The following is a 56,897-nucleotide window of genomic DNA, read 5'->3' on the forward strand; positions in this document are numbered from 1 at the left end:
CATTATAAGGACCTAATTCCGGCCGTCAACTCCTTTCTGAAAAGAAATTACTCGGCCTTCAGCGAGATGCGCGCAAAGGCTTTCTTGCCCGCCTGGCAGACATGACTGGATCCCAGCTTGAACAAAAACATCCGGTCTACCACCTCGCCATCCACCTTCACACTGCCGGCATTCAAGAGATCGCGAGCTGCAGCTGCGTTCTTCACAAGGCCAGCCTTATTAAGGACGGAAGAGATCGGCATATCTTCTATAGATAGCAGCTCGACCTCAGGCAGATCGTCCGGCAGCTCGCCATCCTTCAGGCGATTGCCCGCGGAGCGGTGCGCACCTGCCGCAGCCTCTTCGCCATGGAAGCGAGCGACGATCTCTTCGGCCAGCTTGATCTTGATATCGCGTGGGTTGGCGCCATTGACCACATCGACCTTGAACTGCTCGATCTCTTCCATGGAGCGGAAACTCAGCAGCTCAAAGTAGCGCCACATCAGCGAATCAGGCATGGACACCAGCTTGGTGTACATCACGCCAGGCGCCTCCTGGATGCCGACATAGTTGCCCAGCGACTTGGACATCTTCTTAACGCCATCCAATCCCTCGAGCAGCGGCATGGTGACGATGCACTGGGACGACTGGCCGTAGGCACGCTGCAACTCGCGCCCCATCAGCAGGTTGAACTTCTGGTCGGTGCCACCGAGCTCTACGTCGGCACGCAGGGCGACCGAGTCGTAGCCCTGCACCAGCGGATAGAGGAACTCATGGATGGCGATTGGCTGGTTACCCTCGTAGCGCTTCTGGAAGTCGTCGCGCTCGAGCATCCGCGCCACCGTGTACTGAGAGGCCAGGCGAATGAAATCGGCCGGGGTCAGCTTGTCCATCCAGGTCGAGTTGAACGCAACCTCGGTCTTAGCGGGATCGAGGATCTTGAACACCTGCGCCTTATAGGTCTCGGCGTTATCCAGAACCTGCTCACGGGTCAGCGGCGGACGGGTCGCGCTCTTGCCGCTGGGATCGCCGATCATTCCGGTGAAGTCGCCGATCAGAAAAACCACCTGATGGCCCAGCTCCTGAAACTGGCGCAGCTTATTAATAAGCACGGTATGCCCCAGGTGTAGGTCGGGCGCTGTCGGGTCGAACCCCGCCTTGATGCGCAGCGGCTCGCCGCGCTTGAGCTTCTCAACCAGCTCGGACTCGACCAGAACTTCCTCTGCGCCGCGCTTGATCAGCGCCAGCTGCTCTTCAACCGACTTCATGACAGGACTCATGCCACTCGCAAACGAAAAAGGAGCCAACCATACAAGATCAGCGCCCAATTACAAGCAGCCAACGGATCGACCAATAGCCGCCCTTAAGGGTTGCCTATAGGTTTTTTTGATTATATTTTAGACAGTTAATGCACCCTTCAAGAAACACCCTGAGCCATGACGCAATCCGTACCTAAAGCCACGTCCTACCCAAGGAGCCACCTGCTGGCGGCCAGCGGCGTAGCGGCGCTGCTGAGCCTGGCCTTGCTGGTGTTCCCGTCTCGCGAGGTCGAGGCGAAGAAGACCTACCTCAATCTGGAGCTTGAGAAAGATGATCTCCGACCCGTTCAGGCCAACGGGGAACAGGGCCCATCGCCATTCGCGAGTGCCGCGCCCACCGACAAGAACAACAGCGCCGAGGCAGGCGCGGACAATAAAGAAGACCATATCGCCAAACCCTCCAACGACCCACTGCGGAAGAGCATCACCGTTGCCAGCGGCGACACGCTGTCGACTGTCTTTTCCCAGGTAGGCCTGGACGCGAATGCCCTCCATGAGGCCATTGGCAGTAGCAAGGAAGCCAAGCGCTTCGGACGACTGCATGTAGGCCAGGTACTGGACTTCAAGCTGATGCCGGACGGCAAGCTGGAGCGCCTCGGCAGCAAGCTGAGCGACTTGGAAAGCATTTCCCTGACCCGCGGCGACAAAGGTTTTTCCTTCAAGCGCGAACTGGTTAAGCCGGATGTACGCACTGCCTACGCTCATGGCGTGATCGACAGTTCGCTGTTCCTTTCCGCCAAGCGCGCCGGTCTTTCCCACGGCCTGACCATGGATCTGGCCAATGTCTTCGGCTACGACATCGACTTCGCCCAAGACCTGCGCGAGGGCGACGAATTCGAGCTTATCTACGAAGAGCACGTGGTCGCGGGCAAGCAGGTCGGCAACGGCAACATCCTCTCCGCGCGCTTCACCAACCGCGGCAAGACTTACTCCGCCGTCCGCTACACCAGCAAGCAGGGCGTCACCAACTACTACAACGCCGACGGCATGAGCATGCGCAAGGCGTTTATTCGTACCCCCGTGGACTTCGCCCGCATCAGCTCGCGCTTCTCCTTGGGCCGCCGCCATCCGATCCTGAACAAGATCCGCGCCCATAAGGGTGTCGACTATGCCGCCCCTCGCGGCACGCCGATCAAGGCTGCCGGCGACGGCCGCGTTTTGCTGGCAGGCCGCAAAGGCGGCTACGGCAACACCGTGGTCATCCAGCACGGCAGCAGCTATCGCACCCTCTATGCCCACATGCAGGGCTTTGCCAAAGGTGTGCGCACCGGAAGCAACGTCAAGCAGGGGCAGATCATCGGCTACATCGGCACCACAGGCCTATCCACCGGCCCGCACCTGCATTACGAGTTCCAGCTCAACGGGCGCCATGTCGATCCGCTCAGCCAGAAACTGCCGATGGCTGACCCCATCGCGCGCAACGAGAAGCAGCGCTTCCTGCAGCTGAGCAAGCCACTGATGGCGCGCATGGATCAGGAAAAGGCCACTCTGCTGGCCGCCAACAAGCAGCCCTGAGATGCCGCGCTACCTGGGGGTGATGTCCGGCACCAGTCTCGACGGACTGGACATCGCCCTGATCCAGCAGGACTCCCGCCCCACCCTCCTCGCCCATCACTACCTGCCCATGCCCGGCGCCCTGCGCGCCGAGCTGCTGGCGCTGTGCGCGCCCGGGCCGGACGAGCTGGCCCGCGCCGCCATCGCAGAGCAGCGCTGGGTCGAGCTGGCCGCCACCGGCATTCTTGAGCTGCTACGGCAAGAGAACCTCAGCCCCGGCGATATCCGCGCCATCGGCAGCCACGGCCAGACCGTGCGTCATGAGCCGGCCCGCGGCTTCACCGTGCAGATCGGTAACCCTGCCCTGCTGGCGGAGCTGACCGGCATCGAGGTGGTCGCCGATTTCCGCCGCCGCGACGTCGCAGCCGGCGGTCAGGGCGCGCCGCTGGTTCCGGCCTTCCATGAGGCACTGTTCGACAACCGCGGCGAGTCCTGCGCGGTGCTCAATGTCGGCGGCTTCAGCAACCTCAGTCTGATCGATCCCGGGCAAGCGGTGCGCGGCTTCGACTGCGGCCCGGGCAATGTCCTGCTGGATGCCTGGATCGGCAAGATCAGGGGCGAAAGCTTCGACCGCGACGGCGCCTGGGCGGCCAGCGGCACGACGAACGAGGCATTGCTGCGGCACTTGCTGGGCGACCCCTATTTTGCCGGCCAGGGCCCGAAGAGCACCGGCCGCGAACTGTTCAACCTGCCGTGGCTGGAAGGCCATCTCGCTGCCGCTCCCGAAATGGAGCCAGCCGATATCCAGCGCACCCTGCTGGAGCTGACCGCGCGCAGCATCGTCGACTCGCTGCAGCAGGCCCAGTCCGGCACCGCCGAGCTGCTGGTGTGCGGCGGCGGCGCCCACAACGGCGCGCTGATGCGCCGCCTACAGGAGCTGCTGCCAGGTTGCCAGGTCGCCAGCACCGCCACACGCGGCGTGCCGCCGGACTGGGTCGAGGCCATGGCCTTCGCCTGGCTGGCCCACTGCTGCCTAGAACGCATCCCCGCGAACCGTCCCAGCGTCAGCGGCGCCAAAGGCCCTCGGATCCTGGGGGCGATCTATCCGGCCTGAACAGGCTCGAGCAGAAACGAAAAAGCCGCGCGGATGCGCGGCTTTTCTTCTACGGAGGCGATTCAGATCGAGAAGGACGAACCGCAACCGCACGTCGTGCTGGCGTTGGGGTTATTGATCACGAAGCGCGAACCTTCCAGACCTTCCTGGTAATCCACTTCGGCGCCGGCCAGATACTGGAAGCTCATCGGGTCGACCACCAGGCTGACGCCCTCGCGCTCGACGATGGTGTCGTCATCGGCCACGTCCTCATCGAAGGTGAAGCCGTACTGGAAACCGGAGCAGCCGCCACCGGTGACGAACACCCGCAGCTTCAGGCGCGGATTGCCCTCTTCATCGACCAGGCTCTTCACCTTGTTCGCCGCGCCCTGGGTGAAGATCAGGGGGGTTGGAGTGAAGGACTCGACGCTCATCTTGCTGTTCTCCCGGCGCCAGGCGCCTGCTTACGTACCACACGGGCGGCGATTATCCGCTTACCCGAGCAAATTGGTCAATTATTGCGCGACACGGGCACGCCCTTGTCTGCTTAGATGGGCGCACCCACGGCGAATTCAAGTCGCCGCGGGCGGCGTCTCGGTCAGGGCAGCAGCGCGGCGTGGGACAGGCCCAGGCGCTCGTCCAGGCCGAAGAGGATGTTCATGTTCTGCACGGCCTGGCCGGACGCGCCCTTGACCAGGTTGTCGATGGCCGACAACACCACCACCAGCTCGCCGCCCTGCGGGCGATGCACGGCAATGCGGCAGACGTTGGCGCCGCGCACGCTGCGGGTCTCCGGATGGCTGCCTGCCGGCATCACGTCGACGAAGGGCTCGTTGGCATAGCGCTGCTCGAACAGGGCCTGCAGGTCCACACCACGGTCGGCGACGGTGGCGTAGAGGGTGGCGTGGATGCCGCGAATCATCGGCGCCAGGTGCGGCACGAAGGTCAGGCCGACCTGGCCACCCGCGGCGCGGCGCAGGCCCTGGCTGATTTCCGGCAGGTGGCGGTGCCCCTTGACCGAGTAGGCCATCATGCTCTCACTGGCCTCGCATAGCAGCGAGCCGACCTTGGCGCCACGACCGGCGCCGCTGACGCCGGAAGCGCAGTTGGCGATCAGACGGCTCGGGTCGGCCAGGCCGGCTTCGAGCAGCGGGATCAGGCCGAGCTGGGTCGCGGTCGGGTAGCAGCCCGGCACTGCGATCAGGCGCGCACCCTTGATCGCCTCGCGGTTGACCTCCGGCAGGCCGTACACGGCCTCGGGCAGCAGCTCCGGTGCGCCATGCGGTTGGCCGTACCATTGGGCCCACTCCTCGGCGTCCTGCAGGCGGAAGTCGGCGGACAGGTCGATGACCTTGGTACCAGCCGCCAGCAGCTCGCCGGCCAGGGCATGGGCCACGCCGTGCGGTGTGGCGAAGAACACCACGTCGCAGGCGCCCAGGGTCGCCACGTCCGGCACGCTGAAGGCCAGCTCGTCATAGTGGCCGCGCAGGTTGGGGTACATGTCGGCGACCTTGACCCCGGCCTCGGAGCGCGAGGTGATCACCGCCACTTCCGCCTGCGGGTGCTGAGCCAGCAGGCGCAGCAGTTCCACTCCGGTGTAACCCGTGCCGCCGACGATTCCGACCTTGACCATTGCATACCCCCCGCTGCGTGACCGTTGAGAAAGGCTGCGATGATAAGTCGCCCGGCAGCCGCGGCCAACCTCGAAGCCTGCGCGCCGACCACCCATTCGGCCAAGCGGCGGCATGCGTCAATCCATTTCGACGCTGATCCACCTAGGTTCCCGTACGCAGGTGACGCGCGGGGGCGGCTTTCTCTACTATCGACGACAAATCTCCCGCCGGATGCCATCCAATGCTCTATCTCTGGGTCAAGGCCCTGCACATCATCGCCCTGGTCTGCTGGTTCGCCGGCCTGTTCTATCTGCCGCGCCTGTTCGTCTACCACGCCATGGCCGAGGATCAGCCCAGCCGCGAGCGCTTCTGCGTCATGGAGCGCAAGCTCTACCGCGGCATCATGAACCCCTCGATGATCGCCACCCTGCTGTTCGGCGCCTGGATGCTCTACCTCAATCCGGCCTGGCTGAAGATGGGCTGGCTGCACGCCAAGCTGCTGCTGGTGGTACTGCTGGTCGGCTATCACCATGTCTGCGGCGCCCAGCTCAAGCGCTTCGCCCGCGGCGAGAATGCCCGCGGCCACGTGTTCTACCGCTGGTTCAACGAGGTGCCGGTGCTGTTTCTGCTGGCCATCGTGATCCTGGTGGTGGTGAAACCCTTCTGATAACGACGAGAGGAAAGACCATGTCCCTGCCCGCCCTGCTCGACCAACGTCTGCGCCTGCCGGTGGTCGCCGCGCCGATGTTCCTGGTGTCCAACCCGCAGCTGGTACTGGCCTGCTGCCAGAGCGGAATCGTCGGCAGCTTCCCGGCGCTGAACCAGCGCGAAAGCAGCGGCTTCAAGGCCTGGCTGGAGGAGATCGAGGCCGGCCTGACGCCGGACTCGGCGCCCTACGCGGTCAACCTCATCGTGCACGGCAGCAATCCGCGTCTGCAGGCCGACCTGGCGATCTGCGTCGAACACAAGGTACCGGTGGTGATCACCAGCCTCGGCGCGGTCAAGGAAGTGGTCGACGCCGTGCACAGCTACGGTGGCCTGGTGTTCCACGACGTCACCACCCGCCGCCACGCGGAGAAGGCCGCCGAAGCCGGGGTCGACGGCCTGATCGCGGTAGCCGCCGGAGCCGGCGGGCATGCCGGCACCTGGAGCCCGTTCGCCCTGGTCGCCGAGATCCGCCAGTTCTTCGACAAGACCCTGCTGCTCTCCGGTTGCCTCAACCATGGCCACGAGATCCTCGCCGCCCAACTGCTCGGTGCCGATCTGGCCTACATGGGCACGCGCTTCATCGCTACCCGCGAGAGCGCGGCCGATACCGACTACAAGCAGATGATCCTCGGCGCCCGCGCCGCCGACATCGTGCACACCCCGGCCGTGTCGGGCGTGCCCGCCAGCTTCATGCGCCAGAGTCTGGAGAAGGCCGGCTACGACCTGCAGCGCCTGCAGGACAAGGGCGACGTCAACTACGGCGAAAAGCTCAAGCCGATCAGCGACGAGGCCAAGGCGTGGAAGACCGTGTGGTCGGCCGGCCAGGGCGTCGGCGGCATCGACGACCTGCCCTCGGTGGCCGAGCTGGTCGCCCGACTGGATGCCGAATACCGCGCCGCCCAGGGCCATTCCGCGCAACTGGTCCAGCGCTGGCCGCGCTGACGGGATTGCGCGGCCGTTCGCTTGTCCACCCGCAGCGAAGCCCCTAGGCTCTAGCCCACCAATGACGTAACAGGGATGCACGCAATGACCCAAGCCCGCTACAAGATCGTCTTCGACGGTCAACTGATGCCGGAAATGGCGCTCGACACAGTGAAGAGCAACCTGGCTCGCCTGTTCAAGAGCGACCAGAGCAAGATCGAAGCGCTGTTCACCGGCTCGCCGGTAGCCCTCAAGCGCGACCTGGCCGAAGCCGAGGCGGACAGGTACCTGGCCGCGCTGCAGCAGGCCGGCGCCCGGGTACGCAAGGAGCAGGACATTGCCGCGGGCCTGAGCCTGGTCGAGCATGACGACGAAGCCGACTCACCCGCAGCCAGCACCGAGACCATGACCTGCCCCAAGTGCGGTCACCAGCAGACCCAGGCGGCCGAGTGCGCGGCCTGTGGGGTCATCATCGAGAAGTATCTCGCGCGCCTGGCAGAGCTGGCAGTAAACGCGCCTGCCGTGACCGCGACGGAAACGCCCTCGCCCTACAGTACTCCCAAGTCGGAAGTCGGTAGCGGCCAAGCGGAAGTCGGCGAGCTGAAAGTCCTTACCGTCAACGGCCGTATCGGGCGGCTCCGCTACCTCGGCTGGTCCATGGGTCTGCTGCTGCTCGCCACGCTCGCCTATGCCCTCGCCGCCGGCGTGATGGCTCTCGCGCCCATCGTCGGCAGCCTGCTGATGATTCCGGTGGCGATCGGCACCATTGTGGTCAGCGTGATGATCGGTGTGCAGCGCCTGCACGATATCGGTTGGTCGGGCTGGCTCTGGCTGCTCAACTTCGTGCCGATCGTCGGCACCATCTTCATGCTGCTGACGCTGGTCGTGCCCGGCACTCCCGACGCCAACCGCTATGGCCCGCCGCCGCCCGCCAACAGCCGCGGTGTGGTCGTCATGGCCTGGGGCGGCCTGCTGCTGTGGATCGTGGCCGTCGTCGGCATCCTCGCCGCCGTCGCCATTCCGGCCTATCAGGAATACGTCCAGCGTGCCCAGGACGCCCAGCAGTTCCAGATGCCTCAGGTCGAGGAGTAAGCGTGAGCGGCCATGCCCTGATTACCGGTGCCTCCAGCGGCCTGGGCCTGGCCCTGGCCGAGGCGCTGGCCCGGCGCGGGCGCAACCTGCTCCTGGTGGCGCGCCAGCGCGATGCGCTGGAGAGCATCGCATGCGAGCTGAGCCAGCGCTTCGGCGTCGAAGCGCTGTTTCGCGTCTGCGACCTGACCGAGCCGCTGCAACTCACCGGCCTGATTCAGGAGCTGGAACAGGGCGAGCGACATATCGACCTGCTGGTGAACAACGCCGGCATCGGCAGCGCCGGGCTGTTCGTCGAGCAGGACTGGATGCGCGAGCAGGAGCTGATCGAGCTCAACGTGCTGGCCGTCGCCCGCCTCTGCCATGCCCTCGGCGCCGACATGAAGCGCCGCGGTAGTGGACAGATCCTCAACGTCGCATCCCTGGCGGCCTTCCAGCCGGGGCCGCTGATGAGCAACTACTTTGCCAGCAAGGCCTACGTGCTGTACCTCTCCGAGGCGCTGCGCTGCGAACTGGCGCCCTTCGGCGTGAAGGTCTCGGCGCTCTGCCCGGGGCCGGTGGCCACCGCCTTCTTCCGCCGCGCACAACTGTACAGCGGCGGCCTGGAGCGCCATCAGCAACTGGCCAATCCCGAGGAGATCGCGCTGATCGCCATGCGCGGCCTGGAGCGCAACCGCGCCATCATCATCCCCGGCTGGTGCCACCGCCTGCTGCCTCAGCTGCTGCGCCTGACGCCACGGGCGCTGGTACGACGCATCGCCATGCGCATGGTGCGCCCGCTGCTGCCACGCACGGGCATCGATCAGGCCTAGCGGGCCGTTGAAAAGCCACCTGCTAACCGGCATTCACCGTGCGCCCGTCGGCCCAGGCACGTAACGACGCCAGGCGTTCGGCCATCACCACCGACAGCGGCGCCGTGCCCTGGATATGGATCAGCAACAATGCCTGGTCGACGGCCTGCTGACGGGCCTGGGCGGCGTACAGCGCGCTGACCACCACCTGTTCGATCTCTGCACCGGAGAAACCGTCGCAGGCCGCCGCCAGAGCAGGCAGGTCGAACTGCGCCGGGTCCAGCTCGCGGCGGCGCAGGTGGATGGCGAAGATCTCGGCGCGCACTTCGGCATCTGGCAGGTCGACGAAGAACAGCTCGTCGAAACGCCCTTTGCGCACCAGCTCCGGCGGCAAGCGGTCGATGACGTTCGCGGTGGCGACCATGAACACCGGCGCCTTGCGTTCGGCCATCCAGGTCAGCAGTGTGCCGAGCACCCGCTGGCTGACGCCGTCGTCGTTGCTGCCGGTGGCCAGGCCCTTCTCGATCTCGTCCATCCACAGCACGCAGGGTGCCATCTGCTCGGCCATTTTCAGCGCCTCGCGCAGGTTGCGCTCGGTCTCGCCGAAGAACTTGTTGTACAGGCTGGCAAAGTCCAGGCGCAGCAGCGGTAGCCCCCACAGGCCGGCGACCGCCTTGGCCGCCAGGCTCTTGCCGCCACCCTGCACGCCGACCAGCAGCATGCCGCGCGGCAGATCGACGCCCTTGCCGCCAGCGAAGATCTCCTGCCGCTCGCCCAACCAGCGCTTGAGGTTGGCCAGGCCACCGACCTCGGCGAAGCGCGCCGTGTCGTGTTCGAAACTGAGCACGCCCTCCAGGTCGAGCAGCTGGAACTTGGCCTTGTTCAACTCTGGCAGGTCTTCCTGGGTAATCGCGCCGTCATCGCAGATCAGGTTGCGCGCCAGCGCCCGCGCTTCGGCGTGGCTCATGCCGCGCAGGTTCTTCACCACCTGCTGCAGGGTACGGTTGTCGGTGCGCACCCGCGCGCCGCGGTTGCGCTCGCTCCAGCGGGTGGCCTCCTCGCGGACGATGGCCAGCAGCTCTTCCTCGGTCGGCAGCGCCAAGCTGAAACGCGCGGCGTAGCGCTGCACCTCGGCCGGCAGCTTTAGGCCATGGGACACCAGCACCAGGGTCGGCTTGTGCGGCGCCTCGCTCATGGCGATCTCCTTGAGCAGGCGCACCAGCTTGGGGTTGTCGACCATGAACGGGTGCAGGTCGCACATCACATAGAGATTAGGCGTCGGGTCGGCCTTGATCAGGCGCAGCGCCTGCTCCGGCTCGCGGCTGTCCAGCTCGCCCACCGGCTCGCCGCCGAAGCCCAGGCGCTGCAGCCCCTCGGTCACCGCCCAGGTGTAGATGCCGAGGCCGCGCTTGATCGCCAGCGAGGTCAGGGTCTCCAGCACCCGCGGTTCGTCCCAGGACTCGATCACCACCAGCTTGACGCGGGATTCCAGCACCAGCCCCAGATCGTGTACGTCGTTCTTCACACTCGCTCCTTGTGATGCCCGCGGGCGCTATTAGACTCGCAGAATACCCAATGCCGCGGAGAGAGCCCATGGACTGCCTGTTCTGTCGCATCGTCGCCGGCGAGATACCGGCACGCACGTTCTATGAGGACGACCGGGTGCTGGCCTTCCACGATACCGGCCCGCAGGCGCCGGTACATTTTCTGGTGATCCCCAGGCGTCACATCGCCAGCCTCGACCAGCTCACCGAGGACGACCGCGACCTGGCCGGGCACATCCTCTACACCGCCCAACGCCTGGCCACCGAGCAGGGCTGCGAGGCCGGCTTTCGCCTGGTGATGAACTGCAAGGAACTGGGCGGGCAGACGGTGCATCACATTCACATGCACGTGCTCGGCCAGCGTCAGTTGCACTGGCCGCCCGGCTGAGCCGAGCCCACAACGAGCGCCACGCCGAACGCTTGAGCGCTGCCGGCCAGGCAGCTGCCGCTGCGGCCTCACGCCACGCGGCTTTCTGCCCGGGCAATCAGGTAAACTGCCACCGATGTTTTTCGTGGAGCCGGCCATGACCAACGAACGCCAGTTTTCTCCCCTCGACCGCCTGCTGATGCAGGCCGACGCCGCCATGCGCACCCTGCTGCCGTTCAGCGGCGCGCCGGCGCGGCCATCGCCGGCCATCCTGCAGAACGCCTCCGCGCTGAGTGACGACGAGGCCCGCCACGTCGCAGGCCTGATGCGCATCAACCACACCGGCGAGGTCTGCGCCCAGGCGCTGTACCAGGGCCAGGCGCTGACCGCCAAGCTGCCGGAAGTGCGCAAGGCCATGGAGCACGCCGCCGACGAAGAGGTCGACCACCTGGCCTGGTGCGAGCAGCGCATCCGCGAGCTGGGCAGCCACCCGAGCGTGCTCAACCCACTGTTCTATGGCCTGTCCTTCGGCGTCGGCGCGGTCGCCGGGCTGATCAGCGACAAGGTCAGCCTGGGCTTCGTCGCCGCCACCGAGGACCAGGTGGTCAAGCATCTGGACGAGCACCTGGAGCAGATCCCAGCCGACGACGCCAAGACCCGCGCCATCCTCGAACAGATGCGCGAGGACGAGCAGCAGCATTCGACCAGCGCCCTGGAGGCCGGCGGCCTGCGCTTCCCGGCGCCGGTCAAGCTGGGCATGAGCCTGCTGTCCAAGGTGATGACCAAAAGCACCTACCGCATCTAGAAGCTGCAGTCGCCTGATCGTCGGCCATGCCGCGTTGAAATTGGGCTCTAGCTCGGAAGACCATAGACAGGTTCTAAAAATGAAAAAGGGCGCCAGTCGGCGCCCTTTTTTCGTTGCGGGATGATCAGCGCGGCATGTTGCGCGCGTAGAAGATCTCCAGCATCTCGTGGCGCACCCGCTCTTCCACCTGCTTGCGCTGCTCGGCGGTCAGGTTGGACGTGGCGTCGCCGAACAGGTAGTTGTCCAGGTCGAACTGCTTGAGCAGCATCTTGGTGTGGAACAGGTTCTCCTGGTACACGTTGACGTCCGTCATCTGGTACGCCTCGTAGGTGTCGTCGGAGAGGTAGTTCTGGATCGAGTTGATCTCGTGGTCGATGAAGTGCTTCTTGCCCTCCACGTCACGGGTGAAGCCGCGCACGCGGTAGTCGACGGTGACGATATCCGAGTCGAACTGGTGGATCAGGTAGTTGAGCGCCTTCAGCGGCGAGATCACGCCGCAGGTCGACACGTCGATATCCACGCGGAACGTCGCGATGCCCTCGACCGGATGGATTTCCGGGTAGGTGTGCACGGTGATGTGACTCTTGTCCAGGTGCGCCAGGATGGTCTCCGGCAGCGGGCCCGGGGACTCCTCGATCTGGCTGGCGGTGGGCTCCACCGGCTGTTCGGAGATGAGGATGGTCACGCTGGCGCCTTGCGGGTCATAGTCCTGACGGGCGATGTTCAGGATATTGGCGCCGATGATGTCGACAACATCGGTGAGAATCTGCGTCAGGCGCTCGGCATCGTACTCTTCGTCGATGTACTGCACGTAGGCCTGCTGGTCTTCGGGGGTTTCCGCGTAGCAGATGTCGTAGATGTTGAAGCTCAAGGTCTTCGTCAGGTTGTTGAACCCGTGGAGCCTGAGTTTGCTTTTCACCGTTTGGAACTCTCTTGTGGATGCGGCACGGCCGCGTGATCGAGCATGCCCGTCAGCTGCGAACGACACAGCTGCGTAGGACGGTTAACACCTCTTCGCATTGGCGATTGTGGTTTGGGTTTGCGGGCCGAAGCGCCCGCGAAAAAAGGCGCGCATTATGCAGAGCCGGGACCGGCTCCGCCAGAGCATGCGCGCGCGAGGTGACGAACGCGGGTCAGCCCAGTTCGACGATCTCGTAGTCGTGGGTGATTTCGACGCCCGCGCGGCCGAGCATGATCGAGGCCGAGCAGTATTTCTCCGCCGACAGCTCCACGGCGCGCTTGACCTGGGCCTCCTTGAGGCCGCGGCCCTTGACCACGAAGTGCAGGTGAATCTTGGTGAACACCTTGGGGTCTTCATCGGCGCGCTCGGCCTCGAGGAAGGCCTCGCAGCTCTCCACCGGCTGGCGCGCCTTCTTGAGGATGCTGACCACATCGAAGTTGCTACAGCCGCCCAGGCCGATCAGCACCATCTCCATCGGACGCACGCCGAGATTACGACCGCCGGCCTCGGGCGGACCGTCCATCACCACCACGTGGCCGCTGCCGGATTCGCCGAGGAACATGGCCTCGCCAGCCCATTGGATACGCGCTTTCATCGCCTTGGCTCCACTGCCCGAAAAAGGCTGGCCAGCTTATCACAGCCCCCCGTTCGCCCCGGGCAGGCAAATCCGAGGGCAATGGGCCATGACCAATGTTGACTGTGTCGCAAAATCGCATTGCCGGTCCCGACGTGTCTGTTAAGCTGGCGGCGGATAACTGGCACACTTGTTCGGATAACTAATAAGAAATTCGCCTGCTGGACAAAGGCTTACTCTAATTTCGGGACTCGGGCATGGTAGCTATTACCCTTACACCAAAGATCAAGAACATCGACAAGCTGCTCGCGCACTGTCATCGCCGCCGTTACACAGCCAAAAGCACCATCATCTATGCAGGGGATCGTTGCGAGACCCTGTTCTTCATCATCAAGGGCTCGGTCACCATCCTCATCGAGGACGACGACGGTCGCGAGATGATCATCGCCTACCTCAACGCCGGCGACTTCTTTGGAGAGATGGGGCTCTTCGAGAAGGAAGGCACCGAGAAGGAACGCAGCGCCTGGGTGCGCGCCAAGACCGAGTGCGAAGTGGCGGAGCTGAGCTATACCAAGTTCCGCGAACTGACCCAGCAGGACCCGGAGATTCTCTACGCCCTGGGCAGCCAGATGGCCGACCGCCTGCGCAACACCACGCGCAAGGTCGGTGACCTGGCCTTCCTCGACGTCACCGGCCGCGTCGCGCGCACCCTGCTCGACCTGTGCAAACAGCCGGACGCCATGACCCACCCGGACGGCATGCAAATCAAGATCACCCGCCAGGAAATCGGCCGCATCGTCGGCTGCTCCCGCGAGATGGTCGGCCGCGTGCTCAAGTCCCTGGAGGAACAGGGCCTGGTGCATGTCAAAGGCAAGACCATGGTCGTATTCGGTACCCGCTGATCGGGCTGCTGAGCGTCGGCGCAACGTCGTCGCAAGCTCGCTAGCCCGATGAATGAAAAAGCCCGCCAGTCGGCGGGCTTTTTCATTCCTGCAGCGCGATCAGTCCGGATCGGCGCCCAGCACCACGCGGTTGCCGTCGGGGAAGAACAGGCGTTTGAGCTCGGTGCCCGGGTCCTCGGCACGCATGAACGCCTCGCCGACCAGGAACGAATAGACCCGGTTGATCTCCATCAGCTCCACATCGGCGCGGGTGAGGATGCCACTCTCGGTGATCACCAGGCGATCGGCGGGGATGCGCGGCAGCAGGTCCAGGGTGGTTTCCAGGCTGACTTCGAAGCTGTGCAGGTTGCGGTTGTTGATGCCCACCAGCGGCGTGTCCAGGGTCTTCAGCGCGCGCTCCAGCTCTTCGGCATCGTGCACCTCCACCAGCACGTCGAGGCCGACGTCCTTGGCGGTGCTGGCCAGCTCGGCCATCAGCACGTCGTCCAGCGCCGAGACGATCAGCAGGATGCAGTCGGCGCCGATGGCCCGCGCCTCCACCACCTGGTACGGATCGATCAGGAAGTCCTTTCGGATCACCGGCAGCGCGCAGGCCGCACGGGCCTGCTTGAGATACTCGTCGGCGCCCTGGAAGAAGTCGACATCGGTCAGCACCGACAGGCAGGCGGCGCCGCCGTCTTCATAGCTGCGGGCGATCTCGGCGGGGACGAACTGCTCGCGCAGCACGCCCTTGCTCGGCGAGGCCTTCTTCACTTCGGCGATCACCGCCGGCTGCTTGCGTACCACCCGCTCCTGCAGGGCGCGGGCGAAGCCACGCGGGGCATCGGCGGCGCGGGCCGCGGCCTCGATCTCGGCGAAGCTGACACGGGCGCGGCGCTCGGCCACTTCCTCGGCCTTGCGGGCGAGGATTTTCTCCAGCACGGTCGGAATGCTCACTCTTGGTTCTCCACGCGGAATACGGCGGTAAAGGACACCAGTTCGTCCAGCTTCTCCCAGGCCAGGCCGGTATGCAGGGCGTCCTGCGCCAGCTGCATGCCTTCCTTGAGGCTGGTGGCCAGGTCGGCGGCGTAGAGCGCGGCACCGGCATTGAGGACGATCATGTCGGCGGCCTTCTGGCCGTTCTCGGTCTTGCGCTTGCCCAGCGCATCGCGGATCAGCGCCAGCGAGTCCTGGGCGTCTTCCACGGTCAGGCCGATCAGGCTCTGACTCTTGATGCCGAAGTCCTCAGGCTGGATGCGGTATTCGCTGACCACGCCGTCCTTGAGTTCGGCGACGTGGGTCGGCGCGGCCAGGCTGATCTCGTCCAGGCCATCGCTGGCATGCACCACCAGCACGTGCTGACTGCCCATGCGCTGCAGCACCTCGGCCATGGGCCGGCACAGGGCCTGGCTGAACACGCCGATCACCTGATGTTTGACCCCGGCCGGGTTGGTCATCGGGCCGAGCATGTTGAACAGCGTACGCAGGCCCAGCTCGCGACGCGGGCCGATGGCGTGCTTCATGGCGCCGTGATGGGCCGGGGCGAACATGAAGCCGACGCCGACGGACTCGACGCAACGCGCCACCTGCTCGGGCTTGAGGTTCAGGTAGACGCCGGCGGCCTCCAGCAGGTCGGCGCTGCCGCTCTTGCCGGACACCGCACGGTTGCCGTGCTTGGCCACGCGGCCTCCCGCGGCCGCGACCACGAAGGCGGCGGCGGTGGAGACGTTGAACACGTTCATGCCGTCGCCGCCGGTGCCGCAGGTGTCGACGAGGCGCTCGGCGTCGATGGTCACCGGCGCGGCCAGCTCGCGCATCACGGTGGCGGCACCGACGATCTCGTCGATGGTCTCGCTCTTCATGCGCATGCCCATGAGGAAGGCGCCGACCTGCGCGTCGGTGCACTGGCCGGTCATGATCAGGCGCATCACGTCCTGCATCTCGGCGGTGGACAGGTCCAGCTGGCTGACCACCCGGTTGAGGGCTTCCTTGATGTCCATCAGCGCACTCCGCCTTGTTGTTTGAGGAAGTTGGCCAGCAGTTCGTGGCCCTGTTCGGTGAGGATGGATTCCGGGTGGAACTGCACGCCCTCGATGTTCAGGGTCTTGTGGCGCAGGCCCATGATCTCGTCGACCGAGCCGTCGGCATGCTGGGTCCAGGCGGTCATCTCCAGGCAGTCCGGCAGTGTCTCGCGCTTGACTACTAGCGAATGGTAGCGGGTCACGGTGAGCGGCTTGTTGAGGCCGGCGAACACGCCCAGATCCTCGTGGAACACCGGGCTGGTCTTGCCGTGCATCACCTGGCGCGCGCGCACCACGTCGCCGCCGAAAGCCTGGCCGATGCTCTGGTGGCCCAGGCACACGCCGAGAATCGGCAGCTTGCCGGCGAAGTGCAGGATGGTCTCGATGGACACACCCGCCTCGGTCGGCGTGCACGGGCCGGGCGAGACCACGATGCGCTCAGGCTTGAGGGCCTCGATCTCGGCGACCGTCAGTTCGTCGTTGCGGATCACGTGGACATCGGCACCCAGCTCGCCCAGGTACTGCACCACGTTGTAGGTAAAGGAGTCGTAGTTGTCGATCATCAGCAGCATGGTTGGGCCCCTTACTCTACGGACTGTTCGGCGAGGCTGACCGCGCGGAACATGGCGCGGCGCTTGTTCAGGGTTTCTTCCCACTCCAGGGCCGGCTGCGAGTCGGCGACGATGCCGGCGCCAGCCTGCACGTGCAGCTCACCGTCCTTGATCACCGCGGTACGAATCGCGATCGCGGTGTCCATGTTGCCGTTCCAGGCGAGATATCCCACGGCGCCGCCGTAAACGCCACGCTTGACCGGCTCGAGCTCGTCGATGATCTCCATCGCCCGCACCTTCGGCGCGCCGGACAGGGTGCCGGCCGGCAGGATGGCGCGCAACGCGTCCATCGCGCTCAGGCCTTCCTTCAGCTGGCCGGTGACGTTGGAGACAATGTGCATGACGTTGGAATAGCGCTCGATGACCATCTGCTCGGTGACCTTCACCGAACCGGTGGCCGACACGCGCCCGGCATCGTTGCGCCCCAGGTCGATCAGCATCAGGTGCTCGGCGATCTCCTTGGCGTCGGACAACAGGTCCTTTTCCAGTTCGATGTCGGCTTCCTCGGTGGCGCCGCGCGGGCGCGTGCCGGCGATCGGACGCACGGTGACCAGGTTGTCTTCGACGCGCACCAGCACCTCCGGCGAGCTGCCCACCACGTGGAAGTCGCCGAAGTTGAAGAAGTACATGTACGGCGTCGGGTTGATGCAGCGCAGCGCGCGGTACAGGTCGATCGGCGCGGCCTGGAACGGGATCGACATGCGCTGGGAGATCACCACCTGCATGCAGTCGCCAGCCAGGATGTATTCTTTGATCGCGCCGACTGCGGCCTCGTAGTCGTCGCGCTTGAAGCTGGAGACGAAGTCCGGCTCCTGGCCGGCCGGCTTGCTCAGGTCCACGCCGAGGCGCGGGGTGATCGGCTGGCGCAGCTTGTTGAGCAACTCGCGCAGCTGGGCCTGGCCATGTTCGAAGGCATCGGCCTGGCTCGGGTCGGCCAGAACGATGGCGTGCATCTTGCCGGCCAGGTTGTCGAACACCACCACGGCGTCCGAGACCATCATCAGGATGTCCGGGGTGCCCAGCGGATCGGGATTCGGGCACTGCGCCAGCTTCTTCTCCACGTAGCGCACGCTGTCATAGCCGAAGTAGCCGACCAGGCCGCCGTTGAAGCGCGGTAGACCTGGGATGGTCGGCACGTTGTAGCGCGCCTTGAACTGCTCGACGAAGGCCAGTGGGTCTTCGCTTTCCAGGCTCTCCACCTCGACGCCGTCGACACGCACGCTGACGTGGTGGCCGTGCACGCGCAGCACGGTGCGCGCCGGCAGGCCGATGATCGAGTAGCGGCCCCACTTCTCGCCGCCCTGCACGGATTCCAGCAGGTAGGAGTTGGGGGTGTCGGCCAGCTTGAGGTAGATCGACAGCGGGGTGTCGAAGTCAGCCAGGGTTTCGAAAGCCAGCGGAATGCGGTTATAGCCGTCGGCGGCCAAACGCAGGAAGGCTTCGCGGGAAAGAGTTTCGCGGGTCATGCTCTGCCTCGTGGTATGAGGAGGTGAAACGGATGTTGGGCAAACGCGCCGGAACCAGCCGGCCAGGAAAAGTCAGGCGCGCCAGCGCCAGCGGGCCAGGGCCTTGATGACTTTCATCCATTGTTTGCTGGCAACTACCACGAGGCTGTCTCGATGCGGTGGGTAATCGGAGGAGTTCGGCGACATTAGCGCAGCGTCCTCCAGGGCGCAACCGGGCAGCAGCTGGCGCAGGTCGTCGAGCACGCGAGTCGGGTTTTCCTCGGCAATCGGCCGGCCGTGGTTGTAGCCGTAGCTCAGCGCCACGCAGGGCACGCTGGCGGCGCGGGCGGCCAGCACGTCGTTGCGCGAGTCGCCGATGAACAGCGCACGCTCGGGCTCGACGTTGGCCAGGCGCATGACGAACAGCAGCGCCGCCGGGTCGGGCTTCTGCTGCGGCAGGGTGTCGCCACCGACGATCCAGCGGAAGTAGCGGCCCAGCTTCATCTCGTCCAGCAGCGGAGCCACGAAGCGTTCGGGCTTGTTGGTGATCAGCGCCAGCTCCACGCCCTGCTTCTTCAGCCACTTGAGGGTAGAGGTGACGCCCGGGTACACGGTGCTCAGCGCATGGCTGCCGGAGTAGGCCTCGTTGAACAGTTCCAGGGCCTGCTCGGTGTCGGCGTCGCTCACTTGGGTGTGCTCGATGTCGCCGGCCAGGGCGCGACGCACCAGCACGCGGGCGCCGTTGCCGACCCACTCGCGCACGCGCTCGACGCCCGCGGCGGGGCGACCGAGCTGCACCAGCATGCGGTCGACGGCGGCGGCCAGGTCGGGCACCGAGTCCACCAGGGTGCCGTCCAGGTCGAACATCACCAGGCGCGGCAGACGCCCGTCGAACAGCTCGTGAATCACGCGCGCACCTGGGTCAGTTCGGCGCGCATGGCGTCGATCACCGCTTTGTAGTCGGGCTGGTTGAAGATGGCCGAGCCGGCGACGAAGGTGTCGGCGCCCGCCTCGGCGATCTCGCGGATGTTCTTCACGTTGACGCCGCCGTCGATCTCCAGGCGGATGTCGTAGCCCGAGGCATCGATCAGCGCGCGGGCCTCGCGCAGCTTGTCGAGGGTGGCGGGGATGAACTTCTGCCCGCCGAAGCCGGGGTTGACGCTCATCAGCAGGATCATGTCGACCTTGTCCATCACGTACTTCAGGCAGTCCAGCGAGGTGGCCGGATTGAACACCAGGCCGGACTTGGCGCCGCCGTCGCGGATCAGCTGCAGGGAGCGGTCGATGTGCTGGGTGGCTTCCGGGTGGAAGGTTACGTAGGTGGCGCCGGCGTCGATGAAGTCGCCGATGATGCGGTCGACCGGCGAGACCATCAGGTGCGCGTCGATGGGCGCGGTGATGCCGTACTTGCGCAGCGCCGAGCAGACCATCGGGCCGATGGTCAGGTTGGGGACGTAGTGGTTGTCCATGACATCGAAATGGACGATATCGGCGCCGGCGGCGAGTACCTTGTCGACCTCCTCGCCCAGGCGAGCGAAATCGGCGGACAGGATCGACGGGGCGATGGCGAAGGGCTGCATGCGAACCTCAGGCATGAATCACGGTGGCGCGATTGTAGCCTGAGTCGGTCACGAAGGCTGTTGTCACACGTCAGTCAATCTGGGAGCGGTTGGGTGGCCTTCCGATCGGCATCGATGCTCCCCAGTCGCCGCCGTGACCGCTCCCACGGTTTATTCCGGCAGGGCGGTACGCAGTTTCTCGCTGCGCCCGCGCAGCCATTCCAGGGTCAGCAGCATGACCACCGAGAAGCCGATCAGCAGGGTCGCGGCGGCGGCGATGGTCGGCGACAGGTTCTCGCGGATGCCGCTGAACATCTGCCGCGGCAGGGTGGCCTGCTCGGGGCCGGCGAGGAACAGGGTCACCACCACTTCGTCGAACGAGGTGGCGAAGGCGAACAGCGCGCCGGAAATGACTCCGGGAGCGATCAGCGGCAGGGTCACCCGGCGGAACGCGGTGAGCGGCGAGGCACCCAGGCTGGCGGCGGCGCGCACCAGGTTGTAGTTGAAGCCCTGCAGGGTGGCCGACACAGTGATGATCACGAAGGGTACGCCGAGCACCGCGTGCACCAGGATCAGCGAGGTGTAGCTGTTGCCCAGCCCCATGGGCGCGAAGAACAGGTAGCTGGCCACGCCGACGATGACCACCGGGGCGACCATCGGTGAGATCAGCAGGCTCATCACCAACGCCTTGCCGCGGAACTCGCCGCGGGTCAGGCCGATGGCCGCCAGGGTGCCGAAGACCATGGCCAGCGCGGTGGCGGCCGGTGCGACGATCAGGCTGTTCTTCAGCGAGCGCATCCATTCGGCCGAGGTGAAGAAGTCCTCGTACCAGCGCAGGGAGAAGCCCTGCAGCGGATAGACCAGGAAGCTGCCGGAGTTGAACGACAGCGGCACGATCACCAGCACCGGCAGGATCAGGAACAGCAGCACCAGCGCGCACAGGCCACGGTGGGTCCAGAACCAGGCACGCTCGACGGGGGACTTGTAGGGGCTCAGCATCTCGTTGTTCTCCTGATCAGCCCAGACGCAGGCGGCTCGCGCCCACCAGCCAGCTGTACACCACGTAGAGCAGCATGGTTGCCAGCAGCAGCAGGCCGCCCAGCGCGGTGGCCATGCCCCAGTTGATGGTGCTGTTGGTGTAGAAGGCGACGAAGTAGCTGATCATCTGGTCGCCCGGGCTGCCCAGCAGCGCGGGGGTGATGTAGTAGCCGATGGACAGGATGAACACCAGCAGGCAGCCGGCGCCGACGCCGGCCAGGGTCTGCGGGAAGTACACCCGCCAGAAGCTGGCGAACGGGTGGCAGCCGAGCGAGATGGCGGCGCGCATGTAGCTCGGCGAGATGCCCTTCATCACGCTGAAGATCGGCAGGATCATGAACGGCAGCATGATGTGCACCATGGCCACGTACACGCCGGTACGGTTGAACACCAGCTGCAGCGGCGCGTCGATCACGCCCATGGCGATCAGCGCGCTGTTGATCAGGCCACCGGACTGCAGCAGCACGATCCACGCCGCCACGCGCACCAGGATCGAGGTCCAGAACGGCAGCAGCACCAGGATCATCAGCAGGTTGCTGGTGCGGGTCGGCAGGTTGGCCAGCAGGTACGCCAGCGGGTAGGCCAGAACCAGGCAGATGGCGGTGATCACCAGGCCCATCCAGAAAGTGCGTGCGAAGATGTCCAGGTAGATGGCCTGGTCCGGGGTGGCGGACGCCAGTTCGCCGAGATCGTCGATGCGGTGGTCGAGGGACGCCAGCAGGAAATACGGGGTGACGCCACTGTCGTTGCGGCGGATCACCTGCCAGTACGCCGGGTCGCCCCAGCGCTCGTCGAGGTTCTCCAGCGCATCTTTATAGGACACAGGCTCCTGCTTGAATGGCAGAGCGCGACCGGTCTTGGCCAGCAGGCTGCGGTAGCCAGCCAGCTCCATGTTCAGGCGCTTGGAAAGATCGCCGATGGTCTGGTTCTTCCGCGCTTCGGCCAGGTCCTGAGCCAGGGCCTGGTACACCGGCTCCTCGGGCAGGCCGCGGCCGTCCCAGGCGCCGATCGCCTCGACGGTGCGCGGCAGGCTGCCGACCACCTCGGGATTCTCCACGCTCTTGTACAGCAGGACGCCGATCGGCAGCAGGAACACCACGAAGAGGAACACCAGCAGCGGCAGGATCAGGCCTTGGGCCTTGAGCCGGTTGATGCGCTCGGCGCGGGCCAGCTTCTGCTTCAGCGTGAGGCCGGCGAATTCGGTGAGGGATACGGTAGTGGCCATCGCAGGCTCCAGAGACACCGGGTACTAGCTCCCCTCTCCCCTTCTTCATGAACCAAGAGTGGGAGAGCGGCCGGGGGAGAGGGCAGGCACCGCCCCTCTCCCTAACCCTCTCCCGCAAGCGGGAGAGGGGACATCATCACTTCGCCGCCCAGGCGTTGAAGCGCTGCTCCAGCTGCTCGCCGTAGTCGGCCCAGAAGGTCACGTTCATGGCCACTTGGTTGGCGATGTTTTCCGGGGTGGTGGGCATGTCCTTGAGCAGCGCCGCGTCAAGCAGCTCGACGGCCTTCTTGTTGGCCGGGCCGTAGGCGATGTTCGAGGAGTACACCTTCTGCTGCTCGGGCTGCACGCTGAAGGCGGCGAAGGCCTTGGCGGCATCGGCATCCTTGGCACCCTTCGGGATGGCCCAGGAGTCGAAGTCGTAGATGCCGCCGTTCCACACCACCTGCAGGTTGCTCTCCTTCTGCACCGCGGCGATGCGGCCGTTGTAGGCGGAGCTCATGACCACGTCGCCGGAGGCGAGGAACTGCGGCGGCTGGGCGCCGGCTTCCCACCACTGGATGTGCGGCTTGATCTCGTCGAGCTTCTTGAACGCGCGATCCTGGCCTTCCTGGGTGGCGAGCACGGTGTAGACGTCCTTCGGCGCCACGCCGTCGGCCATCAGGGCGAATTCCAGGGTGTACTTGGCGCCCTTGCGCAGGCCGCGCTTGCCCGGGAATTTGGCCACGTCCCAGAAATCGGCCCAGCTGGCCGGCGCGCCCTTGAGCTTGTCGGCGTTGTAGGCGAGCACGGTGGACCAGACGAAGAAGCCGATGCCGCACGGCTGGATGGCGCCCTCGACGAAGTCTTCTTCGTTGAACTGCGCCGGGTCGAGCTCCTCGAACAGGCCCTCGTCGCAACCGCGGGTCAGCTCGGGCGACTCCACTTCCACCAGGTGCCAGGACACGCTGTTGGTGTCGACCATGGCTTTGACCTTGGCCATCTCGCCGTTGTACTCGCCGGCGATGATCTTGCCTTTGCCGGCCGCTTCCCACGGCTGGTAGAAGGCCTTGGTCTGGGCGTCCTTATTGGCACCGCCGAAGGAGATGACCGTGAGGTCGGCGGCCATCGCCTGGCTTGCGCCGAGCAGGCCCATAGCCAATGCGCTATGGCGGAAGATGCTGCGGATAGTGCTCATTGTTGTTTTCTCCACTGTGCAGGGTTGGTAATGCCTGGCGCCGTCACTCGACGATCAGAGGGTCTAGCGCCCTTACGTGCTCCACATGCCAGCCGAGCGGCACCACGTCGCCCACGCCCAGGGCGGGGTCGAGTTCGGCGATCGGCTGTTTGACGAAGAAGTTGGGGTTGCCGCAGACCTCCATGCGGATGCGCACGTGGTCGCCCAGGTAGATGAACTCGGCTACCCGGCCGCTGAAGCGGTTGGCGCAGCTCTCGCTGGCGGCGTTGATGCGCACCCGCTCGGGGCGGATCGACAGGCTGACCGGCTCGCCCGGCGCGCCGACCTTGACCGCCAGCGCCTGCACCTGCTCGCCGCGGGGGGTGCGCACAGTGCAGCGTTCGCCGTCACGGCCGACCAGCTCGCCGGCCAGGCGATTGTTCTCGCCGATGAACTGGGCGACGAAGGTGTTGCTCGGCGCCTCGTACAGGTCGCGCGGCGGGGCGATCTGCTGGATCTCGCCCTGGTGGAACACTGCCACCCGGTCGGACATGGTCAGCGCCTCGCCCTGGTCGTGGGTCACGTAGACCACGGTCACGCCCAGGCGCTGGTGGATGTGCTTGATCTCCATCTGCATGTGCTCGCGCAGCTGCTTGTCCAGCGCGCCGAGCGGTTCGTCCATCAGCACCAGCTGCGGCTCGAACACCAGCGCACGGGCCAGGGCCACGCGCTGCTGCTGGCCGCCGGAGAGCTGCGCCGGGTAACGATGGCGGAAGTTGTCGAGCTGGACCATGGACAGCGCGCGCTTCACGCGCTCGGTGATGTCGGTCTTGTTCATGCCGCGCACGGTCAGCGGGAAGGCCAGGTTCTCGGCCACCGTCATGTGCGGGAACAGCGCGTAGTTCTGGAACACCATGCCGATGTCGCGCTTGTGCGGCGGCACGTTGTTGATGGCGCGCCCGGCCAGGAGGATCTCGCCGGCGGTGGGCGTCTCGAAGCCGGCCAGCATCATCAGGCTGGTGGTCTTGCCGGAGCCGGACGGGCCGAGCAGGGTGAGGAACTCGCCCTTGCGGATGTCCAGGTTGAGGTCTTTGACGATCAGGCTCTCGCCGTCGTAGCTCTTCTGCACGCCCTTGAAGCTGACGAGCACGTCGCTGGAAGCATTCTCGGCCATCACACACCTTTGTTCTTGTTGCGTGCCGTAAGACTAGAAAGCCGTGCAGCCGGCGCAAATCGGGCGGGATGACAGATTGCTATAAGGCGTGAGGAGGACTGGCTGTAGGGATTGCCCTACAAGCAGCGGGAGCGGCGGCTCGGATGCCGTCCGGGACAGGCGGTTGCGCTGGCCCGGCAGAGTGGATGGCCGTTGCCACCCACCGTGGCGGACAAGCCTGCGGCGTTGTCCACCCTATTGGTTACAACAGCTGTGCTCGACCGCGTACTTCACCAGTGAGTAGCCCGGATGCAATCCGGGGAACAGGCGGCTCCGCTCCCGGATCGCATCCGGGCTACGGAGAACAGCATCAGAGCAGTTTGTGCTCCACCGCGTACTTCACCAGGTCGGCCACCGAGTGCAGGTTGAGCTTCTGCATCAGGCGCGCCTTGTGGGTGCTGATGGTCTTGCTACTGACCGACAGATGCTGGGCGATCTCGTTGACGCCCTCGCCGCGCACCAGGCGCTCGAACACCGAGAACTCACGCTCGGACAGCAGCGCGTGGGGCGGCCGCGAGTCGGTCAGGCCGACCTCGAAGACCATGCGGTCGGCCAGCTCCGGATCGATGTAGCGGCCACCGGCGGCGACCTTGCGAATGGCGGTGAGCAGCAGCGCCGGGTCGCTGTCCTTGGTGGCGTAGCCGGCGGCGCCGATCTTCAGGGCGCGGGCGGTCATCTGCGCCTCGTCGTGCATGGACAGCACCAGCACGGCCGGCGGCTCGCTCAGCGCGCGGATGCGCGGAATCGCTTCCAGCCCGTTGACGCCGGGCATGGAGATGTCCAGCAGCACCACCTCGCAGGGCGTGTGGCGCAGCGTCTCCAACAATTGCTCGCCGTTGCAGGCCTCGCCTGCGACCGTCAGGTCCTTGGCCAGGCCGATCAGCTGCTTGATGCCCTCGCGGACGATGGTGTGGTCTTCGGCCACCAATACTCGAATCACTTCACTCTCCCGCAGACTCCGTTGGGTGGATGGCCACCCCGTGAAAAACCGCGCAGCGTTTTCCACCGCTGACGGTGGATGTAAACAGCGACATCCACCCTACTCCAGTGCCACACGCACGCTCAGGGTGGTGCCCTCCCCCGGCACGCTGTCCAGCGCCAGGTGGCCGCCGAGCATCAGCACGCGCTCGCGCATGCCGACCAGGCCGAAGGATTGTGCGCGCTGGGCAGCCGGCTCGAAACCCCGACCATCGTCACTCACCTGCAGGCACAGCTCGCCGCCCTGCAGCTCCAGGGCGATCTCCACGGTGTGCGCCTGAGCATGGCGCAGCACGTTGGTCAGTGCCTCCTGCAGCACACGGAACAGGCCGATGGCCTTGGCGTCGGACAGCCGCGGCAGCTGCTCCGGCACCTGCACCAGGCAGGGAATGCCGCTGCGCGCCTCGAAGCGCCGCGCCTGCCATTCGATGGCCGAGGCGATGCCGGCGTCGAGGATCGGCGGACGCAGCGCGGTGGCCACGTCGCGCACCAGCTGGAACAGGTTGGCGATCAGCTTCTTCATGCTGTCCAGGCGTGCCTGCAGGCCGAGGTCGAGACCCGCGTAGGCCAGCTCGCACATGGAGGTCTCCAGCTTGAGCACGGTGAGCACCTGCCCCAGTTCGTCATGCACCTCGCGGGCGATGCGCGCCTTCTCCTCCTCGCGCACGCTCTCCAGGTGCGCCGACAGCTCGCGCAGCTGGGCGCGCGACTCGGCCAACTCCAGTTCGATGGCCTTGTTGTCGCTGATGTCCCACACCACCCCGTCCCACACTACATGCTCATTGCTCAACTGCCTGGCGCTGGCCTTGATATCGGCCCAGCGCACGCGGCCGTCGCGGGTGAGGATGCGGCCCTGCCACTGCCAGTCACCGGCGGCCTCGATGGCGGCGTCCTGGGTGGCGTGGTAGGCGGCGCGATCCTGCGGGTGGACCAGGCTGCGGATGCCGAAGTCGGCGGCCATGATGGTCGCCGCCGGGTAACCGACCAGTTGCTCGCTGCCCTCGCTGATGAAGGCGAAGTCCACCGGCGCGCCGGGCAACGGCCGCTCCAGGCGAAACACCAGGCCGGGCACGTTGCCGGCGATGCCCTTGAGCCGCGCCTCGCTCTCCTCCAGCGCGGCGCGGGCGCGACGGCGCTCGGTGACATCGGTGAGGTAGACCACCAGGTACTCCGCCTCGCGAAAGCGCAGGAAACCCAGGGTCACATCGGCGGGCATCCAGCTGCCGTCGGCGCGCCGGCAGTTGCTCTCGAAACTCAGCGCGCCTTCTTCGTGCTGGCGTACGCGCTTCCACAGGTTGAGCCAGCGGTCCATGACCAGGTTGGGCTCGAACTCCTGCAACGGCCGGTCGACCATGGCCTGCGGATCGTGACCGAGCATCTCCGCCACCGCCTGGTTGGCGTAGCGCACCCGGCTGTCCCAGGCCACCCAGAGGATGCCGACGGTGCTGTGGTCGAGAGAGAACTGCGCCAGGCGCAGGGCCTCCTCGGCCACCTCGCGCTGGCTCAGCACCTGCCGCGCGTCCAGCAGGCGCCTCTCCAGGCGTCCGCGCTGGCGGCGCAGCACGGTCAGGAGCAGCAGACTGATGCTCAGCAGCAGGCCGAGCAGGATGCTCAGGTTGCGCCAGAACACCGGCGACTCGCCGAGCCCGGGCTTGTGCGCGGTGAGCCAGCGCTGCTGCAGCTGTTCCAGGCGCTCGGCCGGCAACTCGCGCAGGCCGGCGTCGAGCAGCGTGGCCAGCTTGGGCCAGTCGCCACGCGTACCGAAACGCAACAGCTGGGGCAGGCCGACATCGACGATCACCGCCAGGCCGGCGAACTCGCTCTCCTGGCTCAGGCGGCTGAGCTGGGCCTGATCGACCACGGCATACCGCGCGCGCTGCTCGACGACCGCCTGCAGCGCCTGGCGCGCCGAGGGCTGCGGCAGCAGGCGCAGGTTGAAGTAGTTGCCACTCAGGTAATCGGCCACGGCGCTGGGCACACGCACGGCGACCGGATCGTCCTGACCGAGGTGCTCCAGCTCGATGCCGACTTCGCCGGCCCGCTCGCCGACCAGCAGATGCGGCACGCGCAGATAGGGATCGCTATAGCGCCACAGGCGCAGGCCGGCGGGCGTCTGGCTCTGGCCTGGCGCGAAATCGATGCGCCCCTCGCGCAGGGCTTGCTCGAGCGCGGCCTGGGTCTCGAAACTGCGCCAGCTGAGGGTGATGCCCAGGGCCTCGGCCACCAGGTCGGTCAGCTCGACGCTCAGGCCGCTGAGGCGTTGCTGACGGCGCTGGAATTCGGCATAGGGCGCCTGCAGCACCACGCCGACGCGCAGCTGCGGGTGCTCGGCCAGCCAGGCGCGTTGCTCGGCGCTCAGGTCGTCGGCGCGCGCCAATAAAGGAAGCAGCAACAGCAGCCCGCAGAGCACTCGAATCATGCGCACGGCATCAATCCACATCATCCAGCCCGGCCCCTACCTTACCTGACAAACCGCCACGAAGCGCTTAGGCTGCGCAAACCACCCCCCATGCGAAGAGCTGAGATGCGCCGTCCCGTTCTCTCGACACTCCTGGCCCTGTGCCTGACGCTCGCCCTGCCCCTGCATGCCGAGGATGAGGCGCCTGCCGCCGCCACCGACGACGCCGCGCAAACGCCGCCGCGCCAGCCGCTGGAAGAACGTACCCACGACAGTGCCGAAGGGCTGGAGCGCCAACTGCCCAAGCGCGAACAACAGATGCTGCAGGCCGGCGAGGAAACCTTCCTGGCGCTGTGGAAACCGGCCAACGCCCCCGAGGCCAAGGGCCTGGTGATCCTAGTGCCGGGCGCCGACGAGAGTGCTGACTGGCCGCAGGCGATCAAGCCCCTGCGCCTCAAGCTGCCGGACGTGGGCTGGGCCACCCTGAGCCTGACACTGCCGGACAGCAAGGCCGCGCCACTGCCCGAGGCCGTGCTGCCACGCGAGCCGGCGCCGGTCAGCGTCGATACCGCCGCGGCGCCAGCCGAAGGCGAAGCGCCGGACCCTGCCAGCGAAGGTGCCACCACCGGCGCGCCGGGCGAAACCCCGCCGCCGCCGGCCACTCCCGCGCCCGCTCCGGTCGATCCGGCCGAACGCATTTTCGCGCGCATCCAGGCCGGCATCGCCTTCGCCGAGCAACAGGACATCCAGAAGCTGGTGCTGCTCGGCCATGGCGAGGGCGCCTACTGGGCGGCGCTGTACCTGAAGGAACGCAAGCCCGAAGCGATCAGGCAACTGGTGGTGGTGGCGCCGCTATTGCCCACCGGGCAGACGCCGCCCCTGGACGAGCTGATTCCCGGGCTCGAAATGGCCACCGGCGATTTCTTCTACAAGGACCAGGTCGCCGACCGCAGCGGCGCGGTACGCCGCAAGCAGGCCAGCAAGCGCCTGGACCACGACAGCTACACCCAGATCGCGCTGAAGGCATTGCCGGGCAACCTGGCGGCCGAGCAGGAGCAGCTGTTTCGCCGCGTGCGCGGCTGGCTGGACAAGCAGTAAAGGCTCCCGCGGCGACTAGCGAAAACCGCGGCGCTGGCGCACCAGCTCGTAGGCGACCTGCAGCTCGCGGGTCTTGTCAGTAGCGGCGCGCAACTGCGCCGGGCTGGCGCCGGAGCCCGCCAGCTTGTCCGGATGATGGCGGCTGATCAGCCGGCGATAGGCGCGCTTGATCACCGCCGGTTCGGTATCCGCCTGCACACCGAGCAACCGCAGCGCGGCCTGGTAATCGCTGGACTTCACCTGCGGCACCTTGCGCGCCGGCTCGTACTCGCGGGCCAGTTCGGCCAAGGCGTCGCGCGTCCAGCCGAGCCACAGGCCCCACTGCTGCATCAGCTTCGCCTCCGCCGCGCTCACCCGGCCGTCCGCCCAGGCCATGCGCCAACAGGTGCGCAGCAGCGCCTCGGCTCGCTCGGGTCGTTCGTGCAGCGCGCGCAAGGGTCCGCGCAGCTCCTTGTCTGCCGCCTGCTTGCCGCGGTTGAACGCCTGCATGGCGCGTTGGCGTGCCGGCTCGTCCAGGCCGAGGCGCTGCATTTCGTTGCGCGCGGTCTGGATATGGCTGTCGAGCACGCGGCCGTCGCTCTTGGCCAGGCGGCCGATCAGCATGAACAGCAGGTCCTCGTCGTCCAGTTCCACGCGCTTGCCGCCGAGCAGCTCGCGCAGGTGATCCAGCGATTGCAGGCGCAGGCGCCGGTCGAGCACCTGGCCGAGCAGGCCGCCGAGCAGGGCCCCGGGAATGCTGGCGATGGCCAGCCCCGCCGCTGCGCCGATCAGGGTCGCAGGCCAGAGCATGTCAGGCCTCCACCTGCAGCAGGCGCTCGACTTCCGCCAGGCGCTCATGGGTACCGACGTCGATCCAGCGACCGGCGGAGCGCTCGCCACTCACCTGGCCTTCGGCCATGGCCGCGCGCAGCAGCGGGGCCAGCTTGAAGGCCCCCGCCTGGCAGCCGGCGAACAGGCGCGGATGCAGCACGGCGATGCCGCTGTAGGTGAGCGACGGCTCACCGGCCACGGCATCGCTCACCTGCCCGTCAACCAGGCGGAAGTCGCCGGCCTGGTGGTGGGCCGGGTTGTCCACCAGCACCAGGTGCGCCAGGCCGGACAGCGGCCGGCGCAGGGCGGCGAAGTCGTAGTCGGTCCAGATATCACCGTTGACCACCAGAAACGGCTCATCACCGAGCAGCGGCAGCGCCCTGAAGATGCCGCCGCCGGTCTCCAGCGGCTCGCCCTCGGCCGAGTAGGCGATGCGCAGGCCGAAGCGGCTGCCGTCGCCCAGGTGATCCTCAATCTGCTGGCCGAGCCAGGCGTGGTTGATCACCAGCTCGCTGAAGCCGGCCGCCGCCAGGGCGCGCAGGTGGAATTCGATCAGCGGCGTGCCGGCGGCGCGCACCAGCGGCTTGGGCGTGTGCAGGGTCAGGGGGCGCAGGCGCTCGCCCTTGCCCGCGGCGAGAATCATCGCCTTCATGCCGGCTGCGCCTCGCGTGCCGGCAGGCTGGCCAGCAGCTCGCCGAGCGCGGCCAACTCGGGCCGGCGCGCCAACACCGCCTCTATGTAGGCGAAGAAACGCGGCACGTCGGCCAGATACTTGGGCTTGCCGTCGCGGTGGCAAATGCGCGCGAAGATACCGATCACCTTGAGGTGGCGCTGCACGCCCATCAAGTCGCTCATGCGATGGAATTCGGCGAAGTCCTCGGGCACCGCGATGCCCTTCTCGCGCGCCAGTTGCCAGTAGCGCTGCAGCCAGTCGCGCACACGCTCTTCGGGCCAGCTGAGGAAGGCGTCCTTGAACAGGCTGGTGACGTCGTAGCTGAGCGGGCCGTACACGGCGTCCTGGAAGTCGAGGATGCCGGGGTTGGGCTCGCTCAGCATCAGGTTGCGCGGCATGTAGTCGCGGTGCACGAACACCCGCGGCTGGGCCAGGGCGCTGTTCACCAGCAGGTCGCAGACCGCCTGCCACTGGCCGCGCTGCGCCTCGTCCAGCTCGACGCCGAGGTGGCGCTGCAAGTACCAGTCGGGGAACAGCTGCAGCTCACGGCGCAGCAGGGCATCGTCGTAAGGCGGCAGCGCGTCGGCACCGGGCATCCGCTGGAACGTCACCAGCGCCTGCAGCGCCTGCTCGAACAGCGCGTCGGCGTTGTCCGCGTCCAGCACCTCGAGCCAGGTCTGGCGGCCCAGATCGTCCAGCAGCAGGAAGCCGCGCTCGATATCCTCGGCCAGGATGCGCGGCACGTGCACGCCGGTCGAGGCCAGCAGGGCGGCGATCCTGACGAAGGGGGCGCAGTTCTCTTGGGGCGGCGGCGCGTCCATGAGGATCAGGCTGCGGCCCTCGGCCTGCCAACGGAAATAGCGCCGAAAGCTGGCATCGCTGCTCGCTGGCGTGAGTTCACCGACCGGGGGCGCACCCCAGCCATGGCGTTGGAACAAGGCGGGCAGACAGTCGTCCAACCAGGCCCGCAGCTGCTGCAGGCGTACATCGTGATCAGGCATTGCGGGGTCTCCGACGGCGCTAGCCGTTGCGCGGGTCATGCTTTATTATCCAGCATCTTTTTCAGCCCATCGAGAGGCGTGCGGCCCCCGCGGGTCGAAGGCGCGCAGGAAGCCCGGACTAACAAGATGGCAGTAAACCTCCCCCTGTTCCGTAAAAAATTCCCCTTGCTGGTGACCGGCGGACTGCTGGCCCTGCAACCTCTGGCCTCCCACTTCGCCGTTGCCGCCGAACAATACGACTGCAGCGCATCCCCCACCGGCGGCTGGGCCTGCGCCCCGAAAACCGACGCCACCGCCCAACTGCCGCGGCCGCAGCACACCGTCTCGAGCGTCAGCGCCGTGGCCAATGCCGACGGCCAGCCGGTAGAAGCGCAGGGCGAGCAGCCGGTGCTGGTCACCGAGAGCGGAGGCCGCGCCCTGCGCAGCCGCAGCGCCGACTACAGCCATCTGGATTGGGTGCCACGCGAACAATTGACCGCCGCCCAGTTGGCCGAGGCCGGCCCGTACTGCGCCGGTGCCTACGTGGAACCGCTGCGCCCGGGCATGAGCGACGACACGCCGATGGACGAGTCGCCGATGTTCGTCTCTGCCAAGGCCTCGCGCTACGAGCAGGAGAAGCAGACCGCCACCCTGGCCGGCGACGTGGTGCTGCGCCAGTCGAGCATGCAGGTCGAGGCCGACGAAGCCAGCCTGCACCAGACCGAGAACCGCGGCGAACTGAAAGGCAACGTACGCATCCGCGACAACGGCATGCTGGTGGTTGGCGACCGTGCCGAGATCCAGCTGGACAACGGCGAAGCCAAGGTCGAAAACGCCGAGTACGTGATCCATAAAGGTCATGTACGCGGCAGCGCGCTCTACGCCAAACGCGATGAAAGCGCCATCGTCCGCCTCAAGGACGGCACCTATACCCGCTGCGAACCGGGCAGCAACGCCTGGCACCTGAGGGGCAACAACATCAAGTTGAACCCGGCCACCGGCTTCGGCACCGCGACCAACGTGACGCTGCGGGTGAAGGACATTCCGGTGTTCTACACCCCGTACATCTATTTCCCTATCGACGATCGCCGCCAGTCCGGCTTCCTCGCGCCGAGCATCAGCACCTCCAGCGACAGCGGTTTCTCGCTGTCGACGCCCTATTATTTCAACCTGGCGCCCAATTACGACGCCACGCTCTATCCGACCTACATGGCCAAGCGTGGCCTGCTGATGGAAGGCGAGCTCCGCTACCTGACCCAGAGCAGCGAGGGCCAGGTCGGCGGCGCGTATCTGGACGACAAGGAAGACGAGCGCGAGCTACAGTCCGAATACGAAGACCAGCGCTGGATGTACAACTGGCAGCACAAACAGGGGCTGGACGAGCGCCTGCTGGCGGAAGTCGACTACACCGACATCAGCGACCCCTACTATTTCCAGGACCTGAACAGCGATCTGGAAAACCTGGAAACCCCGGACTTCCTCAACCAGCGCGGCACGCTGACCTGGCGTGGCGACAGCTTCACCGCTCGCCTGAACGCTCATGCCTACGAGGCTACCAGCGTTATCGACGTGACGCCGTACGAGCGCCTGCCGCAGCTGACTCTGGACGGCAAGCTACCGTTCCAGCCGGGTGGCCTGGAGCTTTTCTATGGCACCGAATACGTGCGCTTTGACCGCGACCTGCGCAGCGGCAACTTCATTGATGAGAATGGCAATCCCGAGCGTTGGTACGACAACAACGTGCGCGGCCTCGCACGCGCCAATGGCGAACGCATCCATATCGAACCGGGCATCAGCCTGCCGATGGAAGCGACCTGGGGCTACGTCAAACCGAGCCTGAAGTACGCCTACACCCAGTACGATCTGGATCTGGACTCTCTTGGCCGGTCGCAGGTGGGCGGTGACTTCGAGGATAGCCCGGACCGCAGCGTACCGATCTTCAGCCTGGACAGCGGCCTGTACTTCGACCGCAACACCCAGCTGTTCGGCACCAATTTCCGTCAGACCCTCGAGCCGCGCGCGTACTACCTGTACGTGCCCAACGAGGATCAGGACGAGATTCCGGTATTCGATACCGGCGAAAGCACCTTCAACTATGCCTCGCTGTTCCGCGACAACCGCTTCAGCGGCCGTGACCGCATCGGCGACGAGAACAAGCTGTCGCTGGGCGTGACCAACCGCTGGATCGAAGACAATGGCTTCGAGCGTCAGCGTTTCAGCATCGGCCAGGCCATCCACTTCGCCGATCGCAAGGTGCAGATGCCCGGCATCGATTACCGCACCCGTGACGATGCCCGCTCCGACCTGTCGCCCTACGCGCTGGAATACATGTACCGCTTCAATCGCGACTGGCGGGTGAGTTCGGACTTCAACTGGGACGGCGACAGCCATCGCACCCGCTCCGGCAGCCTGATGTTCCACTATCAGCCGGAAGACAACCCGAACAAGGTGATCAACGCCGGTTACCGCTACCGCAACGACACCATGCGCTATGACCAGGCGAGCGGCACCTGGACCTACGGCAGCGACTTCGGTGTTGAAGGCCAGCCCAATTACATCAAGGACTACTACAAGATCCAGCAGCACGATTTCTCGGTCATCTGGCCGATCGTGCCGCAATGGAGCGTGATCGCACGCTGGCAGCGCGACTATGCGCGTGACCGCACCCTCGAGGCCTTCGGTGGCTTCGAGTACGACAGCTGCTGCTGGAAGCTGCGTCTGATCAACCGCTACTGGGTCGACTACGACGAAACCAGCCTCAACCCGGAAGCCAACGAAGAGCCGGATCGCGGCATCTTCCTGCAAATCGTCCTCAAGGGCCTCGGCAACGTGCTGGGCGGCAAGACGGACAGTTTCCTCGAGCAAGGCATCCAAGGTTACCGTGAACGTGAAGAACAAGCTTTCTGATTGCCTGCGCCCCCTGCTGTTGGGCGCAGTACTCCTCGCATCCGGCGCCCAGGCGCAGTTTCAATCCCTCGATCGCGTGGTCGCCATCGTCGACAACGATGTGATCATGTACAGCCAGCTGGACCAGCGCCTGCGCGAGGTCGAGCAGACCATCGGCAAGCGCGGCGGCCAGCTGCCGCCGCAGGATGTGCTGCAGCAGCAGGTGCTGGAACGCCTGATCGTCGAGAACCTGCAGCTGCAGGTCGGCGACCGCTCGGGCATCCGCATCACCGACGAGGAACTCAACCAGGCGATGGCCAGCATCGCTCAGCGTAACAAGCTGAGCCTGGACCAGTTCCGCGCGGCCCTGGCCCGTGACGGCCTGTCCTTCGAGGAGGCTCGCGAACAGGTGCGCCGGGAGATGATCATCAGCCGCGTGCGTCAGCGCCGCGTGGCCGAGCGCATCCAGGTGACCGACCAGGAGGTGCAGAACTTCCTCGCCTCCGAGCAGGGCCAGATGCAGCTCTCGGAAGAGTACCGCCTGGCCAACATCCTGATCCCGGTACCGGAAGCGGCCTCGCCAGACCAGATTCGCGCTGCCGCCGAGAAGACCTCCCAGGTCTACGACAGCCTGCGCAACGGCGCCGACTTCGGCCAGGCCGCCATGTCCAACTCCGCCAGCGAGAACGCGCTGGAGGGTGGCGAGATCGGCTGGCGCAAGGCCGCGCAGCTGCCGCCGGCCTTCGTCGAGATGATCCGCGCGCTGTCGGTTGGCGACATCACCGAGCCGGTGCGTACGCCCACCGGCTTCATGATCGTCAAGCTGCTGGACAAGCGCGGCGGCGACACCCTGGTGCGCGACGAGGTGCATGTACGCCACATCCTGATCAAGCCCAACGAGGTGCGCAGCGAAGAGGAGACCCGCCGCCTGGTGGAGCGTCTGTACGAGCGCATCGTCGCCGGCGAGGACTTCGCCACCCTGGCCAAGAGCTTCTCCGAAGACCCGGGCTCGGCGCTCAATGGCGGCGACCTGAACTGGATCGACCCCAACGCCCTGGTGCCGGAATTCCGCGAAGTCATGGCCAAGACCCCGAGTGGCCAGCTGTCCGAGCCGTTCAAGAGCCCCTATGGCTGGCACGTGCTGGAAGTGCTGGGCCGCCGCGCCACCGACAGCAGCGAGCAGTACCGCGAGCAGCAGGCGATGAATGTCCTGCGCAACCGCAAGTACGACGAGGAACTGGAGGCCTGGCTGCGCCAGATCCGCGACGAGGCCTACGTCGAGATCAAGCTCTGAGGCCTGATCGATCCGAACGAGCCCGGCACCGCCGGGCTTTTTCTTGGGCGTAAGATACGCCTGTACCGCCAGACTTTCCGAGGCCGACATGACTCCATCCCGCCCGTTTGCCCTGACCCCCGGCGAGCCCGCCGGCATCGGCCCCGACCTGTGTCTGCTGCTGGCCCGGGAAGCACAGCCCGAGGCGCTGGTGGCAGTGGCCAGCCGCGCCCTGCTGGCCGAGCGTGCCGCCCGATTGGGGCTGGAGATCGAACTGCGCGATGTCGACCCCGACCGCTGGCCGCACGGACCCGCTCCCGCGGGCAGCCTGTATGTCTGGGATACGCCGTTACAGGCCCCCGTCGCACCCGGCCAGCTGGATAGCCGCAACGCCACCTATGTGCTGGAAACCCTGACACGCGCCGGCCAGGGCTGTATCGATGGCACCTTCGCCGGGATGATCACCGCACCGGTGCACAAGGGCGTGATCAACGAGGCCGGCATCGCCTTCTCGGGACACACCGAATTCCTCGCCGAGCTGACCGCCACCGAGCAGGTGGTGATGATGCTGGCCACCCGCGGCCTGCGCGTGGCGCTGGTGACCACCCACCTACCGCTCAAGGACGTGGCGGCCGCCATCACTGCCGAACGCTTGGCGCGGGTCGCCCGCATCCTGCACGCCGACCTGGTGGAGAAGTTCGGCATCGCCGAGCCGCGCATCCTGGTCTGCGGCCTCAATCCGCATGCCGGTGAGGGCGGTCATCTGGGTCGCGAGGAGATCGAGGTGATCGAGCCCACCCTGCAGCGCCTGCGCGACGAGGGCCTGAACCTGGTCGGCCCGCTGCCAGCCGACACCCTGTTCACCCCCAAGCATCTCGATCACTGCGACGCCGTGCTGGCCATGTACCACGACCAGGGCCTGCCGGTGCTCAAATACAAGGGCTTCGGCGCCGCGGTCAACGTCACCCTAGGCCTGCCGATCATCCGCACCTCGGTCGACCACGGCACCGCGCTGGACCTGGCCGGCACCGGCCGGATCGATACCGGCAGCCTGCAGGTGGCGCTGGAGACCGCCTACCAGATGGCCGCCAGCCGCCGATAGCGGCGATGCCGAGCGATCCGCGGAGCACACGTGCCGGATCGCATCCGGGCCGGCGGCTTTCCCTGTTAAACTGCGCCCCTTTTCGCTTATCCGCCCGGGGCGCCAGCCCCGGGCCTGGAGCCGTATCGATGTCCGAATACCAACACCGCGCCCGCAAGCGCTTCGGCCAGAACTTCCTGCACGATGCCGGGGTGATCCATCGCATCCTGCGCGCCATCCATGCCAAGGAGGGCGAGCGCCTGCTGGAGATCGGCCCGGGCCAGGGCGCGCTGACCGAAGGTCTGCTGGGCAGCGGCGCGCAACTCGACGTGATCGAACTGGACCTCGACCTGATCCCCATCCTGCAGGGCAAGTTCGGCGACAACCCGCGCTTCAAACTCAATCAGGGCGACGCGCTGAAGTTCGACTTCACCCGCCTGGAGGCCGCACCGCACAGCCTGCGCGTGGTCGGCAATTTGCCGTACAACATCTCCACTCCGCTGATCTTCCATCTGCTGGACAACGCCTCGCTGATCCGCGACATGCACTTCATGCTGCAGAAGGAGGTCGTAGAAAGACTGGCCGCCGAGCCGGGTGGCGGCGACTGGGGCCGGCTGTCGATCATGGTCCAGTACCACTGCCGGGTGGAGCACCTGTTCAACGTCGGCCCGGGGGCCTTCAACCCGCCTCCGAAGGTCGACTCGGCCATCGTCCGCCTGGTGCCGCACGAAACGCTGCCACATCTGGCCAAGGACCATCGCCTGCTCGAACGGGTGGTGCGCGAGGCGTTCAATATGCGACGTAAGACCCTGCGCAACACGCTCAAGCAGCTGTTGCCGAACGAAGCCATCGAAGCCGCTGGCGTGGATGGCGGGTTACGCCCGGAGCAGCTGGACCTGGCCGCCTTCGTGCGTCTGGCCGATCAGTTGGCCGAACGCCAGGCCGCCGACCCGGCGGACTAAACTGCCCTTTCAGCCTGTCGAGTTCTTGCAGATGGCCGACCCGCGTTACCAGATCGACGTAAGCGTCGAGACCCGCTACCTGCCCGAGCAATCCACGCCCGAGCAGAACCGCTACGCCTTCGCCTACACCGTGACCCTCCATAACGGCGGCAGCGAGGCGGCAAAACTGCTCAGCCGCCACTGGGTCCTCACCGACGGCGACGGCCGCGTGCAGGAAGTGCGCGGCGCCGGCGTGGTCGGCCAGCAGCCGCACCTGGAGCCGGGCCAGAGCCACACGTACAGCAGCGGCACCGTGATGGCGACCAAGGTCGGCAACATGCACGGCAGCTACCAGATGGTCGCCGACGACGGCAAACGCTTCGACGCCATCATCGCGCCGTTCCGCCTGGCCGTGCCCGGAGCGCTGCACTGATGGCCACGTACGCGGTGGGCGACCTGCAGGGCTGCCTGCAGCCGCTGAAATGCCTGTTGCAGCGGGTCGCCTTCGATCCGCAGCGGGACACGCTGTGGCTGGTCGGCGACCTGGTCAACCGCGGCCCCGAATCCCTGGAAACCCTGCGCTTCCTCTATTCGATCCGCGATTCGCTGGTCTGCGTATTGGGCAATCACGACCTGCACCTGCTGGCCGCCGCCCACAACATCGAGCGCCTGAAGAAGAACGACACCCTGCAGGAGATCCTCGACGCCCCGGACCGCCGCGACCTGCTGGAATGGCTGCGCCTGCAGAAGCTCATGCATTACGACGAGCAGCGCGACATCGCCATGGTCCACGCCGGCATTGCACCGCAATGGACGCTGAAGAAGGCGCTCAAGCGCGCCGCCGAGGTCGAGGAAGTGCTGCGCGACGATGCGCGCCTGCCGCTGTATCTCGACGGCATGTACGGCAACGAGCCGGCCAAATGGGACAGCGACCTGCACGGCGTCACCCGCCTGCGGGTGATCACCAACTACTTCACCCGCATGCGCTTCTGCACCGAGGACGGCACCCTCGACCTGAAGAGCAAGGAAGGGCTGGACAGCGCTCCGCCCGGCTACGCGCCCTGGTTCTCCTGGCCGAGCCGCAAGGCCCGCGGCCAGAAGATCATCTTCGGCCACTGGGCGGCGCTGGAAGGCAAGTGCGACGAGCCCGGCCTGTCCGCCCTGGACAGCGGGTGCGTGTGGGGCGGCACCATGACCCTGATGAACGTCGACAGTGGCGAACGCCACCTGTGCAGCTGCGAGGACCTGAAATGAGCGAATTCAAACGCATCCCCCCCGAGCAGGCCCAGGCCCTGCGCGAACAGGGCGCCGTGGTGGTCGACATCCGCGACCCACAGAGCTTCGCCAACGGTCATATCAGTGGCTCCCGCCACCTGGACAACCACAGCCTGCCTGACTTCATCGCCCAGGCCGACTTCGACCAGCCGCTGATCGTCGCCTGCTACCACGGCAACTCCAGCCAGAGCGCCGCCGCCTACCTGGCACACCAGGGCTTTTCCGAGGTCTACAGCCTCGACGGTGGTTTCGAGCTGTGGCACAGCCAGTATCCCGATCAGGTCGCCCGCGGCGAGGCCGAGTAAAAAAATTCGCGGGGCGACAGCCCCCGTCACGCCCGGCCTGACGACGAATGGCAACCCCTTGTCACCCTTTCGCCACGCTTGCCTCCACCGAAACCGAACTACTCTTCCACTGAGGCCATCCAGAAGGGAGAGCCGGCACACCGGTTCCGGGCCATCGGTAGCGATCTTGCGGTGTCTGGGGGATTTCCAGCGGTTTTACGGCCACCCTTGCGCGCACCCGCCCGAATGACCCACGCCGGCTCATTGCAAGCGAGCGAGGTGCAGTCATGAGTATATTCAGCCACTTCCAGCAACGGTTCGAGGCGACTCGGCAGGAAGAATATTCCCTGCAGGAATATTTGGAACTGTGCAAATCGGACCCGAGTGCCTACGCCACGGCCGCCGAGCGCATGCTGATGGCCATCGGGTCGCCCGAGCTGGTGGACACCTCGACCGACCCGCGGCTGTCGCGGATCTTCTCCAACAAGGTGATCCGTCGTTACCCCGCCTTCGCCGACTTCCACGGCATGGAAGAGTGCATCGACCAGATCGTCTCCTACTTCCGCCACGCCGCCCAGGGCCTGGAGGAGAAGAAGCAGATCCTCTACCTGCTTGGCCCGGTAGGCGGCGGCAAGTCCTCGCTGGCCGAGAAGCTCAAGCAGCTGATGGAGCACATCCCCTTCTACGCCATCAAGGGCTCGCCGGTGTTCGAGTCGCCGCTCGGCCTGTTCAACGCCGACGAAGACGGCAAGATCCTCGAAGAGGAATACGGCATTCCGCAGCGCTATTTGCGCTCGATCATGTCGCCCTGGGCGACCAAGCGCCTCAACGAGTTCGGCGGCGACATCAGCAAGTTCCGCGTGGTCAAGCTGCACCCCTCGATCCTCAACCAGATCGCCATCGCCAAGACCGAACCGGGCGACGAGAACAACCAGGACATCTCGGCCCTGGTCGGCAAGGTGGATATTCGCAAGCTCGAGGAATTCCCGCAGAACGACGCCGACGCCTACAGCTATTCGGGCGCGCTGTGCCGGGCCAACCAAGGCCTGATGGAGTTCGTCGAGATGTTCAAGGCGCCGATCAAGGTGCTGCACCCGCTGCTGACGGCCACCCAGGAGGGCAACTACAACAGCACCGAGGGCCTCGGCGGGCTGCCCTACAGCGGCATCATCCTCGCCCACTCCAACGAGTCCGAGTGGCACAGCTTCCGCAACAACAAGAACAACGAGGCGTTCATCGACCGCATCTACATCGTCAAGGTGCCCTACTGCCTACGCGTCACCGACGAGATCAAGATCTACGACAAGCTGCTCACCCACAGCTCGCTGGCCAACGCCCACTGCGCGCCGGACACCCTGAAGATGCTCGCCCAGTTCTCCACCCTGTCGCGCCTGAAGGAGCCGGAGAACTCCAACATCTACTCGAAGATGCGCGTCTACGACGGCGAGAACCTCAAGGATACCGACCCCAAGGCCAAGTCGATCCAGGAGTACCGCGACAGTGCCGGCGTGGACGAGGGCATGAACGGCCTGTCGACCCGCTTCGCCTTCAAGATCCTCTCCAAGGTGTTCAACTTCGATCCGCACGAGGTGGCCGCCAACCCGGTGCACCTGCTCTACGTCCTGGAGCAACAGATTGAGCAGGAGCAATTCCCGGCCGAGGTGCGCGAGCGCTATCTGCGCTACATCAAGGAGTACCTGGCGCCGCGCTACATCGAGTTCATCGGCAAGGAAATCCAGACCGCCTACCTCGAGTCCTACAGCGAATACGGGCAGAACATCTTCGACCGCTACGTGCTGTACGCCGATTTCTGGATTCAGGACCAGGAATACCGCGACCCGGAGACCGGCGAGATCCTCAACCGCGTGGCGCTCAACGAGGAATTGGAGAAGATCGAGAAGCCGGCCGGCATCAGCAACCCGAAGGACTTCCGCAACGAAATCGTCAACTTCGTGCTGCGCGCCCGCGCCAATAACAACGGCAAGAACCCCACCTGGCTCAGTTACGAGAAGCTGCGCGTGGTGATCGAGAAGAAGATGTTCTCCAACACCGAGGACCTGCTGCCGGTCATCAGCTTCAACGCCAAGGCCAGCAAGGAGGACCAGCAGAAGCACAACGACTTCGTCAAGCGCATGGTCGAGCGCGGCTACACCGAGAAGCAGGTGCGCCTGTTGTCCGAGTGGTATCTGCGGGTTCGCAAGTCGCAGTAGTCTGCCATCGGCACCGCGGCACGTTCCGCGGTGCCGGTCGCCGTCGGGCCGGGTCGCACGCGCCAGGCCCTGAGGAGCATTCATGAGCTACGTCATCGACCGGCGTCTGAACGGCAAAAACAAGAGCACGGTGAACCGCCAGCGCTTCCTGCGGCGTTACCGTGAGCACATCAAGAAGGCCGTCGAGGAGGCCGTCAGCCGGCGCTCCATCACCGACATGGAGCACGGCGAGCAGATCAGCATTCCCGGCCGCGACATCGACGAGCCGGTGCTGCACCACGGCCGCGGCGGGCGGCAGACCATCGTTCACCCCGGCAACAAGGAGTTCAACGCCGGCGACCACGTGCCGCGCCCCTCCGGCGGCGGCGGTGGCCGCGGCGCGGGCAAGGCGAGCAATTCCGGCGAGGGCATGGACGAGTTCGTCTTCCAGATCACCCAGGAAGAGTTCCTCGACTTCATGTTCGAGGACCTGGAGCTGCCCAACCTGGTCAAGCGCCACCTGACGGGCACCGACACCTTCAAAACCGTGCGCGCCGGCATCAGCAGCGAGGGCAACCCCTCGCGCATCAATATCGTCCGCACCTTGAGATCCGCGCACGCCCGGCGCATCGCCCTGTCCGGCTCCAGCCGCGCCAAGCTGCGCGAGGTGAAGGCCGAACTGGAACGCCTCAGGCGCGAGGAGCCGGACAACTTCGGCGACATCCAGGCACTGGAGGCGGAACTGGAGCGACTCAGCGTGCGGATCAACCGCATTCCCTTCCTCGACACCTTCGACCTCAAGTACAACCTGCTGACCAAGCAGCCCAACCCCAGCTCCAAGGCGGTGATGTTCTGCCTGATGGACGTGTCTGGCTCGATGACCCAGGCCACCAAGGATGTCGCCAAGCGCTTTTTCATCCTCCTATACCTGTTCCTTAAGCGGAACTACGAGCGCATCGAAGTGGTGTTCATCCGCCACCACACGAGCGCGAAGGAGGTGGACGAGGAGGAGTTCTTCTATTCGCGGGAAACCGGCGGCACCATCGTTTCCAGCGCGCTCAAGCTGATGCAGGAGATCATGGCCGAGCGCTACCCGACCAACGAATGGAACATCTACGGCGCCCAGGCCTCGGACGGCGACAACTGGAACGACGACTCGCCGGTGTGCCGCGACATCCTGATCAACCAGATCATGCCGTTCGTCCAGTACTTCACCTATGTCGAGATCACCCCGCGCGAACACCAGGCGCTGTGGTACGAATACGAACAGGTCGGCGAGGCCTTCGCCGCGTCCTTCGCCCAGCAGCAGCTGGTTTCCGCCGCAGACATCTACCCGGTGTTCCGCGAGCTGTTCCAGCGCCGCATGGCCACCTGAGGGCAGCCCCATGAACGCAGCCGAGAAACGCCGCCAACCGCTCTCCACCGGCTCGGAATGGACCTTCGAGCTGATCCGCCAGTACGACCGCGAGATCGCCCGCATCGCCGAGCGCTACGCGCTGGACACCTACCCCAACCAGATCGAGGTGATCACCGCCGAGCAGATGATGGACGCCTACGCCTCCGTCGGCATGCCGCTGGGCTACCACCACTGGTCCTACGGCAAGCACTTCCTGGCCACCGAGAAGGGCTATTCGCGCGGCCAGATGGGCCTGGCCTACGAGATCGTGATCAACTCTGACCCCTGCATCGCCTACCTCATGGAAGAGAACACCATGTGCATGCAGGCCCTGGTGATTGCCCACGCCTGCTACGGCCACAACAGCTTCTTCAAGGGCAACTACCTGTTCCGCACCTGGACCGACGCCAGCTCGATCATCGACTACCTGGTGTTCGCCAAGCAGTACATCATGCAGTGCGAGGAGCGCCACGGCATCGACGCAGTGGAAGACCTGCTCGACTCCTGCCACGCCCTGATGAACTACGGCGTGGACCGCTACAAGCGCCCCTACCCCATCTCCGCCGAGGAGGAGCGGCGCCGGCAGAAGGACCGCGAGGAACACCTGCAACGGCAGATCAACGACCTCTGGCGCACCATTCCCAAGAGCGAGCACAAAGGCGGCGAACAGGACAACCGGCGCTGGCCGGCCGAGCCGCAGGAAAACATCCTCTACTTCATCGAGAAGCACGCCCCGCTGCTGGAACCCTGGCAGCGCGAAGTGGTGCGCATCGTGCGCAAGATCGCGCAGTATTTCTACCCGCAGCGCCAGACCCAGGTGATGAACGAGGGCTGGGCCACGTTCTGGCACTACACGCTGATGAACGACCTGTACGACGAAGGCCTGGTCACCGAGGGCTTCATGATGGAGTTCCTGCAGGCGCACACCAGCGTGGTCTACCAGCCGGGCTTCGACAGCCCGTACTACAGCGGCATCAACCCCTACACGCTGGGCTTCGCCATCTACAGCGACCTGCGGCGCATCTGCGAACGCCCCACCGAGGAAGACAAGCGCTGGTTCCCGGACATCGCCGGCAGCGACTGGCTGACCACCCTCAAGTTCGCCATGCAGAACTTCAAGGACGAGAGCTTCATCCTGCAGTTCCTCTCGCCCAAGGTGATCCGCGACCTGAAGCTGTTCAGCGTGCTGGACGACGACCAGAAGGACGACCTGCTGATCCCCGCCATCCACGACGAGCTCGGCTATCGGCAGATCCGCGAGGCCCTGGCGGCGCAGTACAACCTGGGCAATCGCGAGCCCAATGTGCAGATCTGGAGCGTCGATCGCCGCGGCGACCGCTCGCTGACCCTGCGCCACCAGCAGCACGACCGCAAACCGCTCGGCGACTCCAGCGGCGAGGTGCTCAAGCACCTGCATCGGCTGTGGGGCTTCGATATCCACCTGGAAAGCATGCGCGGCGATCAACTGGTCGGCGTGCAGCGGGTGCCGCCGAGCAACGAGCAGGGCGACGAAAACGAGTATCCGCGCCTGGACCTGGTGATCCCGCTCATCTGATCCAACCCTTCAGCCACCGGCGGTAAGCGCCGGTCGGCGCTTTCGCTTATCCTCCGCGGCAACGGAGGAATCGACATGCAGATCTACAAGGTTGGCGGCGCCGTGCGCGACCGCCTGCTCGGCCGGCCGGTGAGCGACACCGACTGGGTGGTGGTGGGCGCCACCGCCGAAGCCATGCAGGCCCAGGGTTTTCGCCCGGTGGGCAGCGACTTCCCGGTGTTCCTGCACCCCGAGAGCGGCGAGGAATACGCCCTGGCGCGCACCGAGCGCAAATCGGGAAAGGGCTACGGCGGCTTCACCTTCCACGCCAGCCCCGACGTGACTCTCGAAGACGACCTGATCCGCCGCGACCTGACCATCAACGCCATGGCCGAGGATGACCACGGCCAGGTCATCGACCCCTACGGCGGCCTGCAGGACCTCGAAGACCGCCTGCTGCGCCACGTCTCCCCTGCCTTTGCCGAGGACCCACTGCGCGTTCTGCGGGTGGCGCGCTTCGCGGCGCGTTATGCGCCGCTGGGCTTCCGTGTCGCCACCGAGACCCTGGCGCTAATGCGCCAGCTGGCAGGCTCCGGCGAACTGGAGGCACTGACGCCCGAGCGCAGTTGGAAGGAGATCTCCCGTGCGCTGATGGAGCCGCGCCCGGATGTGTTCATCCAGGTGCTGCGCGACTGCGGCGCCCTGGCGCGGCTGCTGCCAGAGCTCGATGCGCTGTTCGGCGTGCCGCAGCCTGAGACGCATCACCCCGAGGTGGACACCGGCGTGCATTGCCTGATGGTGCTGCACCAGTGTGCGCTGCACGAACAGCCGCTGACGGTGCGCTGGGCCTGCCTGCTGCACGACCTGGGCAAGGGCCGCACGCCCGAGGATGAATGGCCACGGCACATCGCCCACGAGACCCGCGGGCTGAAACTGATCGACGCGGTGAACCTGCGCTGCAAGGTGCCGCGCGACTGCGCCGAACTGGCCCGGCTGGTCGGCGAATACCACACCCATAGCCACCGCGCGCTGGAGCTACGCCCGAGCACCCTGCTGGAGCTGTTGCAGAGCTTCGACGTCTACCGCCGGCCGCAGCGCTTCGAGGAATTCATCGCCGCCTGCGAGATGGACGCCCGCGGCCGCCAGGGCCTGGAACAGCGCGGCTATCCGCAGGCCGACTACCTGCGCGGCGCCATGCAGGCTGCGCGTGCGGTGGCGGTGCAACCGCTGGTCGAGCGTGGCCTGAAGGGTGCGGAACTGGGGGAGGCGCTCAAGGGCGAGCGGTTGAAGGCGCTCAAGGCCTACAAGCAGGCCGCCCACCCCGAACCGTAGGTGAGCGTGGCGCGCCTTACGAGGACGTTGCCTCGATCAGCTCGGCCGGCGTCAGCTCGACGCCACGCCAGGCGAAGGGTACCGGCCACAGCTGCTGGTCGATTCGTGCCTCTTCCCACAGCGCGGCAAACGGCCGGCTCGCCTCGGGATGAGCCACGTCGGGCGCCAGCAACGCCAGCGGCCAGAGCACGAAGGCGTTCTTCAGGATCTCCGCCCGCGGCAGCACCAGGCCATCGAAGTTGCCCACCTGATCGCCGTAGAGCAGCACGTCGATGTCCAGCGGCAAGCCTTTGCGCTCGGGGGCGTAGCGGCCGTTGTCGGCCTCGATGAACTTGAGCCGGCGGTCCAGCTCCTGCAACGACAACTCGGTGCGGCCGCTGACCACCAGGTTGTAGAAATTGCCGCTCTTGATACCCACCGGCCGGCTCTCGAACACTGGCGAGCAACGCAGGTCCTGGACGAACCCGGCAAGGGCGTCGAGCCCGGCGGTCAGGTGCAGCGTGCGGTCGGCGTTGCTGCCCAGGCCGAGGAAGATGAGGGTCATGGCCGGCTGCGCTCGATTTCCACACCCACCGCGCGGGCCGCGGCGTTGACGCCCGGCTTGGTCACCCGCAGGCGCAGCCAGGTCGCGTTGAAGCGCTCCAACAGCTGCTCGGCCAGGCGTTCGGCGAAGGTCTCCACCAGCTCGAACTGCGCGGCGGCGGCAAAGGCCTGCACCTGTTGGTTGACCGCGGCGTAATCGAGGGCCTTGCTCAGGTCGTCACCGGCGGCGGCCGGGCGGATGTCCCAGGCAAATGTCAGGTCCAGCAGCAGGCACTGGCGAATGCCGCGCTCCCAGTCGTAGGCCCCGATCAGGGTGTCGACTTCCAGACCTTCGATGAAAACCTTGTCCAAACCTCGTCTCCGCTGCACGACAAGACCTGCGCCCCGCCGCTAGAATCGGGGCTCCCTCGCCCCGGAATGGATACCATGCTCTGGCTGCTGGCACTGCTCGCCTACCTGATCGGCTCGCTGTCCTTCGCCATCCTGCTCAGCCGCCTGGTCGGTGGGCCGGACCCTCGCGCCAGCGGCTCGGGCAACCCCGGCGCCACCAACATGCTGCGGGTGGCCGGCAAGAAGCTGGCGGTGCTGACCCTGCTCGGCGACCTGCTCAAGGGCCTGCTGCCGGTGCTGGTCGCCGACCTGCTCGGCTTCGACATCCAGCAACAGGCCTGGGTTGGCCTGGCCGCGGTGGTCGGCCACCTCTATCCGCTGTATTTCCGTTTTCGCGGCGGCAAGGGCGTCGCCACCGCCGCCGGCATGCTGCTCGGCCTCTATCCGCCGGCCGCCCTGCTGGCCCTCGCCGCCTGGGCGCTGACCTTCTTCCTCACCCGCACCAGTTCGCTCGCTTCGCTGATCGCCACGCCGCTGACCCTGCCGCTGCTGGCCTGGCAACAACCGGAAGCGCTGCTGCCGATGTGCGTGCTGACCGGGCTGATCGTCTGGCGCCATCGCGGCAATCTACGCGACCTGGTAGCCGGACGCGAACGACATTTCTAAACCCCGAGCTGAGCCACGCTCATATGGCGGGCAGCTGCTCCATCGGCCAGCGCGCCTGCACCATGATCTCCGGCCCCTCGTGCTGACCTGCCAACAGGCGCTGGCAGCCGGCGTAGGCGATCATCGCGCCGTTGTCGGTGCAGAAGCGCGGGCGAGCGTAGAACACCCGGCCCTTGAGCCCGGCCAGCATGCTTTCCAGCGACTGGCGCAGGGCCGAGTTGGCACTCACGCCGCCGGCGATCACCAGGCTGTTGAGGCCGGTCTGCTTGAGCGCGCGCTTGCACTTGATGGTCAGGGTATCGACCACCGCATCCTGGAACGCCCGGGCGACGTCGGCGCGGGTCTGTTCGCTGGCGTCACCGGCATCGCGGCACTGCTGCCAGGTGTTGAGGGTAAAGGTCTTCAGGCCGCTGAAGCTGAAGTCCAGGCCGGGGCGATCGGTCATCGGTCGCGGGAAAGTGAAGCGCCCCGGCGAGCCGGATTCCGCCAGACGGGCGATTTCCGGGCCACCCGGGTAGCGCAGGCCCATCAGCTTGGCGGTCTTGTCGAATGCCTCGCCGGCGGCGTCGTCCAGCGACTCGCCGAGCAACTGATAGCGGCCGATGCCGTCGACCCGCACCAGCTGGGTGTGGCCGCCGGAGACCAGCAGCGCGACGAACGGGAAGGCCGGCGGCGCTTCCTCCAGCATCGGGGCCAGCAGGTGGCCCTCCATATGGTGCACGCCCACCGCTGGAATGCCCCAGGCAAAGGCCAACGCCTGGGCGCAGGCGGCGCCGACCAACAGCGCGCCGACCAGACCGGGGCCCGAGGTATACGCGACGGCCTCGATCTGCTCGCGCTCGGCACCGGCCTCGGCCAGCACCTGGCGGATCAGCGGCAGCATGCGCTTGACGTGGTCGCGCGAGGCCAGCTCCGGCACCACGCCGCCGTAGACGCGGTGCAGGTCGATCTGGCTGAACAGGGCATCGGCCAACAGGCCGCGCTGGCTGTCGTAGAGGGCGACGCCGGTCTCGTCGCAGGAGGTTTCCAGGCCCAGCACTAGCATGGGGTTAGAACCTTCAACACTGGCTATAAAAGGAGGCGCGCATGATAATCGCCGCCCCCCGGCCGGGCCAGCGCTTTTCGATCAGAGGCTTTGCATTCCTTGGCGTGAGGCGTTAATATCCGCAGCCCTTGAAAACCGACGTACTCCCGTGCCCTTGCCGGATCGCGTCGTCCATTCGGTAAAACAGTGAAGGTACGACCTGGATGCCAGCCGTCAAAGTTAAAGAGAACGAACCCTTCGACGTAGCTCTGCGTCGTTTCAAGCGCTCCTGCGAAAAGGCCGGCGTCCTGGCCGAAGTCCGCAGCCGCGAGTTCTACGAGAAGCCCACCACCGAGCGTAAGCGCAAGGCCGCTGCCGCTGTTAAGCGCCACGCCAAGAAAGTGCAGCGCGAGCAGCGTCGTCGCGAGCGCCTGTACTGAGTTATCAGTCGCGCCGCTAAAGGCTTCCGCGATGCCCGGCTCCGGCCGGGCTTTGCATTTCTGGCTGTACCCGACTCCGCTTCGCCACCCGGCGAATGACCGGAGTTTTTTCGTTTATGCTCCCGCCTCTGGCAACAGCACACCGACGAGCTCATGGCCGGCCTGATCCCGCAGTCCTTCATCGATGACCTGCTCAACCGCACCGACATAGTCGAGGTGGTGAGTTCGCGCATCCAGCTGAAGAAGGCCGGCAAGAACTACACCGCCTGCTGCCCGTTTCACAAGGAGAAAACCCCCTCCTTCAGCGTCAGCCCGGACAAGCAGTTCTACTACTGCTTCGGCTGCGGCGCCGGCGGCAATGCCCTCGGCTTCGTCATGGACCACGACAGCCTGGACTTCCCCCAGGCCGTCGAGGATCTGGCCAAGCGCGCCGGCATGGACGTACCGCGCGAGGAAAGCGGCCGCGGCCGCACCCCGCGCCAGCCCACCGACTCGCCGCTCTACCCGCTGCTCACTGCCGCCGCCGACTATTACCGCCAGGCCCTGAAGAGCCATCCGACGCGCAAAGCGGCAGTGGAGTATCTCAAGGGCCGCGGCCTGACCGGCGAAATCGCCCGCGACTTCGGTCTGGGATTCGCCCCGCCGGGTTGGGACAACCTGCACAAGCACCTGGGCGGCGACAAGCTGCAGCAGAAGGCGATGATCGACGCCGGCCTGCTGATCGAGAATGCCGAGAACGGCCGCATCTACGACCGCTTCCGCGACCGTGTGATGTTCCCCATCCGCGACAGCCGCGGCCGCGTCATCGCATTCGGCGGCCGGGTGCTGGGCGACGACAAGCCCAAGTACCTGAACTCCCCCGAGACCCCCGTATTCCACAAGGGCCAGGAGCTTTACGGCCTGTACGAGGCGCGCAAGAGCAACCGCGATCTCGACGAGATCATGGTGGTCGAGGGCTACATGGACGTCATCGCCCTGGCTCAGCAGGGTCTGCGCAACGCCGTGGCGACCCTCGGTACCGCCACCAGCGAGGAGCATCTCAAGCGCCTGTTCCGCCTGGTGCCCAGCGTGCTGTTCTGCTTCGACGGCGACGCCGCCGGTCGCAAGGCGGCCTGGCGCGCCCTGGAGGCCACCCTGAGCAACCTGCAGGACGGCCGCCGCGCGCGCTTCCTGTTCCTGCCCGAGGGTGAAGACCCGGACACGCTGGTACGCCAGGAAGGCACGGACGCCTTCCGTGCGCGCATCAACCAGCACGCCCAGCCGCTGGCCGACTACTTCTTCCAGCAGCTCTCGGAAGAGGCCGATCCGCGCTCGCTGGAGGGCAAGGCGCATCTGGTGACCCTGGCCGCACCGCTGATCGACAAGATCCCCGGCAATCACCTGCGCGCCCTGATGCGCCAGCGGCTGTCCGAAATCACCGGGCTCTCCGGCGAGATGCTGCAGCAGGTTGCCCAGAGCGCACCGCCCGCGCCGGCTCCGTCACCCGCCGGGCACGAGCCGCCGGCCGACTACGGCCATTACTACGACGCACAGCCGGACTACGGCGATGTCGCCGACTACGCCGACCACATCGAGCCGCCGGCCGAGGCCTACGAGCAGAAGAAACCCTGGCAGAAAGGCGAGGGTCGCGCCTGGAAGAAGGACGGCGACTGGCGCAAGGGCGGAGACTGGAAAAAGGGCCCGCGCGACGGCGCACCGCCACGCAAGCCGGTGCACGTCGAGTCGCCGACTCTGACCGCCCTGCGCACCCTGCTGCACCACCCGCAATTGGCGCAAAAGGTCGAGGATGTCAGCCACTTCGCCGACGAAGACGATACTTATGCACAGCTACTGGTTGCCCTGGTCGGCACCCTGCAGAAGAGCCCGAAGCTGCGCTCGCTGCAGCTGATCGCCCGCTGGCACGGCACCGAACAGGGCCGTCTGCTGCGCGCACTGGCCGAAAAGGAGTGGCTGATCGAAGGCGACAATCTTGAAAAGCAGTTCTTCGACACCATTACTACACTTACCCAGGGCCAGCTGAAGAAACACCGCGACCAACTGCTGCGGAGCGTCATGCACAAGAGCCCCAGCGAACTGAGCGATGAAGAGAAAGCTCTACTGAGAGAGCACTTCAGCCACGCCTCATCGACCCACAGCAAGAGCCCAACTGGCGCGTGAAGCGTCAAATCGGGTATAATCCTCGGCTTATTTTCAGCCCGCCAAGACCTTCAGTGGATAGGGTGCTATGTCCGGAAAAGCGCAACAGCAGTCTCGTTTGAAAGAGTTGATCAGCCGTGGCCGTGAGCAGGGTTACCTGACTTACGCGGAGGTCAACGACCACCTGCCGGAGGATATTTCCGATCCGGAACAGGTGGAAGACATCATCCGCATGATCAACGACATGGGGATCAACGTATTCGAGAGCGCTCCGGATGCGGATGCCCTGTTGCTGGCCGAAGCCGACACCGACGAAGCCGCTGCCGAAGAAGCCGCCGCTGCCCTGGCCGCGGTAGAGACCGACATCGGCCGCACCACCGACCCGGTGCGCATGTACATGCGTGAAATGGGTACCGTGGAGCTGCTGACCCGCGAAGGCGAGATCGAAATCGCCAAGCGCATCGAGGAAGGCATCCGTGAGGTCATGGGGGCCATCTCCCTGTTCCCCGGCACCGTCGACAGCATCCTCGCCGAATACCAGCGCGTCACCACCGAAGGCGGTCGCCTGTCCGACGTCCTCAGCGGCTACATCGACCCGGATGACGGCAGCCTGCCGGCCGAGGAAGTCGAGCCCGAGCTGAAGGAAGCCAGCGCCGAGGCCAAGGACGACGAGGAAGAAGACGAGGAAAGCGACAGCGATTCCGACGACGAAGGCGACGGCGGCCCGGACCCGGAAGAAGCCGCACGCCGCTTCGGCGCGGTGGCCGAGCAGCTCGAGAAGGCCCGCAAGGCGCTGAAGAAGCACGGCCGCGGCAGCAAGCAGGCGGACAAGGAGCAGCAGCTCCTGGCCGAGCTGTTCATGCCGATCAAGCTGGTGCCGAAGCAGTTCGAGGCTCTGGTCGAGCGCGTTCGTGGTTCCCTGGACCAAGTCCGCTCCCAAGAGCGCGCCATCATGCAGCTGTGCGTACGTGACGCCCGCATGCCGCGCGCCGACTTCCTCAAGCTGTTCCCCGGCAACGAAGTCGACACCGCCTGGACCGCCGGTCTGGCGAAGGGCAAGGCCAAGTACGCCGAAGCCATCGGCAACCTGCAGGGCGATATCCAGCGCTGCCAGGAAAAGATGGCCGCGATCGAGGCCGACGCCGGCCTGCTGATCGCCGAGATCAAGGACATCAACCGTCGCATGTCCATCGGCGAAGCCAAGGCTCGCCGGGCGAAGAAGGAAATGGTCGAGGCCAACCTGCGTCTCGTGATCTCCATCGCCAAGAAGTACACCAACCGCGGCCTGCAGTTCCTCGACCTGATCCAGGAAGGCAACATCGGCCTGATGAAGGCGGTGGACAAGTTCGAATACCGCCGCGGCTACAAGTTCTCGACCTACGCCACCTGGTGGATCCGCCAGGCGATCACCCGCTCGATCGCCGACCAGGCGCGCACCATCCGTATTCCGGTGCACATGATCGAGACGATCAACAAGCTCAACCGCATCTCCCGCCAGATGCTGCAGGAGATGGGCCGCGAGCCGACTCCGGAAGAGCTGGGCGAGCGCATGGAGATGCCCGAGGACAAGATCCGCAAGGTACTGAAGATCGCCAAAGAGCCGATCTCCATGGAGACGCCGATCGGCGACGACGAAGATTCGCACCTGGGCGACTTCATCGAGGACTCCACCATGCAGTCGCCGATCGAGGTGGCCACCGTGGAAAGCCTCAAGGAAGCGACCCGCGAAGTCCTGGCCGGGCTCACCGCCCGCGAAGCCAAGGTGCTGCGCATGCGCTTCGGCATCGACATGAACACCGACCACACCCTCGAGGAAGTCGGCAAGCAGTTCGATGTCACCCGCGAGCGTATTCGTCAGATCGAGGCCAAGGCGCTGCGCAAGCTGCGCCATCCGACTCGCAGCGAGCACCTTCGCTCGTTCCTCGACGAGTGATGGCAAAACCCCGGCACAGGCCGGGGTTTTTGCTTCTGCGCGAACTACACTGAAAGCATCTCCCACGCTCCCGGACCCGTCGCATGTCGCGTCTGCTGGCCATTCTCCTGTCGTGTCTGGCGTGCTGGGCGTGCCCGGCGGCGGCGCTCGAGCTCAGCTCGGACGAGCAGGCCTGGCTGGCCGAGCACCCGCAGCTGCACCTGGGCATCGACGCTTCCTGGCCACCCTTCGAGTTCCGTGACGACGAGGGGCGCTACAGCGGCCTGAGCGCCGCCTACGTCGAACTCATCGAAAAGCGCCTGCAGGTGCGCATGCTGCCGGTGGAGCCGAGCAGCTGGAGCGAGGTGCTGACCCGCGCCAGGGCCGGTCGCCTGGACCTGCTGCCGGGCGTGATGTCCACGCCCGAACGCCAGCGCGACCTGGCCTTCACCCGCCCCTACCTCGACTTTCCTATCGTCATCCTCGCCCGGCTCGACGGCCCGCAGCCGCGCCGGCTCGAGCAGCTGTACGGCCTCAAGGTCGCCGTGGTCGAGGATTACGCGCCGCACGAGCTGCTGCGCAGCCGCCATCCCGACCTCAACCTGCAGCCGCTGCCCAGCGTCTATGCCGCCCTGCAGGCACTGGCCACCGGCCGGGTCGACGCCATGGTCGGCGACCTCGCCTCGAGCATCTGGAGCCTGCGCCAGCTCAAGCTCGAGGGGCTGCAGGTGAGTGGCGAGACGCCCTACCGCTATCAGCTGGCGATGGCCGCCCCGCGCAAGCACGCGGCGCTGATCGGCATCCTCGACAAGCTGCTCGCCGAGCTCACCCCGGAAGAGATCGCCGCCCTGCAGGAGCCCTGGGTCGGCAGCGTGCTGGACGGTCGCAGCACCTGGCAGCACACGCTGCTGCTGTATGGCGTGCCGATCCTGCTGGTGGCGCTGCTGGTGCTGGGCGCGGTGCTCTACGTCAACCGTCGCCTGCGCCGGGAGATGCGCGAGCGGCGCGTGCTGGAAAGGCGCCTTCGCGGCAGCGAACAGCACTACCGCGGCCTGGTGGAGAGCCTCAACACCGTCGCCTGGCAGATGAACATGGCGGACTTCCGCTTCACCTACGTCTCGCCGCATGCCGAGAAGCTGCTCGGCTACCCACGCCAAAAGTGGCTGGAAGCTGGCTTCTGGGAGCGCAGCCTGCACCCCGACGACGCCGGCATGGCACGGGACTACTGCCACGCCGAGAGCGAGGCCGGGCGCGACCACAGCCTGGAGTACCGGATGCTCGCCGCCGACGGCCGGGTCGTGTGGATCCGCGACATCATCACCCCCATCGCCACGGACGAGGGCACCGTGCTGCGCGGGCTGATGATCGACATCAGCGAGGCCAAACGTATCGAGGACGAGCGGCGGCGCTCCGAGGAGCGCTTCGAGCGGGTCTTCCACAACTGCCCGGACGTCTTGGTCATTGCCCGCCGCGTCGACGGTGTGCTGCTCACCGTCAACCGCACCTTCGAGCAGCAGCTCGGCATCGACGCCCGCGACGCCGTGGGTAAGACCGCCACCGAGCTGGACATCTGGGGCCTGCCGAGCATCGGCCCGATGCTGCTCAACAGCCTGCAGCGGCAAATCCTCAACAACCTGGAAATGCCGTTCCGCCGAAGTAACGGCGAACAGTTCACCGGCCTCATCTCCGCGCAACACATCGAGATGGACGGCCAGCCGGCCCTGGTGGTCGCGGTGCGCGACATCACCGAAGTGAAGCGCACCCAGCAGCAACTGCGCCTGTCCGAAGAGAAGTTCGCCAAGGCCTTCCACGCGTCGCCGGACGGCCTGCTGATCACCCGCCAGCGCGATGGCTCGATCATCGAGGCCAACGAGGGCTTCACCTGCATCACCGGCCACGACAGCCAGCAGGTGATCGGGCGCACCACCCTCGAACTCGGCCTGTGGGCCGACCCGCATGACCGCGACGAGATGATCACCCAGCTCCGCACCCAGGGTGCACTGCGCGACTTCCGCGCCTGGATCGGCACGCGCGACGGCCAGCGACGGCTCGGCGACCTCACGGTCCAGCCGATCATGATCGAAGGCGAGCCGTGCATGCTGATCATCACCCGCGACATCACCGAACGCGAACAGATGCAGGAGCGCCTGCACCAGGCCGCCACCGTCTTCGAGAGCACCGCCGAGGGCGTGATGATCACCGACCTCGACCAGCGCATCACCGCGGTCAACCGCGCCTTCAGCGAGATCACCGGCTACAGCGAGGCGGAGGCGCTGGGCAACAGCCCGCGCCTGCTGGCCTCGGGTCGGCACGACCGCGCCTTCTACGACGCCATGTGGCAGCGGCTGACGGCCGAAGGACACTGGCAGGGCGAGATCTGGAACCAGCGCAAGAACGGCGAGCTGTTCCCGGAATGGCTGACCATCAGCGCGGTGCGAGACCAGAGCGGGCAGATCACCCACTTCGTCGGCGTGTTCGCCGACATCAGCTCGCTCAAGCACGCCCAGGCGCGCCTGGACTACCAGGCCCACCACGACCCGCTCACCGGCCTGCCCAACCGCATGCTGTTCGAGAGCCGCCTGGACACGGCGCTGAACGACGCCCGCAGCGACCAGCGCCGCGGCGCCGTGATGTTCCTCGACCTGGACCGCTTCAAGCACATCAATGACAGCCTCGGCCATCCGGTGGGCGATCAGCTGCTCAAGGGCATCGCCCTGCGCCTGCGTGAACAGCTGCGCGAGGTCGACACCGTGGCGCGCCTGGGCGGCGACGAGTTCATCGTCCTGCTACCGGGCCTGCACGACCCGCGCGATGCCGAGCGTGTGGCGACCAAACTGCTGACCTGCTTCAACGCGCCCTTCCAGGCCGAAGGCCACGAATTCTTCATCAGCGCCAGCATCGGCATCAGCCTGTTCCCCGAGGACGGCGGCGACGTCGCCACCCTGGTCAAGAATGCCGACGCGGCCATGTACAGCTCCAAGGCCAAGGGCCGCAACCGCATCGAGTTCTACACCCGCCACCTGACCTTCCAGGCCACCGAGCGCATGACCCTGGAACTGGAACTGCGCCGCGCCATCGAGCGCGACGAGCTGAGCCTGCACTACCAGCCCAAGCTGTGCCTGCACAGCGGCCATCTGGTCGGCGCCGAGGCCCTGCTGCGCTGGCACCACCCGGTGTTCGGCGACATCCCGCCGGACCGTTTCATCCCCCTGGCCGAAGACAACGGCATGATCCTGCAGCTCGGCGACTGGGTGCTGCAGGAGGCCTGCCGGCAGATGCGCGCCTGGCAGGATGCCCACGCGCCGTTCGGCCCGCTCTCGATCAACCTCTCCGGCAGCCAGTTGCGCCAGCCGCAGCTGACCGAGCGCATCGCCGGCACCCTCGCCGACTTCGGCCTGCAGGCCCCGGCCCTGCAACTGGAGATCACCGAGAGCTTCATCATGACCCAGGCCGAAGAGGCCCTGCCGATCCTCCACGAACTCAAGGAGCTCGGCCTGCAGCTAGCCATCGACGACTTCGGCACCGGCTATTCCTCGCTCAGCTACCTCAAGCGCCTGCCGCTGGACATCCTGAAGATCGACAAGTCCTTCGTCCAAGGCCTGCCGGGCGACGCGGAAGACGCCGCGATCACCCGCGCCATCATCGCCCTCGGCCGCGGCCTGCAGATGACGGTGATCGCCGAGGGCGTCGAGACCAAGGCCCAGGAGATCTTTCTGACCAACGAAGGCTGCCAGCAGATCCAGGGCTACGTGATCAGCCGGCCGCTCTCGGCCGAGTCCTTCGCCGCCAATTTCCTCGGCCCGCTTCCGATTGGCAGCGCGGAAAAGGCGCCGCTATAATCCGCCGCTCTTCTGAGGGCCTATAGCTCAGTTGGTTAGAGCAGCGGACTCATAATCCGTTGGTCCACGGTTCAAGTCCGTGTGGGCCCACCATATAACGACTTAGGTCAGCCATCGTGCTGGCCTTTGTCGTTTAAGGGCCGAATAAAAATGCACGTACCGTTTGCTGCGATAAGGCGCCGCAAGATCTTCTGCTCACAGATAGCACTCAGATAGCTTTCTAACAGGTTCGTGCTTCCCCAAAGGGGAACGGGATTGGCGTTCCGCCATCTGAGATGGCTAGTTGATGTCTAGCCCCATGCATGGCTGTGCCGTCATGGGCGAGCCGTGCCGGGCATCTTTGGTGTCGGCATAGGGAAGCGGTCCCGCTTCGCACGGAAGCGGGACCGTAGCTAGTTAAACCTCTAGACCTGCCGCATTACTTCTTCGCTGAGCCACCCGCGTACGGTGTCCGCGTGCACCTGCTCCTGCGCCA

Annotated in this window: 51 protein-coding genes and 1 tRNA gene (1 of these 52 running past the window's edge); 27 read left to right on the top strand and 25 right to left on the bottom strand. The window is 66.0% G+C overall.

Annotated features, from left to right (window positions below; genetic code table 11):
• Window positions 1–47: 47 nt before the first annotated feature.
• Window positions 48–1,247 (bottom strand): tyrosine--tRNA ligase, encoded by a 1,200-nt coding sequence (gene tyrS, locus NF616_RS11395; protein WP_252273401.1) that lies wholly within the window; start codon window positions 1,245–1,247, stop codon window positions 48–50.
• 168 nt (window positions 1,248–1,415) lie between these two features.
• Between tyrS and NF616_RS11400 the strand changes: the two genes are divergently transcribed.
• Together NF616_RS11400 and NF616_RS11405 are read left to right on the top strand one after the other, a co-directional pair.
• A complete protein-coding gene (locus NF616_RS11400; protein WP_252273402.1) occupies window positions 1,416–2,813 on the top strand; it encodes a peptidoglycan DD-metalloendopeptidase family protein in 1,398 nt (465 codons plus the stop codon).
• A 1-nt stretch (window position 2,814) separates the two neighbouring features.
• Window positions 2,815–3,906, top strand: coding sequence for an anhydro-N-acetylmuramic acid kinase (locus NF616_RS11405; protein WP_252273403.1), 1,092 nt, complete (start codon window positions 2,815–2,817; stop codon window positions 3,904–3,906).
• Window positions 3,907–3,968: 62 nt separating this feature from the next.
• Here NF616_RS11405 and erpA read toward each other — a convergent pair whose 3' ends face one another.
• Complete coding sequence (erpA, locus tag NF616_RS11410; RefSeq protein ID WP_252273404.1) at window positions 3,969–4,319, bottom strand: iron-sulfur cluster insertion protein ErpA; 351 nt, start codon at window positions 4,317–4,319, stop codon at window positions 3,969–3,971.
• Between the two features lie 164 nt (window positions 4,320–4,483).
• Window positions 4,484–5,518, bottom strand: coding sequence for an N-acetyl-gamma-glutamyl-phosphate reductase (gene argC, locus NF616_RS11415; protein ID WP_252273405.1), 1,035 nt, complete (start codon window positions 5,516–5,518; stop codon window positions 4,484–4,486).
• 221 nt (window positions 5,519–5,739) lie between these two features.
• Here argC and hemJ point away from each other — a divergent pair, with 221 nt between their 5' ends.
• The 4 genes from hemJ (at window position 5,740) to NF616_RS11435 (ending at window position 9,028) form a co-directional block, all read left to right on the top strand.
• Window positions 5,740–6,165, top strand: a complete 426-nt coding sequence (gene hemJ / locus NF616_RS11420; RefSeq protein WP_252273406.1) for a protoporphyrinogen oxidase HemJ — start codon at window positions 5,740–5,742, stop codon at window positions 6,163–6,165.
• 20 nt (window positions 6,166–6,185) lie between these two features.
• Complete coding sequence (locus tag NF616_RS11425) at window positions 6,186–7,148, top strand: NAD(P)H-dependent flavin oxidoreductase (protein WP_252273407.1); 963 nt, start codon at window positions 6,186–6,188, stop codon at window positions 7,146–7,148.
• 84 nt (window positions 7,149–7,232) lie between these two features.
• The gene (locus tag NF616_RS11430; protein WP_252273408.1) at window positions 7,233–8,219 is read left to right on the top strand and encodes a DUF805 domain-containing protein; all 987 of its coding nucleotides are present in this window, start codon (window positions 7,233–7,235) and stop codon (window positions 8,217–8,219) included.
• Between the two features lie 2 nt (window positions 8,220–8,221).
• Window positions 8,222–9,028, top strand: a complete 807-nt coding sequence (locus NF616_RS11435) for an SDR family NAD(P)-dependent oxidoreductase (RefSeq protein ID WP_252273409.1) — start codon at window positions 8,222–8,224, stop codon at window positions 9,026–9,028.
• Window positions 9,029–9,050: 22 nt separating this feature from the next.
• Here the strand turns inward: NF616_RS11435 and NF616_RS11440 are convergent, their stop codons facing one another.
• The gene (locus tag NF616_RS11440) at window positions 9,051–10,532 is read right to left on the bottom strand and encodes an AAA family ATPase (protein ID WP_252273410.1); all 1,482 of its coding nucleotides are present in this window, start codon (window positions 10,530–10,532) and stop codon (window positions 9,051–9,053) included.
• A 68-nt stretch (window positions 10,533–10,600) separates the two neighbouring features.
• On the opposite strand from NF616_RS11440, the gene NF616_RS11445 reads away from it, so the two are divergent.
• Window positions 10,601–10,939, top strand: a complete 339-nt coding sequence (locus NF616_RS11445; RefSeq protein ID WP_252273411.1) for a histidine triad nucleotide-binding protein — start codon at window positions 10,601–10,603, stop codon at window positions 10,937–10,939.
• Between the two features lie 136 nt (window positions 10,940–11,075).
• Window positions 11,076–11,723, top strand: coding sequence for a 2-polyprenyl-3-methyl-6-methoxy-1,4-benzoquinone monooxygenase (coq7, locus tag NF616_RS11450; RefSeq protein WP_252273412.1), 648 nt, complete (start codon window positions 11,076–11,078; stop codon window positions 11,721–11,723).
• Between the two features lie 124 nt (window positions 11,724–11,847).
• Here coq7 and speD read toward each other — a convergent pair whose 3' ends face one another.
• Both speD and NF616_RS11460 read right to left on the bottom strand, forming a co-directional pair.
• Window positions 11,848–12,642 carry an adenosylmethionine decarboxylase gene (gene speD / locus NF616_RS11455; protein ID WP_252273413.1) on the bottom strand — a complete coding sequence of 265 codons (795 nt, stop codon included), beginning with the start codon at window positions 12,640–12,642 and terminating at the stop codon, window positions 11,848–11,850.
• 214 nt (window positions 12,643–12,856) lie between these two features.
• On the bottom strand, window positions 12,857–13,279 hold the full coding sequence (locus tag NF616_RS11460) for an OsmC family protein (RefSeq protein WP_252273414.1): 423 nt from the start codon (window positions 13,277–13,279) through the stop codon (window positions 12,857–12,859).
• Between the two features lie 236 nt (window positions 13,280–13,515).
• On the opposite strand from NF616_RS11460, the gene crp reads away from it, so the two are divergent.
• Window positions 13,516–14,160: a cAMP-activated global transcriptional regulator CRP gene (gene crp, locus NF616_RS11465; protein WP_252273415.1), complete on the top strand. Its 645-nt coding sequence runs from the start codon at window positions 13,516–13,518 to the stop codon at window positions 14,158–14,160.
• 99 nt (window positions 14,161–14,259) lie between these two features.
• On the opposite strand, the gene trpC is transcribed toward crp, so the two are convergent.
• From trpC to NF616_RS11525, 12 genes are all read right to left on the bottom strand, one after another.
• Window positions 14,260–15,096, bottom strand: a complete 837-nt coding sequence (gene trpC / locus NF616_RS11470) for an indole-3-glycerol phosphate synthase TrpC (RefSeq protein WP_252273416.1) — start codon at window positions 15,094–15,096, stop codon at window positions 14,260–14,262.
• Window positions 15,093–16,139: an anthranilate phosphoribosyltransferase gene (gene trpD / locus NF616_RS11475; RefSeq protein WP_252273417.1), complete on the bottom strand. Its 1,047-nt coding sequence runs from the start codon at window positions 16,137–16,139 to the stop codon at window positions 15,093–15,095. The genes trpC and trpD overlap by 4 nt, the downstream gene beginning before the upstream one ends.
• Window positions 16,139–16,732: an aminodeoxychorismate/anthranilate synthase component II gene (locus tag NF616_RS11480; RefSeq protein ID WP_252273418.1), complete on the bottom strand. Its 594-nt coding sequence runs from the start codon at window positions 16,730–16,732 to the stop codon at window positions 16,139–16,141. Before NF616_RS11480 ends, trpD begins: the two co-directional genes overlap by 1 nt.
• 11 nt (window positions 16,733–16,743) lie before the next feature.
• Window positions 16,744–18,237: an anthranilate synthase component I gene (gene trpE, locus NF616_RS11485; protein WP_252273419.1), complete on the bottom strand. Its 1,494-nt coding sequence runs from the start codon at window positions 18,235–18,237 to the stop codon at window positions 16,744–16,746.
• A 72-nt stretch (window positions 18,238–18,309) separates the two neighbouring features.
• Window positions 18,310–19,083, bottom strand: a complete 774-nt coding sequence (locus NF616_RS11490; protein ID WP_252273655.1) for a phosphoglycolate phosphatase — start codon at window positions 19,081–19,083, stop codon at window positions 18,310–18,312.
• 38 nt (window positions 19,084–19,121) lie between these two features.
• Entirely contained in the window at window positions 19,122–19,796 is a 675-nt protein-coding gene (gene rpe, locus NF616_RS11495; protein ID WP_252273420.1) for a ribulose-phosphate 3-epimerase, read from the bottom strand.
• Between the two features lie 150 nt (window positions 19,797–19,946).
• Window positions 19,947–20,774: an ABC transporter permease gene (locus tag NF616_RS11500; protein ID WP_252273421.1), complete on the bottom strand. Its 828-nt coding sequence runs from the start codon at window positions 20,772–20,774 to the stop codon at window positions 19,947–19,949.
• Between the two features lie 16 nt (window positions 20,775–20,790).
• On the bottom strand, window positions 20,791–22,038 hold the full coding sequence (locus NF616_RS11505; RefSeq protein WP_252273422.1) for an ABC transporter permease: 1,248 nt from the start codon (window positions 22,036–22,038) through the stop codon (window positions 20,791–20,793).
• A 136-nt stretch (window positions 22,039–22,174) separates the two neighbouring features.
• Complete coding sequence (locus NF616_RS11510) at window positions 22,175–23,212, bottom strand: ABC transporter substrate-binding protein (protein WP_252273423.1); 1,038 nt, start codon at window positions 23,210–23,212, stop codon at window positions 22,175–22,177.
• 43 nt (window positions 23,213–23,255) lie between these two features.
• The gene (locus tag NF616_RS11515) at window positions 23,256–24,365 is read right to left on the bottom strand and encodes an ABC transporter ATP-binding protein (protein ID WP_252273424.1); all 1,110 of its coding nucleotides are present in this window, start codon (window positions 24,363–24,365) and stop codon (window positions 23,256–23,258) included.
• 349 nt (window positions 24,366–24,714) lie between these two features.
• Window positions 24,715–25,344, bottom strand: coding sequence for a response regulator (locus NF616_RS11520; protein ID WP_252273425.1), 630 nt, complete (start codon window positions 25,342–25,344; stop codon window positions 24,715–24,717).
• 99 nt (window positions 25,345–25,443) lie between these two features.
• Window positions 25,444–27,801: a PAS domain-containing sensor histidine kinase gene (locus NF616_RS11525; protein WP_252273656.1), complete on the bottom strand. Its 2,358-nt coding sequence runs from the start codon at window positions 27,799–27,801 to the stop codon at window positions 25,444–25,446.
• 105 nt (window positions 27,802–27,906) lie between these two features.
• Here NF616_RS11525 and NF616_RS11530 point away from each other — a divergent pair, with 105 nt between their 5' ends.
• Window positions 27,907–28,878, top strand: a complete 972-nt coding sequence (locus NF616_RS11530) for an alpha/beta hydrolase family protein (RefSeq protein ID WP_252273426.1) — start codon at window positions 27,907–27,909, stop codon at window positions 28,876–28,878.
• 15 nt (window positions 28,879–28,893) lie between these two features.
• Here NF616_RS11530 and djlA read toward each other — a convergent pair whose 3' ends face one another.
• The 3 genes from djlA to NF616_RS11545 are packed head-to-tail and all read right to left on the bottom strand — an operon-like array spanning window position 28,894 to window position 31,362.
• A complete protein-coding gene (gene djlA, locus NF616_RS11535; protein ID WP_252273427.1) occupies window positions 28,894–29,667 on the bottom strand; it encodes a co-chaperone DjlA in 774 nt (257 codons plus the stop codon).
• Window position 29,668: 1 nt separating this feature from the next.
• The gene (gene murU / locus NF616_RS11540) at window positions 29,669–30,340 is read right to left on the bottom strand and encodes an N-acetylmuramate alpha-1-phosphate uridylyltransferase MurU (RefSeq protein ID WP_252273428.1); all 672 of its coding nucleotides are present in this window, start codon (window positions 30,338–30,340) and stop codon (window positions 29,669–29,671) included.
• Entirely contained in the window at window positions 30,337–31,362 is a 1,026-nt protein-coding gene (locus tag NF616_RS11545; protein ID WP_252273429.1) for an aminoglycoside phosphotransferase family protein, read from the bottom strand. The genes murU and NF616_RS11545 overlap by 4 nt, the downstream gene beginning before the upstream one ends.
• 126 nt (window positions 31,363–31,488) lie before the next feature.
• Here NF616_RS11545 and NF616_RS11550 point away from each other — a divergent pair, with 126 nt between their 5' ends.
• The 11 genes from NF616_RS11550 to NF616_RS11600 all read left to right on the top strand — a co-directional run bounded on the left by NF616_RS11550 (window position 31,489) and on the right by NF616_RS11600 (window position 45,532).
• Entirely contained in the window at window positions 31,489–34,248 is a 2,760-nt protein-coding gene (locus NF616_RS11550; protein ID WP_252273430.1) for an LPS-assembly protein LptD, read from the top strand.
• Window positions 34,229–35,521, top strand: coding sequence for a peptidylprolyl isomerase (locus NF616_RS11555; protein WP_252273431.1), 1,293 nt, complete (start codon window positions 34,229–34,231; stop codon window positions 35,519–35,521). Before NF616_RS11550 ends, NF616_RS11555 begins: the two co-directional genes overlap by 20 nt.
• Window positions 35,522–35,609: 88 nt before the next feature.
• Window positions 35,610–36,602, top strand: a complete 993-nt coding sequence (gene pdxA, locus NF616_RS11560) for a 4-hydroxythreonine-4-phosphate dehydrogenase PdxA (RefSeq protein ID WP_252273432.1) — start codon at window positions 35,610–35,612, stop codon at window positions 36,600–36,602.
• A gap of 128 nt (window positions 36,603–36,730) precedes the next feature.
• Entirely contained in the window at window positions 36,731–37,543 is an 813-nt protein-coding gene (gene rsmA / locus NF616_RS11565) for a 16S rRNA (adenine(1518)-N(6)/adenine(1519)-N(6))-dimethyltransferase RsmA (protein ID WP_252273433.1), read from the top strand.
• A gap of 31 nt (window positions 37,544–37,574) precedes the next feature.
• Entirely contained in the window at window positions 37,575–37,955 is a 381-nt protein-coding gene (gene apaG / locus NF616_RS11570; protein WP_252273434.1) for a Co2+/Mg2+ efflux protein ApaG, read from the top strand.
• Complete coding sequence (locus NF616_RS11575; RefSeq protein ID WP_252273435.1) at window positions 37,955–38,776, top strand: symmetrical bis(5'-nucleosyl)-tetraphosphatase; 822 nt, start codon at window positions 37,955–37,957, stop codon at window positions 38,774–38,776. The genes apaG and NF616_RS11575 overlap by 1 nt, the downstream gene beginning before the upstream one ends.
• Window positions 38,773–39,102 (top strand): thiosulfate sulfurtransferase GlpE, encoded by a 330-nt coding sequence (gene glpE / locus NF616_RS11580; RefSeq protein WP_252273436.1) that lies wholly within the window; start codon window positions 38,773–38,775, stop codon window positions 39,100–39,102. The genes NF616_RS11575 and glpE overlap by 4 nt, the downstream gene beginning before the upstream one ends.
• 266 nt (window positions 39,103–39,368) lie before the next feature.
• Entirely contained in the window at window positions 39,369–41,291 is a 1,923-nt protein-coding gene (locus tag NF616_RS11585) for a PrkA family serine protein kinase (protein ID WP_252273437.1), read from the top strand.
• A gap of 82 nt (window positions 41,292–41,373) precedes the next feature.
• Window positions 41,374–42,645 (top strand): YeaH/YhbH family protein, encoded by a 1,272-nt coding sequence (locus tag NF616_RS11590; RefSeq protein WP_252273438.1) that lies wholly within the window; start codon window positions 41,374–41,376, stop codon window positions 42,643–42,645.
• A 10-nt stretch (window positions 42,646–42,655) separates the two neighbouring features.
• Entirely contained in the window at window positions 42,656–44,221 is a 1,566-nt protein-coding gene (locus NF616_RS11595; RefSeq protein ID WP_252273439.1) for a SpoVR family protein, read from the top strand.
• A gap of 75 nt (window positions 44,222–44,296) precedes the next feature.
• Complete coding sequence (locus tag NF616_RS11600; RefSeq protein WP_252273440.1) at window positions 44,297–45,532, top strand: multifunctional CCA addition/repair protein; 1,236 nt, start codon at window positions 44,297–44,299, stop codon at window positions 45,530–45,532.
• 16 nt (window positions 45,533–45,548) lie between these two features.
• Here the strand turns inward: NF616_RS11600 and folK are convergent, their stop codons facing one another.
• Both folK and folB read right to left on the bottom strand, forming a co-directional pair.
• Complete coding sequence (gene folK, locus NF616_RS11605) at window positions 45,549–46,076, bottom strand: 2-amino-4-hydroxy-6-hydroxymethyldihydropteridine diphosphokinase (protein ID WP_252273441.1); 528 nt, start codon at window positions 46,074–46,076, stop codon at window positions 45,549–45,551.
• The gene (gene folB, locus NF616_RS11610; RefSeq protein ID WP_252273442.1) at window positions 46,073–46,426 is read right to left on the bottom strand and encodes a dihydroneopterin aldolase; all 354 of its coding nucleotides are present in this window, start codon (window positions 46,424–46,426) and stop codon (window positions 46,073–46,075) included. The genes folK and folB overlap by 4 nt, the downstream gene beginning before the upstream one ends.
• A gap of 75 nt (window positions 46,427–46,501) precedes the next feature.
• Between folB and plsY the strand changes: the two genes are divergently transcribed.
• Window positions 46,502–47,071, top strand: coding sequence for a glycerol-3-phosphate 1-O-acyltransferase PlsY (gene plsY, locus NF616_RS11615; protein ID WP_252273443.1), 570 nt, complete (start codon window positions 46,502–46,504; stop codon window positions 47,069–47,071).
• 19 nt (window positions 47,072–47,090) lie between these two features.
• On the opposite strand, the gene tsaD is transcribed toward plsY, so the two are convergent.
• Window positions 47,091–48,116 carry a tRNA (adenosine(37)-N6)-threonylcarbamoyltransferase complex transferase subunit TsaD gene (gene tsaD / locus NF616_RS11620; protein WP_252273444.1) on the bottom strand — a complete coding sequence of 342 codons (1,026 nt, stop codon included), beginning with the start codon at window positions 48,114–48,116 and terminating at the stop codon, window positions 47,091–47,093.
• Window positions 48,117–48,319: 203 nt separating this feature from the next.
• Here tsaD and rpsU point away from each other — a divergent pair, with 203 nt between their 5' ends.
• From rpsU to NF616_RS11645, 5 genes are all read left to right on the top strand, one after another.
• Window positions 48,320–48,535, top strand: coding sequence for a 30S ribosomal protein S21 (rpsU, locus tag NF616_RS11625; RefSeq protein WP_021702507.1), 216 nt, complete (start codon window positions 48,320–48,322; stop codon window positions 48,533–48,535).
• 153 nt (window positions 48,536–48,688) lie between these two features.
• The gene (gene dnaG / locus NF616_RS11630) at window positions 48,689–50,692 is read left to right on the top strand and encodes a DNA primase (protein ID WP_252273445.1); all 2,004 of its coding nucleotides are present in this window, start codon (window positions 48,689–48,691) and stop codon (window positions 50,690–50,692) included.
• Window positions 50,693–50,759: 67 nt separating this feature from the next.
• Window positions 50,760–52,604, top strand: coding sequence for an RNA polymerase sigma factor RpoD (gene rpoD, locus NF616_RS11635; protein WP_252273446.1), 1,845 nt, complete (start codon window positions 50,760–50,762; stop codon window positions 52,602–52,604).
• Between the two features lie 83 nt (window positions 52,605–52,687).
• The gene (locus NF616_RS11640) at window positions 52,688–56,422 is read left to right on the top strand and encodes a bifunctional diguanylate cyclase/phosphodiesterase (protein ID WP_252273447.1); all 3,735 of its coding nucleotides are present in this window, start codon (window positions 52,688–52,690) and stop codon (window positions 56,420–56,422) included.
• Window positions 56,423–56,438: 16 nt separating this feature from the next.
• A tRNA-Ile gene (locus NF616_RS11645) sits at window positions 56,439–56,515 on the top strand.
• Between the two features lie 311 nt (window positions 56,516–56,826).
• Here the strand turns inward: NF616_RS11645 and NF616_RS11650 are convergent.
• Window positions 56,827–56,897, bottom strand: the 3' portion of a protein-coding gene (locus NF616_RS11650; RefSeq protein ID WP_252273448.1) for a demethoxyubiquinone hydroxylase family protein. It continues 649 nt past the right edge of the window; 71 of the gene's 720 nt are visible here — the last part of the coding sequence; its start codon lies beyond the right edge, outside the window — the gene reads right to left on this strand; it ends in the stop codon at window positions 56,827–56,829.

This window comes from Pseudomonas subflava, assembly GCF_023823685.1.
In the GTDB taxonomy this organism is placed as follows: domain Bacteria; phylum Pseudomonadota; class Gammaproteobacteria; order Pseudomonadales; family Pseudomonadaceae; genus Aquipseudomonas; species Aquipseudomonas subflava.

What these genes read in the sequence shown, in the direction of transcription:
- trpD (WP_252273417.1), bottom strand. Translation starts at nt 16,139, where the DNA reads ATGGACATCAAGGAAGCCCTCAACCGGGTGGTCAGCCAGCTGGACCTG.
- argC (WP_252273405.1), bottom strand. Translation starts at nt 5,518, where the DNA reads ATGGTCAAGGTCGGAATCGTCGGCGGCACGGGTTACACCGGAGTGGAA.
- NF616_RS11525 (WP_252273656.1), bottom strand. Translation starts at nt 27,801, where the DNA reads ATGATTCGAGTGCTCTGCGGGCTGCTGTTGCTGCTTCCTTTATTGGCG.
- glpE (WP_252273436.1), top strand. Translation starts at nt 38,773, where the DNA reads ATGAGCGAATTCAAACGCATCCCCCCCGAGCAGGCCCAGGCCCTGCGC.
- NF616_RS11505 (WP_252273422.1), bottom strand. Translation starts at nt 22,038, where the DNA reads ATGGCCACTACCGTATCCCTCACCGAATTCGCCGGCCTCACGCTGAAG.
- NF616_RS11575 (WP_252273435.1), top strand. Translation starts at nt 37,955, where the DNA reads ATGGCCACGTACGCGGTGGGCGACCTGCAGGGCTGCCTGCAGCCGCTG.
- NF616_RS11480 (WP_252273418.1), bottom strand. Translation starts at nt 16,732, where the DNA reads ATGCTGCTGATGATCGACAACTACGACTCCTTTACCTACAACGTGGTG.
- NF616_RS11550 (WP_252273430.1), top strand. Translation starts at nt 31,489, where the DNA reads ATGGCAGTAAACCTCCCCCTGTTCCGTAAAAAATTCCCCTTGCTGGTG.
- rpe (WP_252273420.1), bottom strand. Translation starts at nt 19,796, where the DNA reads ATGCAGCCCTTCGCCATCGCCCCGTCGATCCTGTCCGCCGATTTCGCT.
- djlA (WP_252273427.1), bottom strand. Translation starts at nt 29,667, where the DNA reads ATGCTCTGGCCTGCGACCCTGATCGGCGCAGCGGCGGGGCTGGCCATC.
- NF616_RS11460 (WP_252273414.1), bottom strand. Translation starts at nt 13,279, where the DNA reads ATGAAAGCGCGTATCCAATGGGCTGGCGAGGCCATGTTCCTCGGCGAA.
- NF616_RS11515 (WP_252273424.1), bottom strand. Translation starts at nt 24,365, where the DNA reads ATGGCCGAGAATGCTTCCAGCGACGTGCTCGTCAGCTTCAAGGGCGTG.
- NF616_RS11400 (WP_252273402.1), top strand. Translation starts at nt 1,416, where the DNA reads ATGACGCAATCCGTACCTAAAGCCACGTCCTACCCAAGGAGCCACCTG.
- pdxA (WP_252273432.1), top strand. Translation starts at nt 35,610, where the DNA reads ATGACTCCATCCCGCCCGTTTGCCCTGACCCCCGGCGAGCCCGCCGGC.
- NF616_RS11590 (WP_252273438.1), top strand. Translation starts at nt 41,374, where the DNA reads ATGAGCTACGTCATCGACCGGCGTCTGAACGGCAAAAACAAGAGCACG.
- NF616_RS11600 (WP_252273440.1), top strand. Translation starts at nt 44,297, where the DNA reads ATGCAGATCTACAAGGTTGGCGGCGCCGTGCGCGACCGCCTGCTCGGC.
- rpsU (WP_021702507.1), top strand. Translation starts at nt 48,320, where the DNA reads ATGCCAGCCGTCAAAGTTAAAGAGAACGAACCCTTCGACGTAGCTCTG.
- NF616_RS11640 (WP_252273447.1), top strand. Translation starts at nt 52,688, where the DNA reads ATGTCGCGTCTGCTGGCCATTCTCCTGTCGTGTCTGGCGTGCTGGGCG.
- NF616_RS11500 (WP_252273421.1), bottom strand. Translation starts at nt 20,774, where the DNA reads ATGCTGAGCCCCTACAAGTCCCCCGTCGAGCGTGCCTGGTTCTGGACC.
- plsY (WP_252273443.1), top strand. Translation starts at nt 46,502, where the DNA reads ATGCTCTGGCTGCTGGCACTGCTCGCCTACCTGATCGGCTCGCTGTCC.
- erpA (WP_252273404.1), bottom strand. Translation starts at nt 4,319, where the DNA reads ATGAGCGTCGAGTCCTTCACTCCAACCCCCCTGATCTTCACCCAGGGC.
- folK (WP_252273441.1), bottom strand. Translation starts at nt 46,076, where the DNA reads ATGACCCTCATCTTCCTCGGCCTGGGCAGCAACGCCGACCGCACGCTG.
- NF616_RS11425 (WP_252273407.1), top strand. Translation starts at nt 6,186, where the DNA reads ATGTCCCTGCCCGCCCTGCTCGACCAACGTCTGCGCCTGCCGGTGGTC.
- tyrS (WP_252273401.1), bottom strand. Translation starts at nt 1,247, where the DNA reads ATGAAGTCGGTTGAAGAGCAGCTGGCGCTGATCAAGCGCGGCGCAGAG.
- rsmA (WP_252273433.1), top strand. Translation starts at nt 36,731, where the DNA reads ATGTCCGAATACCAACACCGCGCCCGCAAGCGCTTCGGCCAGAACTTC.
- NF616_RS11490 (WP_252273655.1), bottom strand. Translation starts at nt 19,083, where the DNA reads ATGTTCGACCTGGACGGCACCCTGGTGGACTCGGTGCCCGACCTGGCC.
- NF616_RS11545 (WP_252273429.1), bottom strand. Translation starts at nt 31,362, where the DNA reads ATGCCTGATCACGATGTACGCCTGCAGCAGCTGCGGGCCTGGTTGGAC.
- tsaD (WP_252273444.1), bottom strand. Translation starts at nt 48,116, where the DNA reads ATGCTAGTGCTGGGCCTGGAAACCTCCTGCGACGAGACCGGCGTCGCC.
- rpoD (WP_252273446.1), top strand. Translation starts at nt 50,760, where the DNA reads ATGTCCGGAAAAGCGCAACAGCAGTCTCGTTTGAAAGAGTTGATCAGC.
- NF616_RS11430 (WP_252273408.1), top strand. Translation starts at nt 7,233, where the DNA reads ATGACCCAAGCCCGCTACAAGATCGTCTTCGACGGTCAACTGATGCCG.
- NF616_RS11445 (WP_252273411.1), top strand. Translation starts at nt 10,601, where the DNA reads ATGGACTGCCTGTTCTGTCGCATCGTCGCCGGCGAGATACCGGCACGC.
- NF616_RS11530 (WP_252273426.1), top strand. Translation starts at nt 27,907, where the DNA reads ATGCGCCGTCCCGTTCTCTCGACACTCCTGGCCCTGTGCCTGACGCTC.
- crp (WP_252273415.1), top strand. Translation starts at nt 13,516, where the DNA reads ATGGTAGCTATTACCCTTACACCAAAGATCAAGAACATCGACAAGCTG.
- murU (WP_252273428.1), bottom strand. Translation starts at nt 30,340, where the DNA reads ATGAAGGCGATGATTCTCGCCGCGGGCAAGGGCGAGCGCCTGCGCCCC.
- dnaG (WP_252273445.1), top strand. Translation starts at nt 48,689, where the DNA reads ATGGCCGGCCTGATCCCGCAGTCCTTCATCGATGACCTGCTCAACCGC.
- hemJ (WP_252273406.1), top strand. Translation starts at nt 5,740, where the DNA reads ATGCTCTATCTCTGGGTCAAGGCCCTGCACATCATCGCCCTGGTCTGC.
- NF616_RS11595 (WP_252273439.1), top strand. Translation starts at nt 42,656, where the DNA reads ATGAACGCAGCCGAGAAACGCCGCCAACCGCTCTCCACCGGCTCGGAA.
- NF616_RS11510 (WP_252273423.1), bottom strand. Translation starts at nt 23,212, where the DNA reads ATGAGCACTATCCGCAGCATCTTCCGCCATAGCGCATTGGCTATGGGC.
- trpE (WP_252273419.1), bottom strand. Translation starts at nt 18,237, where the DNA reads ATGACCCGCGAAACTCTTTCCCGCGAAGCCTTCCTGCGTTTGGCCGCC.
- NF616_RS11405 (WP_252273403.1), top strand. Translation starts at nt 2,815, where the DNA reads ATGCCGCGCTACCTGGGGGTGATGTCCGGCACCAGTCTCGACGGACTG.
- coq7 (WP_252273412.1), top strand. Translation starts at nt 11,076, where the DNA reads ATGACCAACGAACGCCAGTTTTCTCCCCTCGACCGCCTGCTGATGCAG.
- apaG (WP_252273434.1), top strand. Translation starts at nt 37,575, where the DNA reads ATGGCCGACCCGCGTTACCAGATCGACGTAAGCGTCGAGACCCGCTAC.
- NF616_RS11585 (WP_252273437.1), top strand. Translation starts at nt 39,369, where the DNA reads ATGAGTATATTCAGCCACTTCCAGCAACGGTTCGAGGCGACTCGGCAG.